The organism is Streptomyces sp. MMBL 11-1, from assembly GCF_028622875.1.
Taxonomy (GTDB): Bacteria; Actinomycetota; Actinomycetes; order Streptomycetales; family Streptomycetaceae; genus Streptomyces.
Genome location: NZ_CP117709.1, coordinates 1,030,045 through 1,085,093 on the forward strand (window position 1 = coordinate 1,030,045; position 55,049 = coordinate 1,085,093).

Here is a 55,049-nt window from a genome sequence, read left to right on the forward strand (position 1 = left end):
CGGCGGCGCGGTGCCGCGTCAGTTCATTCCCTCGGTGGAGAAGGGCGTGCGGGCCCAGGCCGCTCGGGGACTGGCCGCCGGGCACCCTCTGGTCGACGTGCGCGTCACGTTGCTGGACGGCAAGGCGCACTCGGTGGACTCCTCGGACGCAGCCTTCCAGACCGCCGGGGCGCTCGCGCTGCGCGAGGCCGCGTCCGACGCCCGTATCCAGCTCCTGGAGCCGGTGTGCGAGGTGAGCGTCCTGGTCCCCGACGACTACGTGGGCCCGGTGATGAGCGATCTCTCGGGGCGGCGGGGCCGTGTCGTGGGCACCGAGCAGAGTCCGGGCGGGCGCACCCTCGTGCGGGCCGAGGTGCCGGAGATCGAGGTCGGCCGGTACGCGGTGGATCTGCGCTCCCTGTCGCACGGCACGGGCCGCTTCGACCGCGCGTACGCCCGGCACGAGGCGATGCCGCCGCAGGTGGCAGCCCGGGTCCGGGCGGAGCGGGCGGACGGGTCCCCCGGCGCGTGACCGGCGCACTGTCGCACACGCCGTCGGACGCGTCGTGGGTGACGGGTGGTGACGTGATCCGGACGATACGCTGTGGTCGCAGCTCAGAAGGTATGCCGCGTACGGTAGTTGGGCACACCGCAGGAGCAGACGTGCGGCGAGTGGGGGCGACAGGTGGCCAACGACGGATTCGACTTCTCACCCGGGGCCCAGATCCCGGTCCAGGGCTCGGGCGGCCAGTCGGTGGCGACCCATGCCCTGGCCTCGGCGGCGTATCGGGACAGTCCGGTGGAGACGATCCTCGACGCCAACAGCGAGTGGCACAAGTCGACGGTGAAGCCGGGCTCCTCGAAACTCTTCAAGTCCGACTACTTCAAGCCGAATCTCGGCGAGGCGTTCGCCCGTGCCGTCCAGGAGCGGATGCTCGGCGGCGCCCGCAAGGCGCTCATCCAGTCCTTCGGCACGGACCCGCAGACCGTGGTGGAGCACTGCCTGTCGGCGAACAACCTGCGCAAGGCCCGTGACACCCGGCTCACCCTGGTGACCCTGGTGTGCGGTGTCCTGTTCCTGCCCGGCATGCTGGCCTGGGTGATCGCCTTCCTGGTCCGGGAGGCGCTCAACAAGTCCAAGGACACGGCGTTCCGCGCCGTCGGCACGGTCCTCCTGGCGGCCTTCGGGATCGGCGCGCTGGTCCTGATGGTCAGGCTCCCCCTGGACGGGCTGCTCGGGCTCTACGTCCGGGGCGCGCTCATCGCCCCGGTGATCGGCTGGCTGATCGCCAAGCGGATCGCGGAGACCTCCGCCAAGGACATGCGGGCGCGCTGGGAGGGCCTGCTCTCCGGCACCGGGGTGATCGCGAAGATCCCCGAGGCGGTGCCGAAGAACCCCAACGAGACCGCGCGCGAGGCCCTGCGCCAGGGCCTGGAGAAGCTGTCGGCCGAGCAGCAGTCGAACGCCGTCTTCTACGCCGGCCCGAAGGGCATCCTCGGGATGGGCACGCGCTGGGGCAGCTGGCAGCTGGCCGAGGAGCTGCTCCCCAAGGACCCGACGAAGGAGATCCACCAGTTCCGCAGCTGGGATCTGATCCGGATCATCCACGACCAGCTGAAGATGCTGGAGCGCGGCCCGCTGAACACGGGCGGCTTCCCGACGCCGGCGGTGAAGCACTGGGTCGTCTCGCCCATCGGGGAGAACGCCGACTCCGTGACGCGCCCCGAGGGGGAGGACGTCGCCACCTTCCAGGTGAAGCCCCACGAGATACAGCGGATCTGCAATCACCAGCAGTTCGGCAGCGGTGACCGGCACTATCTGGGGGTCCAGTTCACCCTGTGGGACGGCCAGCTGGTGATCACCATGATGATCACCGTCACCGTGCTCCACGAGACCCTGCGCATCGAGGTCACGGGCCACGCGCTGGGGCCGGTGCACGGCCTGTTCCTCTCCAAGCCCGCGGCGAAGACGAAGACGGTCAACAAGACCGTCCGCTTCTGGGAGACCCGGGACATCCAGCTGGCGCTGGTGGACGCCAAGGAGGTCGTCCGGCTCGCCCTGCGGGCCCCCCTCACCTGGTATCCGCCGCTGCTGGACTACCTGGGCGGGAAGATAGTGCTGCCCGAGCCGTTCGGGCTGCGGCACGCGTGGGCGGCCAAGCCGTGGAACCACCGTTTCATGGCGGACGACGCGATGCGCGCCGCCACCCCGGTGCTGCGGGCCGTCCACACGGCGGCGATGCGCGTCCTTGAGGAGAACGGCGTCGACACGGAGCGCTTCGACAACCGCTCGATGGTCCTGAGCGGCCTCGTCCAGGACCCGGCCCCGCGCAAGGCCGACGTCTACGACGCGTAGCCCCGCGTGCGGAGGGAGGCGCGGTCGGGCCTCCCTCCGCACGCACCGCGCTCAGCGGGCCGGCAGCCCGCCCGTCGGCCAGGCGTCGGCCAGCATCGCCCGGGTGTCGCCCAGCAGCTGGGGCAGCACCCTGGTGTGGCCGATGACCGGCATGAAGTTGGCGTCCCCGCCCCAGCGCGGCACCAGGTGCTGGTGCAGATGCGCGGCGATCCCGGCGCCGGCCACGGAGCCCTGGTTCATGCCGATGTTGAAGCCGTGCGCCCCGGAGGCCGCCCGCAGCGCGGTCATCGCGCGCTTGGTGAAGTCCGCCAGCTCCACCGTCTCCGGGCCGTCCAGCTCGGTGTAGTCGGCCACATGACGGTAGGGGACGACCATGAGGTGGCCACCGTTGTACGGGTACAGGTTCAGCACCGCGTAGACGTGCTCGCCGCGCGCCACGAGGAGCCCGTCCTCGTCGGATTTCGCGGGGATCGAACAGAACGGACATCCGTCCTCGGCGCCCGGGCCGCTCGGCTTGTTCTCGCCCTGGATGTACGCCATCCGGTGGGGAGTCCACAGGCGCTGGAATGCGTCGGGCGTCCCCACGCCGATCTGCTGCTCCGGCTCACTCGTCATGCCGATCAGCATATTGCGTCGCTCCGGCGGAGCGTGTCGCCGGGGCCGCGCCGCCCGGCCGCCCGCGATGCTGAGGCGATGAGCGACCGAACCGCCCCCGAACCGCCCGCCCGGCTGGCCCGGTGGGAGCAGCGCACGGAGGTTCCGCTCTTCGCCGCGGGGCTGCTCTTCCTGACGGGGTACGCGGTCCGGGTGCTGACCTCGCACGGGGCCGGGCCCTGGAACGACCTCGCCCTGATCCTCGTCTGGTCGACCTGGTCGCTGTTCCTCGCGGACTATGTGGTCCGGCTGCGGCTCAGCGGGCTGGGCGCGCGCTTCTGGCGCGTGCACTGGCTCGACACCCTGGTCGTGCTGCTGCCCCTGCTGCGCCCGTTGCGCATGGTCAAGGTGTACACGGCGGTGCAGCGACGCCGCGACCGCCCGCGGCTCGGCCTCTACGCGCGCGTGATCTCGTACGCGGGCCTGACCGCCGTCCTGCTCGGCTTCGCCGCCTCACTCGCCGTCTACCACCTGGAGCACACGGCCCCCGGCGCCTCCGTCCGCACGTTCGGCGACGCGGTGTGGTGGGCGTGCGCGACGCTCACGACGGTCGGTTACGGAGACGTCGCGCCGGTCACGTTCTGGGGCCGGACGGTCGCGGCGGGGCTGATGGCCGGCGGCCTGGCGCTGCTGGGCGCGGTCACCGGGTCGTTCTCGTCCTGGCTGATCCAGGTGTTCACCCGGGAGGACGAGAAACGGCCCCCGGAGCGCGGGTAGCGCTCCGGGGGCCGTTCCCGTGTGACGGATCAGACCTGTACGCGGTCCTCGACGGCCTTCGCGATCTTGGCGAGGGCCTCGTCGACCGGGATGCCGTTCTCCTGCGAACCGTCGCGGTAGCGGAAGGAGACGGCTCCGTTGGCCATGTCCTCATCACCAGCGATGATCATGAAGGGCACCTTGGCCTTCTGCTGGTTGCGGATCTTCTTCTGCATCCGGTCCGAGGACGCGTCCACGTCCACCCGCAGCCCCTGCTTGCGCGCCTGGGCGGCGAACTCCTGGAGGTAGGGGATGTGGGCGTCGCCGATCGGGATGCCGACGGCCTGGACCGGGGCGAGCCAGACCGGGAACGCGCCCGCGTAGTGCTCCAGGAGCACGGCGAAGAAGCGCTCGATGGAGCCGAACAGGGCGCGGTGGATCATGACCGGGCGCTGCTTGGAGCCGTCCGGACCGGTGTACTCCAGATCGAAGCGCTCCGGCAGGTTGAAGTCGAGCTGCACGGTCGACATCTGCCAGGTGCGGCCGATGGCGTCCTTGCACTGCACGGAGATCTTCGGGCCGTAGAACGCGGCGCCGCCCGGGTCCGGGACCAGGGGCAGCCCCTGCTTCTCGGCGACCTGACGCAGCGTCTCGGTGGCCTCTTCCCAGGTCTCGTCGGAGCCGACGTACTTCTCCGGGTCCTTGGTGGAGAGCTCCAGGTAGAAGTCGGTGAGCCCGTAGTCGCGGAGCAGGTTCAGCACGAAGGTGAGCGTGCGGTCGAGCTCCTCGGCCATCTGCTCCTTGGTGCAGTAGATGTGCGCGTCGTCCTGCGTGAAGCCGCGCGAGCGGGTCAGGCCGTGCACGACGCCCGACTTCTCGTACCGGTACACCGTGCCGAACTCGAAGAGGCGCAGCGGCAGTTCACGGTAGGAGCGGCCGCGCGCGTCGAAGATCAGGTTGTGCATCGGGCAGTTCATCGGCTTGAGGTAGTAGTCCACCCCGTCGTCGAGCTGCATGGGCGGGTACATGCCGTCGGCGTACCAGTCCAGGTGGCCGGACTTCTCGAAGAGCTTGCCCTTGGTGGCGTGCGGGCTGTAGACGAACTCGTAGCCCTCCTCCTCGTGGCGGCGGCGCGAGTAGTCCTCCATGGCCCGGCGGATGACGCCGCCCTTGGGGTGGAAGACCGCGAGGCCGGGGCCGATCTCGTCGGGGAAGGAGAAGAGGTCCAGCTCGTTGCCGAGCTTGCGGTGGTCGCGCTTGGCCGCTTCCTCCAGGAACTCCAGGTGCGCCTTCAGCTCGTCCTTGGTCGGCCAGGCGGTGCCGTAGATGCGCTGGAGCATCGGGTTCTTCTCGCTGCCGCGCCAGTACGCCGCGGCGTTGCGCATCAGCTTGAACGCCGGGATGAACCGGGTGGTGGGCAGGTGCGGACCGCGGCAGAGGTCCTTCCAGCACAGGTCGCCGGTCTTGGGGTCGAGGTTGTCGTAGATGGTCAGCTCGCCGCCGCCCACCTCGACGTCCGCGCCGTCGTCCGAGGAGGCGGAGCCCTTGATGCCGATGAGCTCCAGCTTGTACGGCTCGTCTCTCAGCTCCTCGCGGGCGGCCTCGTCGGAGACCACGCGGCGGGAGAACTTCTGGCCCCGCTTCTGGATCTCCTGCATCTTCTTCTCGATGGCCTTGAGGTCCTCGGGCGTGAACGGCTTCTCGACGTCGAAGTCGTAGTAGAAACCGTCCTTGACCGGCGGGCCGATGCCGAGCTTCGCCTCGGGGAAGAGCTCCTGCACGGCCTGGGCCATGACGTGCGCGGTGGAGTGGCGCAGGATGTTCAGGCCGTCCTCGGAGGAGATCTCCACGGGCTCGACGGACTCGCCGTCCTGGAGGACGTGGGAGAGGTCCTTCAGCTCGCCGCCGATGCGCGCGGCGACGACGGTGCGCTGACCGGGGAAGAGCTCGCCGGCCGTCGTGCCCGTCGTCACCACGTGCTCTTCCCGCTCGGAATCGCGTTGGATGATCACACGGACGTCTGACACCGGTCTCTCCTGACTGAGGGGGTTACCTGCCATCTATGGCAAGTGCAATAGGGATCGTACCGAGCCGTACGCCCCCGATGCGAACGCCTTCCGAGCCGGGCTACGGCTCCTCCCCCGCGCACGCCTCCTCGAAGAAGTCCACGTTCTCCTGGAGGGCCTTCATGAGCCGGTCCCGCTCCGCCTCGTCTACCTGGACGGGCGCGACCTGCGAGGCCCCGGTGAGCCGCCGGAAGCCGCCCCGGTTCTCCAGCCGCCCCTCCACCCGGAGCGGCAGCCCGACCAGGTGGGCGTGGCCCGCGATGCGGTACGCCTCCTCGTCCAGCTCCACGCGGACGTGCGCGACCTCGGCCCCGGCCAGTACCCGTAGCCGTACGACGCCGGCGCCGCGCGGCCCCGACCGGCGCAGCCGGACCACCGCGCCGGTCAGCCGCACCGGCACGGCGGGTTCGTCGCGGAGGTAGCGGGCTCCGGCGGCGCGGAGGGCCGGCAGGTCGCCCGGGGAGAACTCGACGGGCGCGGGGCGGGCCGGGCAGCCGTCCGGGGCGCCCGCGGCGGGCGCCCACCGCAGGTCGATCCCGGCCCCCTCGGAGCCGCGTACCAACGCGATCAGCGCCTCGGTCAGCTCCCGGCCGACGCCCGCCGCGACCGCGCTGTCGAAGGCCTCCATGCCGCCGGTGGCCCGCTGGTAGTCCACTGCCTCGCGGGTGGCGTGCAGGGCGTGGCAGAGCCGCACGGCGACGGCGCGGCCGGAGGCGACGGGGACGTACGCGGTGAGGCTCCGGCCGTCGGCCCCGGGCCCGATCAGGGCGTCGTCCAGGGCCGCGCGTGCCTTCCGGCGGTGCCGGGCCCCGTGGTAGCCGGCCCGGCCGTGTGTTGCGAGGGCCCCGGCCATGAGGACCTGCCGGGCGGCCGAGCGCAGCTCCTCCGCCTCGGTCCAGCCCGCGGCGCCCGCGGCTCCGGCCGCCGACTCGGGGACCGCGCGCCACCAGTGGATCTCGTCGCTGGGAAGGGTGAGGGAGACCAGGATGTCGCGGGCGGAGGGGGCGGCGCTGTGGCCGAGGGCGAGAAGCGCCTCCTCGATGAGCTCCCCGCTGTCGGGAAGGGCCGCGCTCTCGGGCACCAGGAGGCTGGTCGTCCCCGCGGCGGATCCGGGCGGGGTCCAGCGGCCGTAGCGTCCCGGTGCTCCCCCGCGCCGCTGCCAGCCGTGCCGGCGCAGGAGGGCCCCGATGACCGCGGGGTCGGGCAGTGCCTCACCGGCCCCGGCGAGCGGCGGGGGCCCGGGGCGGGCGGTGGGGTGCGAGCGGGCGGCGGGCAGTCCCGCTCCGCCCGTGGGCTCGTCCATCGACCGGTGCATCAGGGTCTCCCTCCGGCCCCGACCCGGGCCATGATGTCGCAGAGTGCGCGGTCGTCGAAGATCCGCGAGGTCGGGATGCGCACAGTGGTCCGGTGCCGGCCCGTCACCGCGTGGCCGGCCAGGTTGGTCCAGTAGCAGCAGTGGCGCAGGTCGAGGCCCCCGGGCCCGGCACGCAGCCAGTCGTCCTGGCTGCGGGGCACGATCATCACGACGAGGATCCTGTGCACCGACACCGGGCTGCGGGCGAGCTTCACGAGGTGGGCGTTGTCGAGCGTGAAGGAGAACGCCCCGCCCGCCGGGTGCGGCGGTATCTGGTAGGTGCACTTGAGCTGCACCTTGATGGTCACCTCGTCGTCGACGGTGTGGGCCGGGGCGCCGTGGCTGACGTGCCAGTCGATGCCGTTGTCGGGGAAGGGCTGGGACAGGGAGCATCCCGCCGCCGCCGCGACGGCGTGCAGATAGCCCACCTGAAGGGTCTCCATGCAGGCGGTGGTGGCGAGGGAGCCGCGCAGCGGCGTGTCGAGCTGCTGCGGCAGCCGCGGCCCGAGGGCCTCGGCGCGGGCGGTTCCCCCGGGGTCGGGCTGCGCGAGCGCCATGGCTCCGTGTGCCTTCCGGGCGTGCCGATCGATGGCAGATGGTCTGCCGACGGGTGTCGTGGGGCTGGACGGATCGACGGACGCCGGAGGCAACTTCCCAGCGTCTCACCTGTGTTGTCACCGCATCGGACCGCCCGCAAACGGCGTATCAGGCAAACAGCCCGGGTATCACCGATATCGGGCAGAGGAATCACTCCATCTGCCGTGCGGGTGCGAGGAGTTCGGGGATGATGCACTGGTTCGAGGGGCCACTGGCCGCTTTTGACACGGAGACGACGGGCGTGGACGTCGAGCGGGACCGGATCGTTTCGGCCGCTCTCGTCGCGCAGGACACCGCGGGCGGTCGCGTCCGCGTCACGCGCTGGCTGGTCAATCCGGGTATCCCGGTCCCGACGGGCGCGACGGGGATCCACGGTCTGACGGATGACCACCTTCAGCGCAACGGGCGTTGGCCCGCCCCGGTGATGGACGAGATAGCCCGGGCACTGACGGAGAGCTGCGCGACCGGCCGGCCGCTGGTGGTGATGAACGCCCCCTTCGATCTGACGCTGCTGGACCGGGAGTTGAAGCGGCACCGGGCGTCGTCGCTGGCCGGCTATCTGGACGGGGTGCCGATGCGCGTCGTGGATCCGCGCGTGCTGGACAAGCACCTGGACCGCTACCGCAAGGGCCGCCGTACGCTCACGGATCTGTGCGCGAGTTACGAGGTGGTGCTCGACGGCGCCCATGACGCGGCGGCCGACGCGACGGCTTCGCTGGAGCTGGTGCGGGCGGTGTGCCGGCGCTTCTCGGACCGGCTGGAGCGGCTGTCGCCGTCCGAGCTGCACACCCTTCAGGCGACCTGGCACGCGGCCCAGGCGCGTGGCCTGGAGGCGTGGTTCGCGAAGAGCGGGACGCCGGAGAGGGTGGATCCGGCGTGGCCGCTGCGCCCGGAGCTGCCGACGGCGGCATGAGGGGTACGCGGGGCAGAACACGCGAGAGCCGGTCCGCGTGATGCTGGCGGACCGGCTCTCCCCGGTGGGCGATACTGGGTTCGAACCAGTGACCTCTTCGGTGTGAACGAAGCGCTCTCCCACTGAGCTAATCGCCCGGGAACGGGTTGAACCATACAGGGCTCCGCGGGCTTCGTTCAAACCGCTTCCGGGTGGGGCTCTACTCAGGGCGGCACGGCCGGGAAGTGAGTATCCGAGCGCATGTACGGGCCGGGTGGCCGGGGCCACACTCCCGTACATGGAACATGTGTCCCCGCCCGCCGAGGAACTGGCCCGCCTCGACCGAGAACTGGCCGAGCTGGACGCCCGCCGGGCCCAGCTGCTGACCCGGCGCGCCTGGCTGCTCGCCGCGCTGCGGCCGCCCGCGCCGACGGCCGCCCCGGGCTGGAACCCGTCGGCCTGGGGCGCGCCCGCGCCCGGCCGGCCCGGTGCTCCGGCGCAGCCGTGGGGCTATGTGCCGAAGCAGCCGTCCGCCCCGCGCAGCGCGCAGCACGTCCTGCTGACGCTGGGCGGTCTGCTGCTGGCGGTCGCGGCCGTCGCGTTCACGCTGGTGAGCTGGGGCTCCATGGGGATCGGCGGCCGGGCGGCCGTGCTGGCCGCGGCGACCCTGGGAGCGCTGGCCGCCCCGGCGGTGCTGCTGCGGCGGGGGCTGGCGGCCACCGCCGAGGCGCTGGCGGCCCTGGCGCTGGTCCTGACGCTGCTGGACGTCTACGCGGTCCACGCGGTGGCCGCGCCCGACACGGACGGGCTCGGCTTCACGGCCGTCGCGTCGGCGGTGCTCGCGGCGCTGTGGACGGCGTACGGGCTGGCGCTCGGCAAGCTGCGCATGCCGCTGCCGGTCGCGGTGGTGCTGGCCCAGTGGCCGCTGCTGTTCTGGGCGTGGGCCGCGGGCGCACCGGCGCTGGTGGTCGGGTGGGCGCTGCTGGCGACCGCGGTGCTGGACGGAGCGATCGCCCTGTGGGGCAAGGGCGCCGGGGTGCGGGTCACGGCGTGCGTCGGCGGATCGGCGATGGGGTTCTCGGCCCTGATGGTGGGCCTGGCGCTGTCCACGACGGCCTCGGGGCCGCTCGGCGCGGCGGCTCCGGGGGCGCTGCTGCTGGCGGCGGCCTCGGCGGCCCTGGCCGGGGCGTGGCGCGCGCCGAAGGGTTTCGCGCGGACGGGCGGTGCGGTGGCGGGCCTCGCGGCGGTGGCCGCGGTGGGCGGCGTCCCGGCCGCGGCGCTGTCGGACGGCTGGCGGGTGTTCGCGTATCTGCTGTGCGGTCTCGCCCTGACCGGGGTCGTACGGGCGGGGCTCCCGAGGGACGCGGCGCGCGGGGTGCTCGTGGCGTCGGGCGTGGTGGTGGCCGGCGCCCTGGTGTGGGCGCTGCGGCCGCTCGCGGTGGTGCTGCTGGGCCCGGGGACGCTGCTGCCGGACGTGTGGGCGGGGCCGCCGGAGGACTTCCGGTCGACGCTGGGGACGACGCTGCCGTGGTCGGGGTCGGCGGCGGCCCCGCCGGTGCTCGCTCTGGTGGCCGGGCTGCTGGGGGCGGTGCACCGGTGGTGGCCCTCGGTCGTACGGATCACGGCGCCGTTGACCGCCCGGGAGGAGACGCCGGAGCCGGACGCGGCGGCGGGTACGCCGGGCTCGGCCTGGACGGTGCCGCCGGGTGCCGGGATGCCCTGGTACACGGCGGGCGGCCGCGGCCGGCCTTCCGGGGCGGCCCTGCGCGGGGCCGCCGGTGCGGGGGCGGTGGCTCTCGGCTGGGGTGCGCTGCTGCTGGCCGGAGCCGTGCTGGACGTTCCCTACGCGGTCGCGGTGGCCGGGGAGACGGCCCTGGTGGCCGGGCTGCTCGCGCTGGCGGTCCGGGGGGCCGGGAGCGGCCGGTGGGCATCGGCGTTGCCGGTGACCGCTCTGGTGGCGGCGGTGTCGGGGGCGGTGAGCGTCGGGGTGCTGTCGCTGGCGTCCGAGGGGGCCGCCTACGCGGTGTTCGGCGCGCTGGCGGTGCTGTTCGCCGGGGCCGCGGTCCGGGCCGGGGGCGAGGTGCCGCGTGCGGTGTTCGCGGTCGCCGCGGTGGTCTGCGGCACCGTGCTCACGGGGTTCGCGGGCCGGTCCCTGGGCCTCGCCCCGCACGAGGCCGCGCCCCTGGTGCTTCTGGTGCCCGCGCTGACCGTGCTGCTCGGGGCACGGCTGCGGCGTGACCCGGTGGCGTTGCCGGTGGAGCTGACGGGCGCGGTGGGCGCGCTGGTCGCTGTGGGGCTGGCCGTGCCCGACGCGCCGTTCCTGGCCCTGGTGCTGGCGTTGTGCGGGGTGCTGGCGGCGGGGGCGGCGGTGCGGCCGGAGCGGCGGCCGGTGGCGGGCTACCTGGCGGCGGCGCTGTTCGTGCTGGCCACCTGGGTGCGGCTGGTGGCCTCGGAGGTGTCGGTCCCGGAGGCGTACACGCTGCCGGTGACCGTTCCCGCGCTGGTGGTCGGAGTGCTGCGGCGGCGCGGGGCCCCGGAGGTCTCGTCGTGGACGGCGTACGGGCCGGGGCTCGCGGCGACGCTGCTGCCGAGCCTGGCGGTCGCCTGGACCGACACCGACTGGCTGCGGCCGTTGCTGCTGGGGGTGGCGGCGCTGGTGATCACGCTGCTCGGCGCGCGTCACCGCCTCCAGGCGCTGCTGCTGCTCGGTGGGGCGGTGCTGGCGCTGGACGGGCTGCACGAGCTGGCGCCGTACGTGGTGCAGGTGGCGGGTGCGCTGCCCCGCTGGCTGCCGCCGGCCCTGGCCGGGCTGCTGCTGCTGGTGGTCGGAGCGACGTACGAGCAGCGGCTGCGCGACGCCCGCCGGCTGAAGGACACGCTGGGGCGGATGCGGTGAGCCGGGCCGGTCCGGGGGCCCGCTGCCACCAGCGGGCCCCCGGACCGGATCGGCGGACAACGCAGAGGGCCCGGGAGACGGAATCCGTCTCCCGGGCCCTCTGTTCCGGGTGGGCGATACTGGTTTCGAACCAGTGACCTCTTCGGTGTGAACGAAGCGCTCTCCCACTGAGCTAATCGCCCGGGCGCACCGCAAACATTACCCCATGTCAGCGGTGCCCCTGGACCGTCCCCGGCCTACTCGCCGATCTTCCACGGCATGGCGAGCCCGAACTTCCAGACATAGATCCCGGCCAGCACCGCCATGATCACCAGCCCCAGCGTGGTGAGGATGATGTTGCGTCGCCGGACCTTGGGATCGAGGGCCCGCTGCGCCGCCTCGGTGACCTTGCGCTTGGTCCAGCGCAGCACCAGCTGGGCCCAGACGAACTCGGTCGCCCAGATCGCCATACCGCCGAAGATCACCAGCCAGCCGGGGCCCGGCAGCACCAGCATGAGCGCGCCCGCGATCACCACGCCGAGGCCGACGATGAAGACGCCGACCTGCCAGCTCAGATGGAGCGCTTTCGACGCCTTGACGAAGCCCGGCGCCCGCGAGCCCAGCTCACGCTCCGCCCGGACCGATTCCCCCGTGGCGGATGCCGGGGCCGCCTGCTCGGCGACCTCGCTCCGCTCGTCACTCTCCGCGTTCATGAAGCTCAACTTACCCGACCTGTCTTCGTCACTGGAATGGGCGCATAACTCAAAGTTACACGCCGCTGAGCGAGGGACCCGAAGCATCACAAATGGGTCAGAGGGGTTTACAACGCCACCGTAGGTGGCATGTCGATTTCGCCGACGTGCGAATCCCCGAGCGCACACTGAGCGAAAGGCCCTGGCGCTTATGAACACCACGGTCAGCTGCGAGCTGCACCTGCGCCTCGTTGTGTCGAGCGAGTCCTCACTGCCTGTACCCGCGGGCCTGCGGTATGACACGGCCGATCCCTATGCCGTGCACGCCACCTTCCACACCGGAGCGGAGGAGACGGTCGAATGGGTATTCGCCCGCGACCTCCTTGCCGAGGGGCTGCACCGGCCCACCGGCACCGGAGACGTCCGCGTCTGGCCATCTCGTAGTCACGGTCAAGGCGTCGTATGCATCGCACTGAGCTCCCCAGAGGGAGAAGCCCTGCTCGAAGCCCCGGCACGAGCCCTGGAGTCATTCCTGAAGAGGACCGACGCCGCGGTTCCGCCCGGCACCGAGCATCGTCACTTCGATCTCGACACGGAGCTCTCCCACATCCTGGCCGAGAGCTGAGCCAGGCAGAGAGCCGCTCGACGCCGTCCGACTCGGGGCGACGGCGTCGTGCCGACAACCGCATAGGGCAGACACCGGCGCCGTCGTCGCGGAATCCACCGCGACGACGGCGTCGGCGCGCCCGGCCCACGCGGCTCCTCCTCCCAGGGGCGGAGGGGCCCGTTCCACTCCCCGCGGGGCCCGCACCGGGCCTGGCGCCGGCGGGCCGAGCCAGTAGAGTCAGCCGCCATCGGCAGGCGCCCGCCCGCCGGAAGGCCAGGGAGCGAAGCGTGCTGATCCCTCACGACACCCGGATCGCCCTCGACACGGTGGTCGATCTGGTGAACACCGCACCGGAGAGCGAGCCGCCGCGGGACGGACTCGCGGGCGGATCCGAGGACGGTCTCGCCGATGTCGCCGCGCTGTACGCCTTCGCGGAGCGGCATCTCATCAGCGGAGTCGGCACGCTCGGCGAGAAGGACCTGACCGCCGTGCGCGACGTCCGGGCCCGTTTCGCCGAGATCTTCGCGACGCCCGACCCCCGTGCCGCCGCCGACCTGGTCAACCGGCTCGTCGCGGCCGCCGGGACCACCCCGCAACTGACCGACCACGACGGCTACGACTGGCATGTGCACTACTTCGCCCCGGACGCCTCGATCGCCGACCATCTGGCGGCCGACTGCGGCATGGCGCTGGCCTTCATCATCGTGGCGGGCGAGCAGGAGCGGCTGCGGCGCTGCGAGGCGCCGGACTGCGGGCACGCGTTCGTCGACCTGTCGCGCAACCGCTCCCGCCGCTACTGCTCCAGCCGTACGTGCGGAAACCGGCTCCACGTCGCGGCGTACCGGGCCCGGCGCAAGGAAGCCGCCGGCTGACGTCCGGGCCGCCGCCCCGCACCGCGGCGCGATGTGTCACAGCAGGAAGAGATCGTGCAGGGCGGCCATCAGCAGCAGGCCCCCGATCACCGTCAGGAAGATCATCAGGGGCGGCTGGGAGAGCGCGAAGAGACAGCCGCGAGGCTCTTCGGCGGGGGGTGCGGGGGCGTCGCCCCGGGAAGTGTCCACCATCTCGGGGTGATCATGACGCACCCGCGGGCCGATTGGCGATCAACCCGTGTCATTCCCCCGGGAGTTCACCGTCCCGTGGCCATCAAAAATCGCTCCGGCGTACGGGCCGGTGTCAGGCATTCGAGCCGGTGGCCCGAGCGCCTCCGCCCGTCGGCCGGGCGTCTCAGATGCCGTGCTTCTTGAGGATCGCCTCGATGTCGCTGAAGTCGTCGCCGGGCGCGGCGGCCTCCTGCTTCTTCTTCTGCTTCGGCTGCGCCTGTGGCTTCGCGGCCGAAGCCGCGGGGCCCGCCGTACCGCCCGCACCGAGCGAGGGGGCGGACGCGGCCGGGGCCACCGCGTCATTCCGCCGGGCCGCCCTCGCGGCCTTGCGCTCCGCCCGGGTGGTGGTGCCTCGACGCTCGATGGCGCGGGTGGTCATGAACAGCAGCCAGGAGAGGCCGAGCACCCCGAAGCCGAGCCAGACGCTCGGCTTGAAGGCGATCCCCGCGGCCCACTCGACGACCCCGGTCAGCACGAGCCCGACCGGGACGAGGGAGTAGGCGGCGATCCTCGTGGCCGTGAGGAACCGTTTGCGGTACGCGGTCACCGCGGCGATGCCCAGGCCGGCCGCCGACACCGCGGAACAGATGGTCTCGGCAAGCATCGGGGCCTCCAGGTGCAGGGGATACGTCCCTTCCATCCTGCACCGGCGACCGCCGTCGGGGCCATGGCGGTCGCCCACCTCAGGGACATTTCAGGGCCGGACTCCTCCCCAGGGGGTGGCCCGGTCCCGATGGGGGCCCGTCCGCCCGGCCTGAGAGACTGGGCCCATGAGCGATTCCTCCCCCGCGGCACCGGTCGTCCTCGACCTCTGGTGCGATCTCGAATGCCCCGACTGCCACCGCGCCCTCGACGATGTGCGCGCGCTGCGCGCCCGGTACGGGGACCGCGTCGAGATCCGGCTGCGGCACTTCCCGCTGGACAAGCACAAGCACGCCTACGCCGCGGCCCAGGCCGCCGAGGAGGCGACGGACCAGGGCAAGGGCTGGCCGTACATCGAGGCCCTGCTGTCCCGCACCGCCGATCTCGGCCGCACGGGCGAGCCCGTGCTCCTCGACGTGGCACGGGAACTGGACCTGGACGCCGAGGAGTTCGACACCGCGCTGATCGACGGCCGGCATCTGCTGATCGTCGACGCCGACCAGGCGGAGGGCAAGGCGATCGGCGTCACCGGCACGCCCACCTATGTGATCGGCGACGAGCGGCTGGACGGCGGGAAGAGCCAGGACGGACTGCGCGAGCGGATCGAGGAGATCGTCGACGGCGTCCTGGCCGCACGGGACCGGTAGACCTATATCCGCGGAGAGGCGGCGGCAGGTGTACCGGTGGCGGCCGGTAGGACCGGCGGCGCCCCGCCCCGTGGATCGGCCGGGCCCCGGGAAGGCCGCTACAGCGCCTTGGCCAGGTTGTACCGCGTCGTCGTGTAGCCCAGGGACTCGTACAGCCGCAGGGCCGGGGTGTTGGAGGTGAAGACGTGCAGGCCGAGCCGGTCCGCGCCCCAGGCCCGGGTGATGTCCTCGGCGAGCAGCATCAGGGCCCGGCCGTGGCCCCGGCCCCGGTGCTCCTCGCGCACCCCGACGTCGAAGACGAATCCGGCCGGGCCGCCCGGCGGCAGCTCCCGCTGGGCCACCCACACATGGCCGACGACCTCGCCCCCGTGCACCAGCACCCGGAAGCTCACGCCCCCGGTGGCCGGTCCGTCCGGCAGGAGGGCCGCGTGGTCGGCCTCGGACTTGAGCCGGGCCTGCTCGGGCGGCACTCCACGGTCGATCCAGTCCTGCGCGTACGTCCGTACCGCGTCCCGTCGCCAGACGGCGAACTCCTCCTCGCTCATCGCGCGTGAGGTGAGGCCCCCGGGGAGCGGGGAGGTTCCCGGGCCGAGGTCCTTGACCATGTTGCGGCTGCGTTCGGTGTAGCCGAGGGCGGCCGCGAGGCAGCGGGCCGGGTCGTTGTCGGCGGGGACCTCCACCCGCACCCGGGTGCAGCCCCACCCGCGCAGCACCTCCTCGGCGGCGAGCGCGGCGATGGTGCCCCGGCCGCGTCTGCGCCGGGACTCCTCGACGTCGAGCGAGCGCAGCACCCCGGCGGTCGCGCCGAAGGCGTCGTCGGTGCTGATCGCGACGGAGCCGACGCGCCGCCCGTTGTCACACACGTCGTAGGTGCGGGCCCGCGCACCGTCGGCGCCCTGCTGAAGCGGCCCGGACGGCCGGAGTGTCGTGGTCATCAAGGGTGTCTATCCCCTGCGCGACGCCCCGTCACTCTCTTTTCCGGGCCGACGGGGCCCCTCACGGGTCGAGGTCGTCCCCGGCCCGCTCGGCGAAGATCCGCATGGCCTTCGCCGTCACCGGCCCGATCTCCGGGGTCAGCTCGCGGTCGTCCAGCCGGTGCACCGCCTGGACGTCGCGGAGCGTCGAGGTCAGGAACACCTCGTCGGCCTCGGCGAGGACGTCCATCGGCAGGTCGGTCTCCTCCGCCCCGGTCCACTCCACGGCCAGGGCGCGGGTGATCCCGGCGAGGCAGCCGGAGGCCACCGGCGGGGTGTGGATGCGGCCGTCCAGGACGACGAACACGTTGGAGCCGGTGCCTTCGCAGAGGCGGTCGGCGGTATTGGGGAACAGCGCCTCGGACGCGCCCCGTTCCCGCGCCCGTGCCAGGGCGACGACGTTCTCCGCGTACGAGGTGGTCTTCAGGCCGACGAGCGCGCCGCGTTCGTTGCGCGTCCAGGGGACCGTGATCACCGCCGTGCTGTCCGGGCGGCGGCTCACCCCGTCGAGGGCGACGACGAGGCTCGGCCCGTCAGTTCCCCGGTCGGAGCCGAGCGGGGACAGCCCGCCGGTGTAGGTGATCCGCAGGCGCCCCAGGGCGACGGGGTTGGCGTCGATGACCGCGGCGGCGGCGCGCCGGACCTCGTCGTGGTCCGGGTCGGGCAGGCCCAGCCCCCGGGCGGACCGGGTGAGCCGGTCGAGGTGCCGGGTCAGCGCGAAGGGGCGCCCCTCGCTCGTACGCACCGTCTCGAAGATGCCGTCGCCCACGGTCAGCCCGTGGTCGAGCACCGACAGCCGGGCGTCGTGGGCGTCCCGCAGTCCGCCGTTGACCCAGATCCTCATAGCGCGGTCCTTCCTGTCTCCGGATACGCGCCCGACGCTACAGCGAGCAGCCGGGAGGCCTTGAGCTCGGTCTCGTCCCATTCGCGCTCCGGGTCGGACCCCCAGGTGATCCCGGCCCCGGTCCCGAACCGCAGCAGCGCCGCCGACCCGGTCCGGTCGATCCAGAACGTCCTTATGCCCACCGCGAGGGAGGCGGTCCCCCGGTCGGCGTCGACCCAGCCGACCGCACCGCAGTACGGCCCGCGCGGGGCCCGTTCCAGCTCGGCGATGATCCGCAGCGCGCTGGACTTCGGAGCGCCCGTGACCGAGCCCGGCGGGAAGGCCGCCGAGAACAGCTCGGGCCAGCCCGCTCCCCCGGCCAGCCGCCCCTGGACGGTGGAGACGAGGTGGACGAGACCCGGGTGCTTCTCCACCACGCAGAGATCGGGCACGCTCACGCTTCCGGTGGCGCAGACCCGGCCCAGGTCGTTGCGGACCAGGTCCACGATCATCACGTTCTCCGCGTGGTCCTTCGCCAGCAGGTCGTCCTCGGTCCGGCCGGTGCCCTTGATCGGCCCGGACTCCACGATCCGCCCGTCGCGCCGGAGGAAGAGCTCCGGCGACGCGGTGGCGACCTCGACGCCGTGGCCGGGCAGCCGGATCGTTCCCGCGTACGGGGCGGGGTTGCCGCGGGCGAGCAGGGAGGTGAGGGCATCGACGTCGGCCCCGGCCCCGCCGCCGGGGAGCGGTGCGGACAGCACGCGGCAGAGGTTGGCCTGGTAGACGTCGCCCGCCGCGATGTGTTCACGGATCCGCCGTACGCCCGCCGTGTAGGCGTCACGGTCCAGCGAGGAGGTCCAGTCCCCGACGGCGGGCCCTCGCCACGCTCCGGGCGCGGGAGGGGGCACCGCTTCCTTGCGCACGTCGGAGAAGCGGGCGCAGACGGTACGCCCTTCGAAATCGGCGCATACCGCCCAGAAACCGGATGAGTCAAGGGCCGCGGGATCGTGGGTCACATCCTGCAGACCGGAGGCGATGAGGCCGTCGAAACGGGCCAAGGGGGCGAGGTCGGACACGCGAATGAGTCTAGGACGGTCCGCAGTGACCTGCGCCGGGGCGAGTCACCGCAGCACGCTGCACAAACGCGTTTTTGTGCTGGCCCAGGAATCCGCTAGAGTTCAACACGTCGCCGGGACGCGCAAGCGGGCCGTTAGGACAAGCGGACGTAGCTCAGTTGGTAGAGCGCAACCTTGCCAAGGTTGAGGTCGCCAGTTCGAACCTGGTCGTCCGCTCGCAGAAGGTGGGGGATTCTTCCCGAGCCCCCATCCCTGGTGGAGTGGCCGAGAGGCGAGGCAACGGCCTGCAAAGCCGTCTACACGGGTTCAAATCCCGTCTCCACCTCCAAGGACGATTAGCTCAGCGGGAGAGCGCTTCCCTGACACGGAAGAGGTCACTGGTTCAATCCCAGTATCGTCCACTGGTCCGCAAGGATCATCGGTCCGCAAGGATCCCCGCGCGATTAGCTCAGCGGGAGAGCGCTTCCCTGACACGGAAGAGGTCACTGGTTCAATCCCAGTATCGCGCACGCAGTACACGCAGATCCGCCCCGCGCGATTAGCTCAGCGGGAGAGCGCTTCCCTGACACGGAAGAGGTCACTGGTTCAATCCCAGTATCGCGCACCACGTTGAGAACCCCCGGCCGTCTCCAGGCCGGGGGTTCTTCCGTCGTATGGGCCGCCGCCCTCCGGGACCCGGTGGCGCGGCGGCCGCCCGTTCCCCCGGGTCCCGGAGGAGCGCTCAGGACGAGAACAGCATGCGGCCGAAGCCCTTCTGACGGTGGTGGCCGTAGTGCGCACCGTGCCCGCCGTGCTGCGGCGCGCCCCAGGCGGGAGCATGGGCGGCGGGCGCTGCAGGGTAGGCCTGCGGGGCGGGGGGCGCAGCAGGGTAGGCCTGCGGGGCGGGAGGTGCGGGCGGCGCCTGCTGGGACCACTGGGACTCCAGACGGGTCAGCGACTCCAGCTCGCCGTAGTCGAGGAATATCCCCCGGCAACCGCTGCACTGCTCGATCTGAACGCCGTTGCGGTTGTACGTGTTCATCTGCGCGTGACACTTCGGGCACTGCATCATCGGCTCGGCTCCTCGCCCTCGTTGTGCCGTCGCCGGAATGTCTGCCCGGCGGCGGTCCGTTCACCCTACGACGCGTGGTCGGCGGTCAACTCGGGCGGCAACGTAGCGATTCGGGCACAGGATTCGATCATCAGCTGTTCGAGCTCGTCGGGATCCCGCTGCTCCGTGGCGCACTTGGCGAGGGCGAGGGCCGCCGTCTGCACCGTCAGCGCGCGGGCCGGGACGTCCAGTTCGGGCCAGGGGTCCCCGTCGGCGGGCACCGCGGGCCCCCCGGCGGACCGGTAGGCGTCCAGGAAGGCCAACCAGTCCTCCGGAGCCAGGAGTCCGGCCGCGTACCAGGCGGCGGGCCGGCCGAGGTCCCAGGCCGGATCGCCCGCCCCCGCGTCGTCCACGTCGATGAGCAGCCAGGGCCCGTCCGGAGCGGGATGGCGGACGAGTTGGCCGAGGTGCAGGTCCCCGTGGCACAGGAAGCCGCCCCTTCCGGCGGGTGCCGGGGCCTCGCCCCGGGCCCAGGCGGGCAGGGTCCGCCAGCCGGCCAGCACGGGCAGGACGGCCGGGTCGCCGGGAAGGGCGGCGCGCATCCGGGCGACGGCCCGCGCGGCCTTGGCCGGCCCGCCCATCGGCGGGAGCCGGAACGGGGGCTCCGTCCGGTGGAGGCGGGCGAGCAGCGCCGCGGCCTCGGCCCAGGGGGCCGCCCCGGGGTCGGTGGGGTCGACGGGCGCGCCGAGCGGCCAGAGCGTGACCGGACGCGGGGCGGGCGTGGCGCGCTCCAGGAATTCCGGGCGCCGGTCGTCGGAGGTCACCGGCCGCCGGGGGTGTCCGGAGTGCCCCGGTCGCCCCGGGACGGCGCGGGAGTGCCCGGGGGCGGTGAGCGGCGGGAGCAGGATCCCGGTGAGCTGCGGGGCGGCGGCCAGGGCGATCCGGGCGGCGAGCGCCTCGCGGTCGGTGTCGGCGGCGTGGGCCTTCGCGACGATCGCGCCACTGCGGACCACCGTGCCGTCGGGCCGGTCCGCGAGGACCTGTGGCGGCCCGCACACGCAACGCGCCCTGGCGGGGTGGGAGAGGCCATGCGCGAGGGTGCCCAGGTCATGGACGACTGAGGTCTGGGTGGTGGTCAACAGCTCCCCCGGCGGTCGGCCCGGCCGTGGCACCGGTCCCGCCGTGAGCGTAACGCGAGGAGCCGGCCCGGGAACCGACCGGTCCGGAAGCAGGTGCCGGGCCGGGCCGGGCCGGAACATCGCACCGGTGCATCGGTCCGAACGCCAAGCCGAACGCCGGTCCGAACGGCCGAGGAGAACCGCCTGGCCGGAACACCCCACCCCGGAACTCCGGGCCGGCCGGAGCATCGGCCCTGAAACCGTTGGCGCCGGTGCTTGTGTGCCGGCCCTGCGGGGCAACGGCAAGAGCGGGGGCCCGGACAGCGCGATGCCCGGTCAGCTCCCCAGCTGACCGGACAAACGCTGCCGTCCGCCGCACCCCCGTCCCCACGGGGCTGTTGGCCGGATGTGTGGGTCCGGACCGCTCTTCCGGACCCCGGGCGCCGCTCAGCGCCCCAGCATCACCGCCACGGACGACGCCTGTGTGACCACCGCTTCCCAGCCGCCGAAGCCGACCGCGAGCAGGGTCGCCAGGGGAAGGACCATCGCCGTCGCCACCAAGGGGTGACGGGTGCCGGACGAACGGGCGCCGTACGCCGCGTACGCCCTGCGCCCCTGCGTACGGACCACCGTCCGCGTTGCCGTGTCCGACATGGTTCCTCTCCTGACCTGATGGGGAGCGACGGGCGTGTGACCTCGGGGGACGAGTGCTGCGCCCGCCGCTTGACCTCAACATTAGGTAACCGGCCCACACAGGGCGTCATGCCCGCGTACCGAATCCCGGGCCTCCCGGAGGATGAGCCGTCGTCGACCGGCGTACTCCCCTGGGTGGAGACGGACCATCGGGGGTGGGGGACTTCCCGGAGGGGACGCCGGGGGCTGTCCGGCTCGCTTCCGGTACGCGCCCGCCGGCCTCCCGGACGCGTGCGGCGACCTCCTACCGGACGCGTGCGCCGACATCCCGGACGCGTGCGCCGGGTGACTTCACTCACGCCCACCGCTCCCGGCGGGCGGCCGCCCCCGTGCCGGGGCCCCTCGGGGCACCGCCACCCGGTGGGCCCGGGCGGCGGTCGCGGCCTCCGCGGCGGCCGCGGCCCGGGGTTTCCCCGGTGATCCAAACCCCCTTGCCCGGGGGCACTTTGAGTGGGCCGACCGGCCGCGGGGCCCGGATCCGCCGTGCCCCGCCGCCTCTTCACCTCTCCCGCCCGGCACGGACAATCGAATCCCCGGCGAGGGCGCGGCCTCTGAGCGCGCCGGGCGCGGGGTACGTAAGCTGTGCCTCGTCAGGCGGACCAGGCAGCGGGGATGGGCAGACGATGGCGATGATGCGGCTCCGGCGCGAGGACCCGCGTCTCGTCGGCTCGTTCCGGCTGCACCGACGGCTCGGCGCGGGCGGTATGGGCGTCGTCTACCTCGGCTCCGACCGGCGCGGCCAGCGGGTCGCGCTCAAGGTGATCCGGCCCGACCTGGCGGAGGATCAGGAGTTCCGCTCGCGGTTCGCTCGCGAGGTGTCTGCGGCCCGGCGGATCCGCGGCGGCTGCACGGCCCGGCTGGTCGCCGCCGACCTGGAGGCGGACCGCCCGTGGTTCGCGACGCAGTACGTGCCCGGCCCCTCGCTGCACGACAAGGTCGCCGAGGAGGGCCCGCTGGCCGCCGCCGAGGTCGCCTCGATCGGGGCCGCGCTCTCCGAGGGACTGGTGGCGGTGCACGAGGCGGGGGTGGTCCACCGCGACCTGAAGCCGTCGAACATCCTCCTCTCCCCCAAGGGCCCCCGCATCATCGACTTCGGCATCGCCTGGGCGACCGGGGCGAGCACCCTCACCCACGTCGGTACGGCGGTGGGGTCGCCCGGGTTCCTCGCACCCGAGCAGGTCCGGGGCGCGGCCGTGACGCCTGCGACGGACGTCTTCTCGCTCGGCGCGACCCTGGCGTACGCGGCGATGGCCGACTCCCCCTTCGGGCACGGCAGTTCCGAGGTGATGCTGTACCGCGTCGTGCACGAGGAGCCGCAGCTCGACGATGTGCACGACGCGCTGGCCCCCCTGGTGCGCGCCTGTCTGGCGAAGGACCCGGAGGAGCGGCCCAGCACGCTGCAACTGTCCATGCGGCTCAAGGAGATCGCGGCGCGCGAGGCGCAGGGGCTGCACGAGAGCCGGCCGCCCCTCCAGCGCTCCGCCCAGGACGCCGACCGGCCGACCGGCCGGATGGCCGATCCGTACGCCGATCAGCAAACGCGCCGTTCGGAGGGCCCGTCCGGCTCCCGCCCCCAGCCGGGCAGGCGGGGCGCGCCCGCGCGTTCGGGGCCCCCGCGCACCGGTGGCTCGCGGCCTCGGCAGGGATCGCGCGACACGACGCGTTCCGGGAAGCGGCAGGGCCCCCCGGCCGGGACGAACGGCCGGCCGGGTACCCGTCCCGGGGGCCGCACGACCTCGGCGGGGCGGCGTCCGGCCAATCCGCGACTGCTGCGCCAGCGGCTGGTGGTGTTCGTCGTGGTGACGCTGCTGGTGGCGCTGGGCATCGCGGCGGCGCAGGGCTGCCAGGGGCCGGCACGCGGGCTGGGCGGCACCGGGACCGGAGCGGGAGCCGGAGCCGGGATCGAGCAGCAGTACCGGGCGCCGCAGACGCAGACGCACGCCGTGCGGGAGTCGTGGCAGTCGTCCTGACGACGCCGGGACCGACCGGGGCTGCCCGCGCTCAGTTCTCCGGGCGTCCCGTGGCCACCGCGTAGAAGGCGACGGCCGCCGCCGCGCCCACGTTCAGCGAGTCGACGCCGTGCGCCATCGGGATGCGGACCCATGCGTCGGCGGCCGTCAGGGCCTGTGTCGACAGCCCGTCGCCTTCCGCGCCGAGCATCAGCGCCACCCGGTCCAGCCGGTGCGGGGCCGCCTCGTCGATACTGGTGGCCTTGGCGTCCGGGGTGAGGGCGAGGAGCCGGAAGCCGGCCTCGCGTACCCCTTCCAGCGTCTTGGGCCAGGCTTCGAGCCGGGCGTAGGGGACGGAGAACACCGCGCCCATGGAGACCTTGACGGAGCGCCGGTAGAGCGGGTCGGCGCAGTCCGGGGAGAGCAGGACCGCGTCCATGCCCAGAGCCGCCGCGCTGCGGAAGATGGCGCCGATGTTGGTGTGGTCGTTCACCGACTCCATGACCACCACGCGGCGCGCGGTGGCGAGCAGTTCGGCGGGGGCGGGCAGCGGCTTGCGCTGCATGGAGGCGAGCGCACCGCGGTGGACGTGGTAGCCGGTGACGCGTTCGGCCAGGTCGGGGGCGACGGCGTACACCGGCGCCGGGACCTCCTCGATGACGTCGCGCATGGCATGGACCCACTTGGCCGAGAGCAGCATCGACCGCATCTCGTACCCGGCCTGCCGGGCACGGCGGATCACCTTCTCGCCCTCGGCGATGAAGAGGCCTTCGGCGGGTTCGCGCCGTCGTCGCAGCTCGACGTCGGTCAGGCCGATGTAGTCGCTCAGCCGCGGGTCGTCGGGGTCGTCGACGGTGATGAGATCTGCCACAGATGCTGCCTTGTCCGGTGTGTGGTGCCAACGCCTGGGATGGAGAGGGGTGACCGCGGGCTACTTCACGCCTGGTCGTCCTGCCGGTCCTGGCCGGTCCCCGGCGCGGAGTGCGGGCCGACGGCGACGACCTCGCCGATGACGATCACGGCGGGCGGGCGCACGTCCTCGGCGACCGCCCGCTCGCCGACGTCCGCGAGGGTCGCGTCGACCCGGCGCTGGGCGGCCGTGGTGCCCTCCTGGACGAGGGCGACCGGGGTGGCAGGGTCCTTGCCGTGGGCGATCAGGGCGGCGGCGATGGCGCCGATCTTGTCGACGGCCATCAGCAGGACGAGGGTGCCGCGCAGCCGGGCGATGGCCTCCCAGTCGACCAGCGAACGCGGGTCCTCGGGGGCGACATGGCCGCTGACCACGGTGAACTCGTGGGCCACGCCCCGGTGGGTGACCGGGATACCGGCCGCTCCGGGGACGGAGATGGTGCTGGAGATCCCGGGGACGACCGTGCAGGGGATGCCCTCGGCGGCCAGCGCCTGGGCCTCTTCCATGCCGCGGCCGAAGACGAACGGGTCGCCGCCCTTGAGGCGGACCACGGACTTGCCCGCCTTGGCGTGCTCGATGATCGCCTGGTTGATCGCCTCCTGGGCCATGAACCGCCCGTACGGGATCTTCGCGGCGTCGATCACCTCGACGTGCGGCGGCAGTTCGTCGAGCAGGTCGCGCGGGCCGAGGCGGTCGGCGATGACCACGTCGGCCTCGGCGAGGAGGCGGCGGCCGCGCACCGTGATCAGGTCCGGGTCGCCGGGACCGCCGCCGACGAGCGCGACGCCGGGGGCGCGGGTGCGGTGGTGCGGGGCGGCGAGGGTGCCGTCGCGCAGGCCCTCGACAATGGCGTCGCGGATGGCGGCGGAGTGCCGGGGGTCGCGGCCCTGGGAGGTGGTGGTGAGGACGGCGACGGTCACGTTCTCGCTGCGGCCGGTGGCCGGGGTCCAGGCGGTGGCGGCCTCGGCGTCGTCGGCCCGCACGCACCAGGTGCGGGTGCGCTCGGCCTCCGCGGAGGCGGCGTCGTTGGCCGTGGTGTCGGAGGAGGCAATCAGGGCGTACCAGGTGTCGGCGAGGTCGCCGTCCTGGTAGCGGCGGCGCTCCCAGCGGATCTCCCCGGCGTCCGCCATCGCCTCGACGGAGGGCGTCGCGGACGGGGAGACGAGCGTGATGACGGCCCCGGTGGCGATGAGCTGCGGCAGCCTGCGCTGGGCGACCTGTCCGCCGCCGACGACGACGACGCGGCGGCCGTGCAGGCGCAGGCCGACGGGGTACGCGGGGTGGTCGACGCGGTCGGCGTGACCTGCGTGCTCGGCGTGGTCTGCGTGCTCGGCCATGACGGTACGGGCTCCTCGGGCGGGTGCTGCGTAGGGGCCGCTGCGGCGGTGGAGCGGCTGTGACGTGCGGAAAGCTCAGGTCTGGGTCGGGAACACGATACGGGGTGGGGGGCGCCTGCGGCGGGCCTGTCCCCTGCCCCCGCCCTTTCCTGACGGGGGCTCCGCCCCGGACCCCGCTCGTCGAACGCCGGAGGGCTGGGAAGGCACAGTGCGGCGGGGCAGGTGAGACGGGGGCGGAGGGGCGGGCGAGGCGAGGGCGTGGGGCCCTCGCCTCGCCTCCTGCTACTTCTCCGTCACGCCCGCCGAGTCGAACGTGGCCACCTCGTGCATCGCGCGTGCCGCGCTCTGCACGATCGGCAGCGCCAGCAGCGCGCCGGTTCCCTCGCCCAGCCGCAGGTCGAGGTCGACCAGCGGGCGCAGGCCCAGCTTGTTGAGCGCGGCCACGTGGCCGGGCTCCGCGCTGCGGTGGCCGGCGATGCAGGCGGCCAGCGCCTCGGGGGCGATGGCGCGGGCGACCAGGGCCGCCGCGCCCGCGCTCACGCCGTCCAGGATCACCGGCGTACGCAGGGAGGCTCCGCCCAGGAGGAAGCCGGCCATCGCCGCGTGCTCCAGGCCGCCGACGGCCGCGAGCACGCCGATCGGGTCGGCCGGGTCCGGCTGGTGCAGGTCGAGGGCGCGGCGGACGACGTCGACCTTGCGGGCGTGCATCTCGTCGTTGATGCCGGTCCCCCGGCCGGTCACCTCGGAGGCGTCGATCCCCGTGTACACGCAGATCAGGGCAGCCGACGCGGTGGTGTTGGCGATGCCCATCTCGCCGGTGAGCAGGGCCTTGTTGCCCGCCGCCACCAGGTCCCGGGCGGTTTCGATGCCCACCTCGATCGCGGCGAGGACCTCTTCCCGGGAGAGTGCGGGGCCCGTCGTGAAGTCCGCTGTTCCCGCGCGTACCTTGCGGGGCAGCAGGCCCGGGGTCGCCGGCAGGTCCGAGGCCACACCCACGTCCACGACACAGACCTCCGCGCCGACCTGGGCCGCGAAGGCGTTGCAGACGGCTCCGCCGCCCAGGAAGTTCGCCACCATCTGGGCGGTGACCTCCTGCGGCCAGGCGGTGACGCCCTGGGCGTGCACGCCGTGGTCACCGGCGAAGATCGCGACGGCCGCGGGCTCCGGGATCGGCGGCGGGCACATCCGGGAGAGCCCGGACAGCTGCGCGGAGATGATCTCCAGCATGCCGAGCGCGCCGGCGGGCTTCGTCATCCGCTTCTGGCGCTCCCACGCCTCGCCGAGCGCCTTCGCGTCCAGCGGGCGGATCGCGGAGATCGTCTCCTGGAGCAGGTCGTGCGGCTCGGCGCCGGGCAGCGCGCGTCGGCCGTACGTCTCCTCGTGGACGACCCAGGACAGCGGGCGGCGCTTGGACCAGCCCGCCTGCATCAGCTCGGGCTCCTCGGGGAACTCGTCGACGTAACCGACGCAGAGGTAGGCCACGACCTCCAGGTGCTCGGGGAGGCCGAGCGCACGGACCATCTCACGCTCGTCGAAGAAGCTGACCCAGCCGACGCCGAGGCCCTCGGCGCGGGCCGCCAGCCACAGGTTCTCCACGGCCAGCGCCGAGGAGTACGGGGCCATCTGCGGCTGGGTGTGCCGGCCCAGGGTGTGGCGGCCGCCGCGGGTGGGGTCGGCGGTCACGACGATGTTGACCGGGGTGTCGAGGATCGCCTCGATCTTCAGTTCCTTGAACTGCTTCGCCCGGCCCTTGGGCAGCGACTTGGCGTAGGCGTCGCGCTGGCTCTGGGCCAGCTCGTGCATGGAGCGACGGGTCTCCGCCGAGCGGATGACGACGAAGTCCCACGGCTGCGAGTGGCCGACGCTCGGCGCGGTGTGCGCCGCCTCCAGCACCCGGAGCAGGACCTCGTGCGGAATCGGGTCACCGCGGAAGCCGTTGCGGATGTCGCGACGCTCGCGCATGACCCGGAGCACCGCTTCCCGTTCGGCGTCGTCGTAACCGGGGGCGGGCGGGGTGAGCGGCTCGGCCTGTTCGGCGGTTTCCGCGGGTTCCGCGGGGTCGGCGGGGCTCTCAGGCCGCTGGGCCGCCTCGTCCCGCCGGGGAGCCTCGGCCGGGTGCGAGGCCTCGGTGGGCTGCGGCGCCCCGGTCGGTTCCTGCTGGTCGGCGGCCGGTGCCTGCTGGTCGGGCTCCGGGAGTTCGGGCGTCTCGATGACCTCGGGACCGGTGCCGTCCTCGGCGTCGGGCGCGGCCAGGTCGGCCGCTTCTGTCGCCGTTGCCCCGGCGGGCTCGACAGCGGGCTCGGCGGCGGGAGCCGGGGTGGCGTCCTGCCCCGTCACGGGGAGCTGCTGAGCCGTCGGCTCCTGCGCCTCCGCTCCCTCCGTCTCGGGCTCGGCGGACTCCACAGGCGCCACGGGCTCGACAGGCGCCACGGGCTCCGCCGACTCCACCGGCTCCGCGGCGACGGGCTCGGGCTGTACGGGCTCGGGTACGAGCGGCTCGGCCACCGGTTCCGCGGCGACGGCCTGGGGAGCCACGGCCTCCGGAGCGGGCACGACAGCTTCCGGCGCCGCGACGGCTGCCGGGCTCTCGGTCACCGGTGTCGCCGGGACCGGCTCGGGGGCCGGTTCGACGGGCCGCTCCTGCTCGGGCCCGACCACCGGTTCGGGCTCTACCACCGGCTCGGGCTGTACCACCGGCTCGACGACCGGCGTGTCCTGTGCCGGGGCCTGGGGTTCGGGGGTCACGGCCTCGGGTCCGGGGGTCGCGGCCTCCACCGGGACGGCCGGGGCCTCGGGCTCCTGGGCCACGGCGGCACCGTGCTGCGCCTCCACCGGCTCCGGCGTCACGGGCGCGGCCACCTCATCGGCCGGTGCCTGGGCGGGTGCTTCCGCCTGCGCTTCCGCCTGTGCCTCCGGCTGGGCCGCCTCGGGCTCCGGGATGACGACAGGGCCGGCGGGAGGCATCTCCACAGCGGCCGGCTCGGGGACGACCGTTTCTGCCGGGACGGCCTGCGGAACCGGCTCGGGCTGCGCACCGGCAGCGGGCTGCACCGGCTCCGCGGCCGGGGTGACGGAAACCGCTGTCGGAGCCGGCACGGCCACCGGCTCGGCCGGCTGGACCGGCTCTCCCGCCTCGACCACAGCCTCACCCTCGGACTGCTCAGCCACCACGGCCTCGGCCACGGCCTGTTCAACCACCGGCTGTTCGGCCTCGACCGGCTGAACCTGCTCCGGCTGCTGAGCAGTCTCGGCGGGCACAGGCTCGGCGGGCTCAGGCTCGGCGGGCGCCTGCTCCGCAACGGCCTGCTCCGGCTCCGGTTGCGGCGGCTGCGCGCCCCATGGCGCGCCGGCCTGCGGCGGGATCTCGCCCAGCTGCGGGCCGGGCAGGGCCGAGGGGTCCTCGGCCGGGACTTCGACGTTCTCGGGGCCGGCCGTCGGCGGGCCGGCGTGGCGTGCGGGGGCAGCGGTCCGGGTGGCCCCGGCGGGGCCCCGGTCGGCCAGCGAGCGCACGACGCCACCCTGCGTACCGCCGTACGTCGGGGCCTCGGCGGAGGCGGGGCCCCGGTGCAGCGGGCGGCGGGCGGGGGCCGCGTGCGCGCCTGCCGGTGCGGGCGCGGCCATGCGTACGCCGTTGAGGTCCACGGAGCCGGAATCGCGGCCACCGGACTCATGGGTGCTGTGCGTCGCGGCGGCGGGGGCCGCCTGCCCCTGCGGCGCGGGGGCCTGTTGGGGCTGCTGGGGCTGCTGGACGCCGTGCTCCGGAGCGGCGGGCTGCGCCACCGCGGTCTGCGCGGCGGGCGCGCCCTGCGCGGGGGCCGGGGTGGCCTGCGGGTCGCTCCAGGCGCCCTGAGAGGTCGGCATCAGCAGAAGGTCGTCGTCCTCGGGAGTGTGCTCGGAGGGGTCGAGGAAGGTGTACGCCTCCGGGGCGGGGACGCCCGGCTGCTCCACCATGCCTGCGTTCTCCGGCAGTCCCTCGCCCGGGATCTGGCCGGTGTCAGTCATGCGTACCCCTCGCCCATCGTCAGTGCTCCTTCGACCCTTCGCCCGGGACGCCGAACCACGGCACGCCGGTGCTCGTCATCAAGAACGAGCGGGCTCGCCGCGCGGCACGAAACGCCCGCGGGGCTTCCTATTCTCGCGGCCGTTCGCCTCCGCGACAGGCTGTTCTGCCACGGCTCACTGTGGACTGCGCCACGTTGCGCGTCCCCCGGGTGGTGCCGTACCACAGTGCGGACCAAAACAGTCCACTTTTCCGGACATTGACGAACGAAGCGACGAACGGCCGGGCGCGGTACAACAATCCGCCAGCCTACCTTCCGCACCGGGCCGGGCAGGTCAGGGGGCGAGGTCCGAACGGCGGCCGGACAGCAGGAACACGACCGATCTTTCGCGCTCGGTCCAGGCGGTGGTGTCCAGGTCCACGGACTGGAGCAGTGCGCACTCGACCGTGTAACCGTTGCCGGAGAGCGCCCCGCCGAGGGCCTCGGCCTCGTCCCGGGTCGAGGCGTGGGTCACGATGCGTTCGGGGCGGCGGTCGGCGACCGCGGTGGCCACCGGGGCTCCCCCGCCGCCGATCCGCACGACGTCCGGTTCGGGCAGCCGTTCCAGGACGTGCGGGGCCCGGCCGCGGACGACCTGGACGGGGACGCCGAAGGCGCGGGCGGCGGCCTCGGTGCGGGCGCAGGCGGCCGGATCGTCGTCCACGGCCAGGACGGCCGCGCCGAAGCGGGCCGCCTCGACGGCCAGGGCGCCGCTGCCGGAGCCGATGTCCCACAGCAGGTCGCCGGTGCGGGGGCCGAGGCGGGCGAGCTGGGCGGCGCGCAGGCCGGGGAACTCGCCCTCGCCGGACTCCTGCATCCGCTCGGCCCCGGCGGCCCGATAGGCCTCGGCGGGCAGGGCCCAGCCCCGTATCCCCTGGGGGTAGGCGGGCTGGCGGCCGGCGATCCAGGCGCCGGCTGCGGTGGTCTCGGGGCCGCCGCCGATGACGATGACGACGTTGGGGTCGCGCCAGGCGTGGTCGGCCGCCTTGTCGGAGGTGAGGACGGTGACGCGCTCGCGGGTGGTGCCGACTTCCTCGCAGATCACGAAGGTGCGGTGGACACCGTCGAGGAGCAGGGCCAGTTCGGCGGGTCCGGCTCCCGGTGAGGTGAGGACGGCGACCTTGTGATGGGCCCGGCAGACGTTGACCGCGCGGCGCAGGGTGCGGGGGTGGGCGACGACGACCTGGGCGTCGTCCCAGGGCATGCCGGCCCGGGCGAAGGCGGTGGCCACGGCGGAGACGGCGGGGACGACCTCGACCTCCAGGCCGTGTTCGCGGGCGCGCAGGGTGCGGACGACGCCGAAGAAGCCGGGGTCGCCGTCGGCGAGGACCACGGCGCTGCCGCGGTGGCCGGCGATCCTGCGGGCGGCGAGGTCGACGCTGCCGAGGCGGATGCGTTCGGCGTGCGGGGGCACTTCCGGCAGGGCGAGGTGGTGGGCGGCGCCGGCGACGAGCGTGGCGGCCGAGAGCGCGGCCGTGGCCGCTCTGGTCAGTGGCGAGCCGTCCCAGCCGATCACCGTGACCCGGTCGGCCATCGTCGTCTGTCTCCTGGGGTGTCGGGAGGAGCGGGGCATTGCCCGTGCGGTGCCGGGCAGGGGTGAGAGTACCTGGTCCGGACCTCGGTCTTCCGGGTGGCCTCGGGCTCTACTTCCAGTTGTTGTACGTGCCGTAGTCGCCGGCGTCGGCGAGCTGTTCCGCGACCCCTTCGAGATCCTCGGGGAGGAGGCCCCAGACGATCAGGTCGGTGCGGATGTCGGTCCAGCCGCCGTCGGTGCCGTTCTCGGTCCGGGTGCGGGCGATGCGGGCGTTGCGCAGGACGCCCTCGCTGATGCAGCCGAGCTTCTGGGCGACCTGCTGGGAGGCGGTGTTGTCGGCGGGGGTGCGCAGCTCGATGCGTTCGAAGCCCTGGTCGCGGAAGAGCCATTCGGCTATGGCGAGCACGGATTCGGTGGCGTACCCCTCGCCGCGGGCCCAGGGGGCGGTGATGTAGCGGACCTCGGTGGAGCGGGTACGCCAGTCGGTGTTGAGGAGGCGGACGCTGCCGACGAGCCGCTGGGTGAGGAACTCGGTGACGGCGAGGGCGATGCCGTGGCCCGCGGTGCGCTCCGCGGGAGCGATTCTGCGGACCCAGCGTTCGGCGTCGACCTGGGTGTACGGGGTGGGCCCGTCCATCCACGCGGTGACCGCCTCGTCGTTCATCATCTCGATGTGCGCGGGGATGTCGGCCATCTCGAAGGGGCGCATCACCAACCTGTCCGTGCTGATGGAGATGGACGGAAAGGTGGTAGTCATGCGCAGCTCCATGCCGAAGACCGGGTAAAAGCACAGCATGCAGCATCGGGTGCGTGGTGTGCATGGGCGGGGCCGCACGACGGAGCCCCGCGCCTTCCGGGCGGAAGGTGCGGGGCTCCGTCGGCAAGTGCCGGGCGGGTGTCAGGACTTGGCGGGGGTGCCGAAGGCCGGGACGATCGAGCCCTGGTAGGTGTCCTCGATGAACTTCTTGACCTCGTCGGAGTTGAGGAGTTCCGCGAGCTTCTCGACGCGCGGGTCCTTCTCGTTGCCGTCCTTGACCGCCAGGAAGTTGGCGTACGGGTTGCCCTCGGCCTTCTCCAGGGCGAGGGAGTCCTTGCCGGGCTTGAGATCGGCCTCGATGGCGTAGTTGCCGTTGATGACGGCGGCGTCCACGTCGTCCAGGGCGCGGGGCACGGTGGCGGCCTCCAGCTCCTTGAACTCCAGGCCCTTCTTGTCGGTGATGTCACTCAGCTTGGCGCTGGTGCCCACGCCGTCCTTGAGGGTGATCAGGCCGTTCTCGGCGAGCAGCTGGAGGGCTCGGCCGCCGTTGGTGGTGTCGTTGGGGACGGCGATGGTCTGGCCGCCCTTGATGTCCTTGAGGTCCTTGACCGTCTTGGAGTAGAGGCCCAGCGGCTCCAGGTGGACGTCGACCACGGGCACGATGGTGGTCTTCTGCTTCGCGTTGAAGTCGTCCAGGTAGGGCTTGTGCTGGAAGAAGTTGGCGTCGACCTGGCCGTTCTGGGTGGCGGTGTTCGGCAGGACGTAGTCCGTGAACTCCTTGACCTCCAGGTTGAGGCCCGCCTTCTTCGCCAGGTTCTTCTTGACGAAGTTCAGGATGTCGGCGTGCGGCGTCGGGGACGCGGCGACGACCAGGGCCTTGGAGGTGTCGGCGTTCGCGCCGGTCTCGCTCTTGGCGGCCGGGTCGGAGTCCGTACCGCAGGCGCTCAGGCCCAGGGCGAGGGCGGCGGCGGACGCGACGGCAGCGGTGATCTTGATGTTCTTGCGCACGAAGAGTGCCTCTTTCTTGTGGTGGTGCGCCCGGACAAGGAGTTCGGGCTCGGTGGGACAGAAGGTTCTGGGGGCGGCCGGGCTCAGGAGGCGGTGCGGCCGCGGCGGGCCAGCAGCCGGACGGTGAGGTCGCCGATCAGCTGGATCACGGTGACGATGACGATCAGCAGCGCGACGGTGATCAGCATGAACTGGTTGTCGAAGCGCTGGAATCCGTAGGTGACGGCCTTGGAGCCGAGCCCTTCGCCGCCGACGGCGCCGGCCATCGCGGAGTAGCCGATGAGCACGATGAGGGTGGTGGTGACACCCGAGACGAGCGAGGGAAGGGCCTGCGGGAGGAGCACCTTGCGGACGATCGTGGGGATGGATCCGCCCATCGACTGCACCGCTTCGACGAGCCCGTGGTCGACCTCCCGGATCGCCGTCTCGACGAGCCGGGCGAAGAACGGGATGGCTCCGACGGCGAGCGGCACGATCATCGCGGTGGGACCGATGAAGGTGCCGACGACCCAGGTGGTGAAGGGGATGAGGGCGATCAGCAGGATGATGAACGGCAGGGAGCGGCCGATGTTCACGATCACGCCGATGACCTTGTTCACCACGGTGTTCCGCAGCAGTCCGCCCTTGTCGGTGAGGACCAGCAGCACGCCGAGCGGCAGGCCGCCGGCGACGGTGACGAGTGCGGACCACAGCACCATGTAGAGGGTGTCGACGGTGCCCTGGGCCAGCAGGGGCTGCATTTCGGACCAGGTCACTTGACGACCTCCTTGGTGAGCGCGGCGGACGTGAGCCCCGGTACGGCGGTGTCGGCGGTCCCGTCGACCACGGCGGAGGGCTTCGAGCCGGTCGCGTCCTCGACGACTTCGGCCTTGAGGCCCTGCTCGCGCAGGAAGCCGATGGGCACGACGTTCTCCTCGAAGCGGCCGGGCAGCTCGATGCGCATCCGGCCGATCTGCTTGCCGCCGACGGTGTCCATCGCGGCGCCGAGGATCGAGATGTCGATGTTGTACGTGCGGGAGAGCTGGGAGATGACCGGCTGGGAGGCCGACTCCCCCTGGAAGGTGACGTCGACGACCGTGCGGTCCGGGCCGGACGCGGTTCCGCCGACCGGGAACAGCTCGTGGGCCAGTTCGGAGCCGGGGGTGGCGAGGAGTTCGCCGACCGTCCCGGACTCGACGATCCGGCCGCGCCGCATGAGCGCCGCGGAGTCGCAGATGGTCTTGACGACGTCCATCTCGTGGGTGATGAGCAGGACGGTCAGGCCGAGCTGCTGGTTGAGGTCGCGCAGCAGCTGGAGGATGGAACGGGTGGTCTCGGGGTCGAGCGCGGAGGTCGCCTCGTCCGAGAGCAGCACCTGGGGGTCGCCCGCCAGGGCGCGGGCTATGCCCACACGCTGTTTCTGACCGCCGGAGAGCTGGCCCGGGTAGGACTTCGCCTTCTCGGCGAGGCCCACCAGGTCGAGGAGGTCCTTGGCCTTGCGGGTGCGTTCCTGGCCCGAGACGCCGAGGATCTCCAGCGGCAGCTCCACGTTGTCCAGGACGGTGCGGGAGTCCAGCAGGTTGAAGTGCTGGAAGACCATGCCGATGCGGGTGCGCGCTCGGCGCAGCTCGGCGCTCGCCCGCCGGCCTCGGCCGGCGAGGGCGGTGAGGTCCTGGCCCGCCACCGTCACGGTGCCGGAGGTGGGGCGTTCCAGGAGGTTGACGCAGCGGATCAGGGAGGATTTTCCGGCGCCGCTCTGTCCGATGACGCCGTACACCTCGCCTTCGCGGACGTGCAGGTCGACGCCGTCGAGTGCGGTGACCTCACGGTCGCGCGACTGGTAGACCTTCGTGAGGCCCGTCGTGGTGATCACAGGGGTTTCCGTCACTGTCGAGTGCGCGGCGCGGTGTCCGCCGGGCACGGGGCATTCGTCTGAAGAGACTGTCCGGGCCGGTGGGCCGGGGTCTCGGCATGGCTGTACGCGGCGGTCGGCCGGGGGGCAGCGCATGCACGGGCGCGCTACGTTCCGCGGGGTGCGGACGGCGCAGGCTCGGTCTCGCTTCGGGGCGCGAGGCTCAGGCGGGGGCCCTCAGAAGGCGCGCATTCGACACATACAACGAGCACCGGGCGTGCTGATCGCCTCGGTCGCAAGGGTGCGGCTGCTCGTCGTGGTCATGGGCCAAGTAAAACAGACGTGAGGTCTCCGCGATCCCGACTGTCCGCATAGCGGACAGTGCTGGATGGTCGGACGCCTATCTTCCGATTGCGTCGGCCGTACCCCGGCACACGGCTGTGACCTGCGGTGACGGGCTGTTCGCGGGTGTGACCCCGGGGCCGGGCGGGCGCCCGGCAAGCGGAATCCTCTCCGCCGGTTGTGGCCAAGGCCACGATGCGCGCCCCGGGCCGGTGGCCGCCGCCCCGGTGGCCGGGGCCGCACGCGGCGGGGCGTTCCGTCCGTAATACCCTCGACTCATGCTTGACGCCCTGACGGTCGCGGTCGCCGTGGCCGCGCTCGCCCTCGCCGCCTGGTGCGGACACGCCGCCTACCGGGACCAGCCGACGAAGGACTGGCATTTCATCGGGATGGCGGTCGTCTCCGTGCTGGCGCTGGCCCAGCTGGTCGTGGGCGTCGTACAGCTGGCGCGCGGGGAGCGGCCGGAGCAGGGGATGGCGGTGTTCCTCGCCTATCTGATCGGTTCGTTCGCCGCCGTGCCCGCGGCCGGATTCCTGTCGCTGACCGAGCGGACCCGCTGGGGTTCGGTCACGGTGGCGGCGGGCGCGGTCGTGCTGGCGGTTCTGGAGGTCCGGCTCTATGACATCTGGGGAAACTGACGTGAGCGACACCGACCGCCCCGAGGTGGCCACGGCCCCGAAGCCGGCCTTCGAGCTGGGCACCGGTCCCGGCCGGGTCCTGGTCTGGTTCTACGGGGTGTTCACGGTCGCGGCGGCCTCGCGCACGATCGTCGAGATGGCCCGGGGCTTCGACCGGGCGCCGCTGGCGTACACGCTGTCGGCCGTCGCGGCCCTGGTGTACGGCTTCATCACGTACTCGCTGGTGCGCGGCGGGGAGAAGGCCCGCCGGGCGGCCCTGGTGTGCTGCGCGGCGGAGCTGCTCGGCGTGCTGGTCGTGGGTGCGTGGACGCTGGTCGAGCCGGCCGCCTTCCCGGACTCGACGGTCTGGTCGGACTTCGGGATGGGCTACCTCTTCATCCCGGTGATCCTGCCGGTCACGGGGATGATCTGGCTGCGCCGCGCGAGGACGGTGGCGGTCTGAGGGCCTGACCTCATACCGCCGACGCCGTTCTTGGGGTTACGGCCCCGCCGCGCGCGGCGCACGGTCAGGCGCTGGCCACGTAGTCGCGGTCGGCCGCGTCCTTCTCCAGCAGGACCATCCGGACGCCGTCGGCTCCGGTGACGGCCCCGACCCGGGCGTATCCGGCCCGTCGGTAGAGGCGCAGATTGCCCTCGCTGCGGTGTCCGCTGTGCAGCCGGAACCGGGTGGCCGCCCGCTCGGCGGAGAGTGCCGACTCGGCGGCGAGCAGCAGCCGGGCTCCGAGGCCGTGGCCCTGGAGCCGGGGGTGGACGCAGAGCTTGCCGATGATGCCGGTGCCGTCCGGGTCGGTGACCCCTCTGACCGAGCCGACGACCTCGTCCCCGAGCCGGGCCACGAACACCAGGTCGTCGGCGACCTCGGCACGCAGCGATTCGAGGGTCTGGACGAGCGGGTCGATCCGGTAGTTGTCGTACAGCTCCGCCTCGCGCTGGAAGCAGAGGTACTGAAGTCTGAAGATCTGCTCGACGTCCTGTGCCGTCGCCGCCGAGATGGTCACGCTCATGCCCATGTGTGCACGCCTCCCGCTCACCTGTTCGCCGGTTGCCTACCGCTCCTTTCCCGCACGGAAGGAGCGACAACCTCCGCAGCCAGCATTCTGCGCAGACATCCAAGGCAACGGGAACGGATCGGGCCCAAGCTCCCCTGTGACATACCCAACTCCCCTGCGATTTCCCGGTAGGTCGGGTCGCTGGGGGCGAACATCGCCTCCAGCAGCCGGGGGCAGCGGCCGGGCAGCCGGGCCATCGCGGAGCGCAACGCCCGGCGTTCGGCGGCCCCGAGCGCGGCGCGTTCCGGGCAGTCGGCCGGTCCGGCGGCGGGTTCCGTTCCCGCGTACGGGCGTTCCCGCCGGGCCGCGCGGCGTCCGCGGCGGGCCTCGCCCCGTACGGTGTCGCGCACCCAGCGGGCCGCGTCCGCGGGTGGTCCGGCGGCGGCCGGGCGCTCCAGCAGCCGCACCCAGACGCTCTGTTCGAGGTCGGCTGGGTCGAGCCCGGCGGCCGGGGCCTCGGCCCTCGCCTCCGCACGCACCAGGGGTTGTAAGGCACGGACGACGAGGGCGGTGGAAGCGGCCGGGCCGAGGTCGTGGTCGAGAGGCGTCATGTACCGGCGGACGTGCTGGTGACGGCCGCAGGTTGCCCCGGCGGCGCGGCACCACCCGACCGGGGCATACGGGGGCGGGCGGCTGACGGCGCTCCCCCGGTACGAGAGGCACGCCCCCGGTACGAGAGGCACGCCCCCGGTACGAGAAGTGCGCCGCGGGCGCGAGAGATGCGCCGTAGGTGCGAGAGGTGCGCCGCGCCCGCCCCGTACCGGGTCAGCGCTCCGCGAAGTCCGCCGCGGCGAGCAGGGCCGTGTCCGGATGGTCGGCGAAGATGCCGTCGATGCCGGTGGCGAGGTAGGCGGCGCAGGCGCCGAACACGTCGCCGTACGCGTTGGGGTCGGTGCCGCGCCGGAAGTCGGCGGGCAGGAACCTGTTCTCGTTGCGCAGCGTGTACGGGTGCAGCCGCAGGCCCTTGGCGTGCGCGTCCCGTACGAGCGTGGTCGGGGTGGTGAGCCGCCCCGAGGCGTCCTTGGGGATGACGAGATCGAGGGTGGGGCCGATGCCCTGGGCGAAGGAGGCCATCCACTTCAGCCCGGCGGGGGTCACCAGGTCGGCGACCGTGCGCGGGTCGCCCGACTCGACGAAGTCCCAGGGGCGCTCCTTCGGCCCGGAGAGCAGGACGATGCGCGGGGTGTCGACGAGGCGCGCGAGGCGCTGGACCGAGCCGGGCTCGAAGGACTGGAGGATGAGCGCGGAGTTCCGGCGGTCGCGGCCGTAGCGGCGCAGCAGCCGGGCGAGCGGCTCCTCCAGTCCGAGGCCCAGCTCGCGGAAGTAGGTGGGGTGCTTGGTCTCCACGTACAGCCAGACCGGCTTCGAGCGCTTGCGGCCCTCCTTCTCCGCCCAGCGCAGCACCTCCTCGAAGGTGGGGATCGTCCAGCGGCCGTCGTAGAGGGTGTTGTCCGGCCGGGTGCCCGGGATGCGCTCCTGGGCCCGCAGGGTCTTCAGCTCGGCGAGGGTGAAGTCCTCGGTGAACCAGCCGGTCAGGGAGACCCCGTCCACGCTCTTGGTGGTTCTGCGGCCGGCGAACTCGGGGTGGTCGGCGACGTCGGTGGTGGCGGTGATGTCGTTCTCGTGACGGCAGACGAGGTGGCCGTCCTTGGTCGGCACGAGGTCCTGCTCGACGATGTGCGCACCCATGTCGAGGGCCAGCTGGTAGGAGCCGAGGGTGTGCTCGGGGCGGTAGCCGCTGGCTCCTCGGTGGCCGATCACCGTCGGCACGGGCAGATCGCGCAGCGATCCGTGGCCGCCGCCGTGGCCGCGGCCCCGCTCGGCCGCCTCGGCGGTGGCGGGCAGGCCCAGGGCCGCGGTACCGAGGACCGCGGCGCCCAGGAGGCTCCGTCGGCCAGGGCTCTTCCGCGCACGCTCCGTCATGAATGCTCCTCGCTTGGTGTTGTCCGGGACCGGTCGAGCGAGGCCCGATCGTAGGCTGGGAGGTGTACGGGAAGGCGGACCGTCGGCCAACATGGCGCAAACACACGTCAACACCGCCGATCCGCTTCGTGAACCCGATGTGCGATCAGGGCATACCCGCGAGTATCGTCCTCACCTGCACCGACCATCACCCGTCGGCACCGGCCACCGCCCGTACGACCCATTCCATCGCGGCCGGCCAGGCCACGACACCGGAGGAACCGTTGTCCCGTCTCACGGTCATCAAGGCAGTGCTCGGACCGATTCTGCGTCTGATGTTCCGTCCACAGGTGGAAGGCGTCGAGAACATTCCCGGGACCGGGCCGGTGATCCTGGCGGGCAACCACCTCACGTTCATCGACTCGATGATCATGCCGATCTGCTGCGACCGGCCGGTGTTCTACATCGGCAAGGACGAGTACGTCACGGGCAAGGGCCTCAAGGGCCGGCTGATGGCCTGGTTCTTCACCGGCTGCGGCATGATCCCGGTGGACCGGGACGGCGGCCGGGGCGGGGTCGCGGCGCTGATGACGGGGCGCCGGGTGCTGGAGCAGGGACAGGCCTTCGCGATCTACCCCGAGGGCACCCGCTCCCCCGACGGCCGGCTCTACCGGGGCCGGACGGGTATCGCGCGGCTGACGCTCATGACGGGCGCTCCGGTGATCCCGTTCGCGATGATCGGGACCGACAAGCTGCAGCCGGGCGGCGCGGGCCTGCCCCGGCCGGGCAAGGTCACGGTGCGGTTCGGTGAGCCGATGGAGTTCTCGCGCTACGAGGGCATGGACCGCGACCGCTATGTGCTGCGGGCGGTGACCGACTCGGTGATGGCCGAGGTGATGCGGCTGTCCGGCCAGGAGTACGTGGACATGTACGCGACGAAGGCGAAGGCCGCCTGACCGGTACGGCGGTTACGGCGAAGGGCCCGCGCTCCCTCCGGGGCGCGGGCCCTTCCTCGTACGGTCTACGGGTGCTCGACGCCGTCCTCCAGCTTCTGGCCCCGCAGCAGGAACCAGGCCGCGACCGCCGCCGCCAGCAGCACCGCCGCACCGACGCCCGCGGCCGACCGCAGTCCGTCGACGAACGCCTCCTGGGCGGCCGAGACCAGCGGCCCCGCCTGGGCGGCGGGCAGTGCCCCGGCGGCTTCGACCGCCCCGCCGAGCGACTCGTGGGCGGCCGATTCGACGTCGGCGGGGATGCCCGACGGGGTCGGGAAGCCCCGGTAGACGCCGGTGACGATGGAGCCGAGCAGGGCGATGCCGAGGGCCGCGCCCAGTTCGTAGGCCGTCTCGGAGACGGCGGACGCGGAGCCCGCCTGCTCCTTCGGGACGCTGGAGAGGATCACGTCGGCGGTGACGGTGAAGGCGAGGCCCGCGCCGACACCGACGACCAGCAGCATGGAGCCGAGCAGTGGGTACCCGGTGTGCTGGTCGAGCAGCGTCACACTGCCCAGGGCGAGACCGACCGCCGCCAGACCGCCCGAGACGACGGAGCGGACCGAGTAGCGGCGGGCGGCGAACCCGGCCAGCAGACCGGCGGTCACCGCGCCGATCGCGGCGGGCAGTTCGGCGAGCCCGGCCTCCAGCGGCCCACGGCCCTGCACCAGTTGCAGGAACTGGGAGAGGAAGAAGACCAGACCCGACAGACCGAGGATGGTCAGCAGATCGGCGAGGACGGCGCCGGAGAAGCCCCGGTGCTGGAAGAGCCGCATGTCCAGCAGGGGCGCGGGCAGCCGCAGCTGCCTGCGGACGAACCAGGTGAGTGCGGTGACGCCGCCGACGGCCGCCGCCCCGGCCCCCCAGCTCACCCCGTGCGCGGCCGCCTCCTTGATGGCGTACACGACACCGATCATGCCGACCAGGGAGAGCCCGACGCTGAGCATGTCCCACGGGCCGGGGGCCGGGTTCCTGGACTCCGGGATCAGCTTGACGCCGACGACGACGAGGACGGCCATCACGGGCAGGTTGATGAGGAAGACCGAACCCCACCAGAAGTGTTCGAGCAGGAACCCGCCGACGACCGGGCCGACGGCCGCGCCCGCCGAGGCCATCGCGCCCCAGATCCCGATGGCGAGGCTGCGCTCGCGCGGGTCGTGGAAGAGGTTGCGGATCAGGGCCAGCGTGGACGGCATCAGGGTGGCGCCCGCGACGCCGAGCAGCGCCCGGGCCACGATCATCATCTCGGGCGTGGTCGCGTACGCGTTGAGCACGGAGACCGCGCCGAACGCGACGGCGCCGACCAGCAGCAGCTTCTTGCGGCCGATGCGGTCGCCGAGGCTGCCCATCGAGACGAGCAGACCGGCGATGACGAAGGAGTAGACGTCACCGATCCAGAGCAGCTGGGTGCCGGTCGGTTCGAGGTCCTCGCTGAGGAACGGGGTGGCGAGACCGAGGACGGTCGCGTCGACGGCCACGAGCAGCACGGCGAGGACGAGGACGGCGAGCGCGATCCACCGCCCCGGGCGGCGTACGGCGTCCGGGGTGTCCGGGTTCCGGTCGGTGCTGGTCATCGCTCCACGCTCCGGCGTGCTCCGCCGAGCAGCAGCTCGACGATCATGTGCTGGAAATCCTGTGCGGCGACCCGCCCCGCCTGGACGGCCCAGGCGCCGGTGCCGATGAGCCCGTAGAGGGCCTCCGTCAGCCAGGCGGGGGTGAGGTCGATACGGAACTCGCCGCGCTCCTGGCCCCGGCGGAAGAAGGCGGAGACGCGGGCGTCGGCCCGGTTCCAGCCCTCGTTGACCGCGTCGCCCTCGAAGAGCTGGTTCTCGTTGACGAGGAAGGACAGCAGCCCGGCGCTGGGCTCGACGGCCGCGATGAGGCGGCGCAGCCCCTCCTCGGAGGTGTCCTCGTCGAGCCGGGCGGCGTCGAGGGCCGCCTCGAACTCCTGGATGCCGAGATTCTCCAGCGCCCTCACCAGGGCGTCGCGCCCGGCGAAGTGGCGGTGGAGGGTGGCCCGGCCGATGCCCGCCGCCCTGGCGACCTCGTCCATGGTGGCGGTCGATTTGCGGGTCAGCAGGGCGGCGGCGCTGCGCAGCACCTGCTCACGGTCGAGAGTCATGAGACAACCATAACCCATCTGAGACGGACTCGTCTCACCGTAGGGTGTGCGCGGCCTCCCCGGGGAAGCGCGGAGGAAGGGAAGGGGACGGCCGGGGAGAGAGGGCGGCCGGGGCAGGCAGGAGGGGGAACAAAAAAAGTGGCCGGAGGTGAAAGCACTCCTTGCCACTCTCAAGTTATAGCGCATGGGGGGCCTTGCGGCAAGGCCCCCCATATGCCGCAGAATCGTCCGCCGTAGCCCGGCCGGGGCGCCGCCGCCCGTACGTACCGCAGATCGGACCGATGCCGTGAAACCCCTGACCACCAGCGCCTTCGACCTCCCCGACCGCCTCTCACCCAAGGCCGACCCGACGCTGATCGCCGATGACGAGGAGCACTTCGCGGCCATCGCGCACTGCCTGGAACAGTCGATCGCCGAGCTGACCGACCGGCTGGCGGCCGAACGCAGGGCGCCCGGCGGGGCGAGCCGGCAGGCGATGGACCGGGATGTGGAGATCCACCGGCTGACCGCCCGGCTGCGCGCGCTGCGCCGGTTCGGCCTGGACCTGTGCCTCGGGCACATGGTCGCCGCGGACGGCTCGGGGCCGCTGTACGTGGGACGGCTCGGGCTGACCGACAGCACGGGCCGCCGACTGCTGCTCGACTGGCGCTCCCCCGCCGCCGAGCCGTTCTTCGGGGCCACCCACGCCGATCCGATGGGCCTGGCGAGCCGCCGCCGCTACCGCTGGACCGGCGGCCGGATCAGCGACTACTGGGACGAGGTGTTCACCCGGGAGGGCTTCGCCGGGCATGCCGCGCTGGATGACCAGTCCGCGTTCATCGCCAGTCTGGGCGGCCACCGGTCGGCCCGGATGCGCGATGTGCTGGGCACCATCCAGGCCGACCAGGACGCCATCATCCGGGCCGGCTCCCGGGGCGCGCTCGTCGTCGACGGCGGGCCCGGCACCGGGAAGACCGTCGTCGCCCTGCACCGCTCGGCCTATCTCCTCCACTCCGACCCGCGCCTCGGCCACCGCCGCGGTGGCGTGCTGTTCGTCGGCCCGCACGAGCCCTACCTCGGATACGTCTCCGATGTGCTGCCCAGCCTCGGGGAGGAGGGCGTACAGACGTGCACCCTGCGGGACCTGGTCGCCGAGGGAGCGACGGCGGTCGCCGAGACCGATCCGGAGGTGGCGCGTCTGAAGGCGTCGGCTGACCTGGTGAAGGCGGTGGAGCCGGCCGTCCGGTTCTACGAGGAGCCGCCGACCGAGGGCGTACGGGTTCAGACGCACTGGTCCGACATCTGGCTGAGCGCCGCCGACTGGGCCTCGGCGTTCGGGGCGGCGGACCCGGGTACTCCGCACAACGAGGCGCGCGAGCAGATCTGGGAGGAGCTGCTCACGATCCTCGTGGACAAGCACGACGGCGACGCCCCGGAGGAACAGCTGCGCGCCTCGCTGCGGCGCAACCGGGAGCTGTTCGCCCTCTTCGACCGCGCCTGGCCGCTGGTCGAGGCGGCCGATCTGGTCGGCGACCTCTGGTCCGTACCCGCCTATCTGCGTAAGTGCGCCCCCTGGCTGACCTCCCATGAGGTCGGGCGGTTGCAGCGCCCGGACGCCCAGACCTGGACGGTGTCCGACCTGCCTCTCCTGGACGCGGCACGGCAGCGGCTCGGCGACCCGGAGGCGTCCCGGCGCAGACGTCGTCACGAGGCGGCGGCAGCAGCGGAACGCGAGCAGATGGACCGGGTCGTCGAGAGCCTGCTCGCCGACGAGACCCTGGCCGACGCGGACGCGGACGGCGAGGGCGCCCTGGTGATGCTGCGCGGGGCGGATCTCCGGGAGTCCCTGGCCACCGCCGACCGGCCGGGCGGCACCGAGCCCGACGTGCTGGCCGGGCCGTTCGCGCACATCGTCGTGGACGAGGCGCAGGAACTGACCGACGCCCAGTGGCAGATGCTGATCCAGCGCTGCCCGTCCCGGAGTTTCACCGTCGTCGGGGACCGCGCGCAGGCCCGGCACGGGTTCACCGAGTCCTGGCGGGAGCGGCTGGAGCGGGTCGGGCTCGACCGGATCACCCTGGCCTCCCTGACCATCAACTACCGGACGCCCCAGGAGATCATGGCGGCGGCGGAGCCGGTGGTCCGGGCCGTGCTCCCCGACGCCAACGTGCCGGTCTCCGTCCGCGCCAGCGGCATCCCCGTCACGTACGGCCCCGTCGGGGACCTGGACACGGTGCTGGCCGACTGGCTCGCCGCGCACGAGGACGGGGTCGCCTGTGTCATCGGCGCTCCCTCGTTCCGGGCGACGCCGCGCGTGCGGTCGCTGACCCCGGAGCTGTCGAAGGGCCTGGAGTTCGACCTGGTCGTGCTGGTCGACCCGGAGAGGTTCGGCTCGGGTGTCGAGGGGGCGGTGGACCGCTATGTCGCGATGACCCGGGCGACCCGGGAGCTCGTCGTCCTGACGAGCTCCTGAGTCCGTCGGGGCCACGACCTCGGGCGGGCTTCAGTGCCAGGGCAGTGCGGCCCGGTGCCGCCAGTAGGCCTCCGGCTCCTCGACCAGCGCGTCGAGGCGGGCCCGCTGCTCGTCGTCCAGGTCGACGACGGCGGCGTGCAGATTGCCGGAGAGCTGGCCCGCCGTGGCGGCGCCGGAGAGCACGACGCCCGCCCAGGGCTGGTGCAGGACCAGCGCGAGGGCGACCGCGTCACCGCCGACGCCCGCGTCGGCGGCGATCTCCTGGAACACGGCGGGGGCCTCCTCCCCGGCGAGGCGGCCGTTGGCCATGCCCTCCTTGACGATCACGGTGAGCCCGGCGTCGTGGGCCTCGGCCAGCGCGGACGCGGCCGAGGTCTCCAGGGCGTTGTAGGTGGCCTGGACCGTACGGAAGAGGGGTTCGCCGTCGACCGTGACGGCGAGGGCGGCCCGGATGGCGTCGGCCTGGGCGGGCCCGCTGGTGGTGAGGCCGACGGTGACGCCGTCGGCGGCCAGGGCCCCGAGGCGGCCGAGCAGTTCCTTGTCGGTGAGCACCGGGCTGTCCGGGGTGACCGAATGGACCTGGTAGAGGCTGAGCCGGTCGCCGAGAAGGGCCCGGGTCTCGGCGTACTGGCGCTCGAAGGTGGCGAGGCTGTGGTCCTTGACCTCGTGCTGCTCGGCCTCGACGGCCCAGTCGGCGGTGTAGGTGTACCCCCATTTGCTGCCGACGACGAGGTCGGTGAACGAGGGCCGGGCATCCAGCCACTCCGCGAGGAACTCCTCGGCCCGGCCGTAGGAGCGGGCGGTGTCGACGTACCGGACGCCCTGGGCGTACGCGGCGTCCAGCAGTTCGTGCGTACGGGCGCGCAGGGCGTCGGGATCGCGGTCGGCGGGCAGGTCCCGGTCTCGGTGGAGATTGATGTAGCCGGGCCTCCCGACGGCGGCAAGGCCCAGCCCGATGTGGGCGGTCGGGGTCGTCGCGGCGGCCAGGGCGGCGAAGGGCATCGCGGGCTCCTCGGGGTCGGGTTTCGGTTACTCCTACCCCGGTGAGCGCGGCCCGCGACACCCTTCGTCCATCTGGTGCGACGCGGCTCCCGCGCGCACCTGACCGGCGTTACCTGCGACCGGCGGTCGCCCAGGCGTGCTGGGCGGCGAGGTCTTCCTTCACCTCGGCGAGCTGTACGGCGACGGCGGAGGGGGCCGTTCCGCCCCGGCCGTCGCGGGAGGCGAGGGCGCCCCGCACGTGGAGCACCGTGCGGACCTCGGGGGTGAGGTGCTCGGAGATCTTGGCGAACTGCTCGTCGGTGAGCTGGTCGAGCTCGATGCCCTGCCGCTCGCACTCCTTGACGCAGGCGCCGGCCACCTCGTGCGCCACCCGGAACGGAACGCCCTGCTTGACCAGCCATTCCGCGATGTCGGTGGCGAGCGAGAAGCCCGCCGGGGCCAGCTCCTCCATGCGCTCGCGGTGGACGGTGAGGGTGGCCATCATCCCGGTGAAGGCGGGGAGCAGGACCTCCAGCTGGTCGCAGGAGTCGAAGACGGGCTCCTTGTCCTCCTGGAGGTCCCGGTTGTACGCGAGGGGGAGCGCCTTGAGCGTGGCGAGCAGGCCGGTCAGGTTGCCGATGAGGCGGCCCGACTTGCCCCGGGCCAGCTCCGCGATGTCCGGGTTCTTCTTCTGCGGCATGATCGAGGAGCCGGTGGAGAAGGCGTCGTGCAGGGTGACGAAGGAGAACTCCTTCGTGTTCCAGATGATGACCTCCTCCGCGATCCGGGAGAGGTTGACGCCGATCATCGCGGTGACGAAGGCGAACTCCGCGACGAAGTCCCGCGAGGCGGTGCCGTCGATGGAGTTGGCGACCGAGCCGTGCTCGAACCCGAGGTCGGCGGCGACCGCCTCCGGGTCGAGGCCGAGCGAGGATCCGGCGAGCGCCCCGGAGCCGTACGGGGAGACGGCGGTGCGCTCGTCCCACTGGCGCAGCCGCTCGGCGTCCCGGGACAGGGACTGGACGTGGGCGAGCACGTGGTGGGCGAAGAGGACGGGCTGGGCGTGCTGGAGGTGGGTCCGGCCCGGCATCGCCACGTCGGCGTGGGCCTCGGCGAGACCGACCAGCGCGCTCTGGAGGCCGGCGATCAGGCCGCCGATGATCCGGGCGTGGTCGCGCAGGTACATCCGGAAGAGCGTGGCGATCTGGTCGTTCCGCGACCGCCCGGCCCGCAGCTTGCCGCCGAGGTCGGCGCCGAGGAGCTCCAGGAGTCCGCGCTCCAGCGCGGTGTGGACGTCCTCGTCGGCGATGGTCCCGGTGAAGGAGCCGTCCGCGACGTCGGCTTCGAGCTGGTCGAGCCCGGCGAGCATCCGGGTCAGCTCGTCCTCGCTGAGCAGGCCCGCCCTGTTGAGGACGCGTGCGTGGGCTCGGGAGCCGGCGATGTCGTACGGCGCGAGCCGCCAGTCGAAGTGGACGGACGCGGACAGCTTGGCCAGCGCCTCGGCCGGTCCGTCGGCGAAACGCGCGCCCCAGAGCCGGACGTCACCGTTGTTGCTGCTCACTGCGTGCTCCTCAGAAAAGGCGAAGGCAAAGGCCCGGGCGTAGGCCACGGTGCGGATATGCGGCCGCCTCCCTGCCGCGTGACGACGGGGAGGCGGCTGTACAACGAGGGAGGGTCAGGCGAGGTCGCGCTTGGCCGCGATCTTGGAGGAGAGGCCGAAGATCTCGATGAAGCCCTGCGCCTTGGACTGGTCGAAGGTGTCGCCCGAGTCGTAGGTGGCGAGGTTGAAGTCGTACAGCGACTCCTCGGACTTCCGGCCGGTGACGACGGCGCGGCCGCCGTGCAGGGTCATCCGGATGTCGCCGGTGACGTGCTGGTTGGCCTCGTTGATGAAGCCGTCCAGGGCCCGCTTCAGCGGGGAGAACCACAGGCCGTCGTAGACCATCTCGCCCCAGCGCTGCTCGACCTGCCGCTTGTAGCGGGCCAGCTCGCGCTCGACGGTGACGTTCTCCAGCTCCTGGTGGGCGGTGATCAGCGCGATGGCGCCGGGCGCCTCGTACACCTCGCGGGACTTGATGCCCACGAGCCGGTCCTCGACCATGTCGATCCGGCCGATGCCCTGCGCGCCGGCCCGCTCGTTGAGCTGCTGGATCGCCTGGAGGACGGTGACGGGACGGCCGTCGATGGCTACGGGCACGCCCTCCTTGAAGGAGATGACGACCTCGTCGGCCTCGCGCTGGACGGCGGGGTTCTCGGTGTACTCGTAGATGTCCTCGATCGGCGCGTTCCAGATGTCCTCCAGGAAGCCCGTCTCGACGGCGCGCCCGAAGACGTTCTGGTCGATGGAGTACGGGGACTTCTTGGTGGTCGCGATCGGGAGGCTCTTCTCCTCGCAGAAGGCGATCGCCTTGTCCCGGGTCATCGCGTAGTCGCGGACCGGGGCGATGCACTTCAGGTCGGGGCCGAGCGCGGAGATGCCGGCCTCGAAGCGGACCTGGTCGTTGCCCTTGCCGGTGCAGCCGTGGGCGACGATCCCGGCGTTGTGCTTGTGGGCGGCGGCGACGAGGTGCTTGACGATGGTCGGCCGGGAGAGGGCCGAGACCAGCGGGTAGCGGTCCATGTAGAGGGCGTTGGCCTTGATCGCCGGGAGGCAGTACTCCTCGGCGAACTCGTCCTTGGCGTCCGCGACCTCGGCTTCGACGGCACCGCAGGCGAGCGCGCGCTTGCGGATGACGTCCAGGTCCTCGCCGCCCTGGCCGACGTCCACGGCAACGGCGATGACCTCGGCGCCCGTCTCCTCGGCGATCCAGCCGATGGCGACGGAGGTGTCCAGGCCGCCCGAGTAGGCGAGTACGACGCGCTCGGTCACGGGTTTCTCCTTACGGTGCAATCACTGATGGGTATAACTATGCAGTCCACCGTATTGTTTGTCAAAGTGGCAGGTCAGAAGGGTGCACCCGGCCGTTTCACCCGATGTGGTGCGCCATCCGGGGCCGGCGCACCACGTGCGGGCGCACGGCCTCGGCGAGCCGGTGGACAACTGGGCCGTACGGAGCAGGTCCGGTGGGGCGTGCCCGCCGGCCGCCGTACGGTCCGGAGCATGCGCAGATCACTGGTGACCGCCGCCGTACTCCTCGCCCTGGCCGGCTCCCTCGGGGCCGGGCCCGCCGACGCCCCTCGCCTGCCGGACCGGATGGCGGACACGGGCGGCGGCTCCCAGCTGATCACCGCCGAGGCCCCCGACGCCGGCTCCACGACGGGGACCGTGACCTGGTGGGAGCGGCGCGGGGGCAGGTGGGCGGAGGCCGGGTCGGCGCCCGCGCGGTTCGGGGCGAACGGGCTGGTCGAGGGCGACCGCCGGGAGCAGGGCACCAGCACCACCCCCACCGGGCTGTACGACCTGCCGTACGCCTTCGGCACCGAGGACGCCCCGGCGGGGACGACGTATCCGTACCGCGAGGTCTCCGACGACTCCTGGTGGTGCCAGGACAACGAGTCGCGCGCCTACAACCGCTGGGTGGAGCCGCGCCCCGGCCACTGCCGGGCGGCGGAGGCCGAGCACCTGGTCTCCTACGGCACGCAGTACGCCCGTGCACTGGTGATCGGCTTCAACTACGACCGTCCGGTACGGGGCAGGGGCGCGGGAATCTTCCTCCACGTGAACGGGCGCGGGGCGACGGCCGGGTGCGTCTCGGTCCCGGCGGACGCCGTGGCGGAGATCCTCGCCTGGGCGGACCCGGAGCGCGCACCGCGCATCGCGGTCGGCACCGCTTCGGGCCCGACCGCGATCACGCGCTACTGAGCGGGGCTGTTCAGCGGTCGTTCTGAGCGAGCCTCAGCAGGTGGTCGGCGAGCGCCTGGCCGCCGTTCGGGTCGCGGCTGATGAGCATCAGCGTGTCGTCGCCCGCGATGGTGCCGAGGATGTCGTGCAGTTCGGCCTGGTCGATGGCCGAGGCGAGGAACTGGGCGGCGCCCGGCGGGGTGCGCAGCACCACGAGGTTGGCCGAGGCCTCCGCCGAGATGAGCAGTTCGGCCGAGAGCCGCCGCATCCGCTCCTCCTTGGCCGAGCCGCCCAGCGGGGCCTGCGGGGTGCGGAAGCCGCCCTCGCTGGGCACCGCGTAGATCAGCTCGCCGCCGGTGTTGCGGATCTTCACCGCGCCCAGCTCGTCCAGGTCCCGGGAGAGCGTCGCCTGGGTGACGCTCAGCCCGTCGTCGGCGAGGAGCTTGGCCAGCTGGCTCTGCGAGCGGACCGGCTGCCGGTTCAGGATGTCCACGATCCGGCGGTGGCGGGCGGTGCGGGTCTGCGGCACGGACGGCCCGCCGTGCTCGGATTCCTGCGCCTCGGTCATCGTCGTCGCCTCATTCTCCGGAGGGTCATGCTCCGGATCGTCCGTCCCCGTATGCCGCGTCGAGAGCGCTCGGCAGGATCTCCAGGAACGCGTCCACCTCCGCGTCACCGATGATCAGCGGCGGCATGAGCCGTACGACATCGGGGGCGGGCGCGTTCACCAGGAGGCCGGCTCCCTGGGCCGCCTGCTGCACCTGCGGTGCGAGGGGTCCGGTGAGCACGATACCCAGCAGCAGGCCCGCGCCGCGGACGTGGGAGACCAGCGGGTGTCCCAGAGCCTCGACGCCGTCGCGGATCCTCTCCCCGAGCCGCTTGACGTCGGCGAGCACGCCGTCGGCCGCGAGGGTGTCGATGACGGCGAGTCCGGCGGCGCAGGCGACCGGGTTGCCGCCGAACGTGGTGCCGTGGTGCCCGGGCTTCAGCAGGTCGGCCGCCGGGCCGAAGGCGACCGTCGCGCCGATCGGCAGGCCGCCGCCGAGGCCCTTGGCGAGGGTGACGATGTCCGGCTCGACGCCCTGGTGGGCCTGGTGCTCGAACCACTGGCCGCAGCGGCCGACGCCGGTCTGGACCTCGTCCAGGACGAGCAGGGTGCCGGTCGCCCGGGTGATCTCCCGGGCGGCCTCCAGGTAGCCCGCGGGCGGGACGACGACGCCGTTCTCGCCCTGCACCGGCTCGATGACGACCAGCGCGGTGTCGGTGGTCACCGCGGCCTTCAGCGCGTCGGTGTCCCCGTACGGCACGTGGGTGACGTCGCCGGGCAGCGGGCGGAAGGGCTCCTGCTTCCCGGGCTGGCCGGTGAGGGCGAGCGCGCCCATGGTCCGGCCGTGGAAGCCGCCGTCGGTGGCGACCATGTGGGTGCGCCCGGTGAGCCGGCCCATCTTGAAGGCGGCCTCGTTGGCCTCCGCGCCGGAGTTGGCGAAGAAGACCCGCCCCTGACGGCCGAACAGCTGGAGCAGCCGCTCGGCGAGCGCGACGGGCGGCTCGGCGATGAACAGGTTCGAAACGTGGCCGAGGGAGGCGATCTGGGTGGAGACGGCCTCGACGACGGCGGGGTGGGCGTGGCCGAGGGCGTTGACCGCGATGCCCCCGACGAAGTCGAGGTAACGGGTGCCTTCCTCGTCCCAGACGTGGGCGCCCTCGCCGCGGACGAGCGGCAGTCGGGGCGTGCCGTAGTTGTCCATCAGCGCGCCCTGCCACCGCTGAGTGAGTCCTGGCCCCTCGGTGCCGGTCATGATTCCCCCTGTTCAGGCCCTGTGTGTACGTCGATGGGGGCGTCGGGCACGACCATCGTGCCGATGCCCTCGTCGGTGAAGATCTCCAGCAGGATCGAGTGCTGGACGCGGCCGTCGATGACGCGGGCGGTCTCGACGCCGTTGCGCACCGCGTGCAGGCAGCCCCGCATCTTGGGGACCATGCCGCTGGACAGCTCGGGCAGCAGTTTCTCCAGCTGGCTCGCGGTGAGCCGGCTGATGACGTCGTCGCTGTTGGGCCAGTCCTCGTAGAGCCCCTCGACGTCGGTGAGGACCATCAGGGTCTCGGCGTTCAGGGCGGCGGCGAGCGCGGCGGCCGCGGTGTCGGCGTTGACGTTGTAGACGTGGTGGTCGTCGGCGGAGCGGGCGATGGAGGAGATGACCGGGATGCGGCCGTCGTCCAGCAGCGCCTGGATGGCCCCGGTGTCGATGGCGGTGATCTCGCCGACCCGGCCGATGTCGACGAGCTCGCCGTCGATGGTGGGCCGGTGCTGGGTGGCGGTGATGGTGTGGGCGTCCTCGCCGGTCATGCCGACGGCGAGGGGGCCGTGCTGGTTGAGGAGCCCGACGAGCTCGCGCTGGACCTGTCCGGCGAGCACCATCCGGACGACGTCCATCGCCTCGGGGGTGGTGACCCGCAGCCCGGCCTTGAACTCGCTGACCAGGCCCTGTTTGTCGAGCTGGGCGCTGATCTGGGGGCCGCCGCCGTGCACGACGACGGGCTTGAGGCCGGCGTGCCGAAGGAAGACGACGTCCTGGGCGAAGGCGGCCTTCAGCTCCTCGTCGATCATGGCGTTGCCGCCGAACTTGATGACGACGGTCCTGCCGTGGTGCCGGGTCAGCCAGGGCAGCGCCTCGATGAGGATCTGCGCCTTCGGGAGTGCGGTGTGCTTCCGCGCGGTGCTCATGAGCTGTACGCGCTGTTCTCGTGGACGTATTCCGCGGTGAGGTCGTTGGCCCAGATGACGGCCGACTCCGTGCCGGCGGCGAGGTCGGCGGTGATCCTGACCTCCCGGTAGCGCATGTCGACGAGGTCGCGGTCCTCACCCACGCCTCCGTTCTTGCAGACCCAGACGTCATTGATGGCGACGTTGAGCTGGTCCGGCTCGAAGGCGGCCTTCGTGGTGCCGATCGCGGAGAGGACGCGGCCCCAGTTGGGGTCCTCGCCGTGGATCGCGCACTTGAGGAGGTTGTTGCGGGCGATGGACCGGCCGACCTCGACGGCGTCGTCCTCGGTGGCCGCGTTGACCACCTCGATCCGGATGTCCTTGGACGCGCCCTCGGCGTCGCCGATGAGCTGCCGGGCGAGGTCCGCGCAGACGGCGCGTACGGCTTCGGCGAACTCGGCCTGTTCCGGGGCGATTCGGCTGGCGCCGGAGGCGAGCAGCAGCACGGTGTCGTTGGTGGACATGCAGCCGTCGGAGTCGACCCGGTCGAAGGTGGTGCGGGTGGCCTCGCGCAGGGCGGCGTCCAGCGCGGGTGCGGGGACGTCGGCGTCGGTGGTGAGGACGACGAGCATGGTGGCCAGGCCCGGGGCGAGCATGCCCGCCCCCTTGGCCATGCCGCCGACGGTCCAGCCCTCGCCGCCCGCGACGGCCGTCTTGTGCACGGTGTCGGTGGTCTTGATGGCGATGGCGGCCTTCTCACCGCCGTGCTCGCTGAGGGCCGCGGCGGCCTGCTCGATGCCGGGGAGCAGCTTGTCCATGGGGAGCAGGAGACCGATGAGCCCGGTGGAGGCGACGGCGATCTCGCCGGCGCTGTGACCCTCCAGCACCTCTGCGGCCTTCTCGGCGGTGGCGTGGGTGTCCTGGAAGCCCTGGGGCCCCGTACAGGCGTTGGCGCCACCGGAGTTGAGGACGACGGCGGTGACCTCGCCGCCCTTGAGGACCTGCTCCGACCAGAGCACCGGGGCGGCCTTGACGCGGTTGGAGGTGAAGACGCCCGCGGCGGCGCGGCGCGGCCCGTTGTTGACCACGAGGGCCAGGTCCGGGTTGCCGCTCTCCTTGATTCCCGCGGCGATGCCCGCCGCGACGAACCCCTGTGCTGCCGTGACGCTCACGGTGCCACTCCGATCGTCGAAAGACCTGTGTCCTCGGGGAGTCCGAGGGCGATGTTCATGCTCTGGAGGGCACCGCCCGCGGTGCCCTTGGCGAGGTTGTCGATGGCGCTGATCACGATGATCCGCCCGGCCGCCGCGTCGTACGCGACCTGGACCTGTACGGCGTTGGAGCCGTACACCGCGGCGGTGGCGGGCCACTGCCCCTCGGGCAGCAGGTCCACGAACGGCTCGTCCGCGAAAGCCTTCTCGTACACGGCCCGCAGGCCCTGGGCGCTCACCCCGGGCCTGGCCTTCGCGCTGCACGTGGCGAGGATGCCGCGCGGCATGGGCGCGAGGGTGGGCGTGAAGGAGACGGTGACCGGCTCACCGGCGGCGGCGCTGAGGTTCTGGATCATCTCCGGCGTGTGGCGGTGCCCGCCGCCGACGCCGTACGGGGTCATGTTGCCCATCACCTCGGAGCCGAGCAGATGCGGCTTGGCCGCCTTGCCCGCACCCGAGGTGCCCGACGCGGCGACGACCACGGCCTCCGGCTCGGCGAGGCCGGCCCCGTACGCGGGGAAGAGCGCGAGGGACACGGCGGTCGGGTAGCACCCGGGCACGGCGATGCGCCGGGAACCGGCGAGCGCCACCCGCCCGCCCGGCAGCTCGGGCAGCCCGTAGGGCCAGGTCCCGGCGTGCGGGGACCCGTAGAACGCCTCCCAGTCACCGGCGTCCTTCAGCCGGAAGTCGGCCCCCATGTCGATGACGAGGACCTCCTCCCCCAACTGCTCCGCGACGGCGGCGGACTGGCCGTGCGGAAGCGCCAGGAAGACGACGTCGTGACCGGCGAGCACCTCGGCGGTGGTGGGCTCCAGCACCCGGTCGGCCAGCGGCCACAGGTGCGGCTGGAGCGACCCGAGCGCCTGCCCGGCGTTGGAGTGCCCGGTGAGAGCACCGATCTCGACGCCCGGGTGCGCCAGCAGGAGGCGGAGAAGCTCCCCGCCGGCGTAGCCGCTCGCCCCTGCCACTGCTGCTCGTACCACCATCGGTAACCCTCCTGATCGATGGCATGACTATACGCATCGGCGCACTTTTATGCAAAGAGTCGCGGGGGCGAGGGCGCACGTGACCGGGAAGCGGCGGCGAACACCCCCGCCACGGCCGGAATGTTCGCCACGTGGGCCGACCCGAGGACGACCGTGGAGTCCCGCCCGGCCGACGGAGGCGCCCGACGCGGGGGCGTGCCCGGCATGCGCGGTGGTCTTCGCGTCGGCTCCTGGGCGAAACGCCGCCGCCGGTGGCCCCCCGTGCGGGGGCCACCGGCGGCGGTGCAAGCGGCAGTGCGTGTGGCGGCGCGTGTGCGCGTGCAGCGGTGTGTCAGTGGAAGATGACCGAACGCACCTTCAGCCGCTCCGAGGCCCCACCGGTGTGCGGGCGAAGCGGGAAGGAAGCGCCCTGGCAGTCGACATCCGTGAAGACCTCCGCCCAGGCGTCCGTGCGGTTCTTCGGGGAGTGTCCGGGCTCGGGGTTCTCCAGGCCGACGCCCGGGAGGTTGACACACTCGCCGCTGGGCGGGCTGTTCAGGAAGCCGGTCGCCTCGTACCCCTCGACGGTCACGTAGTCGTAGCGGAACTGTCCCTCGGCGGCCGAAGCGGAAGTGGGAACGGCGGCGAGCAGCAGAGCGGCGCCGAGAACGGCGGGAAGGGCGGAGCGAAAGCGCATGGGTGTAATCCTTCTGGACGGTGGGGTGTTGCCGTGACTGCCGCACCCCTCCCCCGACAACAGGCCGGTCCGGTTCCGGGTGGGGCCACGCGCGGGAATGTGTATCCGCGAGCGCACTGACGGACGGGGCCCCGAAGCGGCAGTGGCGTGACGCTACGCATACATGGTGACACATAAAGTGACGGACCATGATCCGGGGCCGCCCCGGGACGGGGCGACGGGCGACACCGGATGGGGAATCCGACGGCGGGACCGACGCCGCGAGGCACCGCCGCCGACCGCCGGGCACGTCCGGGCCGGGCCGTCACCCGGTGCGGCGCACCGGCGCTACGGCACATCCCATCGGACGAGCGCCCTGGCGACCGGCGTCCCAGTGCGTCGCGCGTACGCCAGCCGCTCACGCACCTCACGCGGCGTCCGTGGACGGAATCCCGGCCCGCCGCAGCAGCTCTTGTGGAACCCCACTCCCGCGTTCAGCAGCACCGCGAGGGCCCGCCATGCCGCGACATCCCGCCTTCGCGGCGCGGCGAAGGCCGATCCCGCGTGGATCATCGGCCCCGCGCAGCGCGGACAGTTCCGCTGCCTCGCCCGGTCGTGGGGCTGCTTGAAGGAGGCCCGGCAGGGGAGGCAGACGTACGAGGTTTTCCCATGGCTCACGGGGTGAGCTTAGGGATCGCGCCGGGAGACGGCCATCGACTTCCGCGGGGCTCGACCAGGGCCGGACGGCACGGGCGGAGGCGATACTGGTCGTAGCGGTCGCCCCGCCGCCGAACCGGCTCCTGGCCGGGGCGGCCGGTGGGGCACGCCTTGCCGATGCCTCTGAGGGGAGCCGTTCATGACCACGGCGAAAGACCTGTTCATCATCGCCATGGATCCGGTACCGGAGCACACCGTGGGGCAGGGTGACCTGTCGCTCGCGCTCGCGGGAGCCGAACTGCTCGATCTCATCGGTGCGGGGGCCGTCGCCGTGGAC

At 72.8% G+C, this 55,049-nt stretch carries 51 protein-coding genes and 7 tRNA genes (2 of these 58 only partly in view); 20 read left to right on the forward strand and 38 right to left on the reverse strand.

Features of this window, described 5'->3' with window-relative positions; genetic code table 11:
* Window positions 1-511, forward strand: partial view of an elongation factor G-like protein EF-G2 gene (locus tag PSQ21_RS04230; RefSeq protein WP_274029053.1) — the end only. 1,715 nt of this gene lie to the left of the window's left edge; only the last 511 of its 2,226 coding nucleotides appear in the window; its start codon lies beyond the left edge, outside the window; the stop codon is at window positions 509-511.
* A gap of 153 nt (window positions 512-664) precedes the next feature.
* Window positions 665-2,335, forward strand: a complete 1,671-nt coding sequence (locus tag PSQ21_RS04235; protein WP_274029054.1) for a hypothetical protein — start codon at window positions 665-667, stop codon at window positions 2,333-2,335.
* A gap of 51 nt (window positions 2,336-2,386) precedes the next feature.
* Here PSQ21_RS04235 and PSQ21_RS04240 read toward each other — a convergent pair whose 3' ends face one another.
* On the reverse strand, window positions 2,387-2,962 hold the full coding sequence (locus tag PSQ21_RS04240; protein ID WP_274029055.1) for an HIT family protein: 576 nt from the start codon (window positions 2,960-2,962) through the stop codon (window positions 2,387-2,389).
* A gap of 66 nt (window positions 2,963-3,028) precedes the next feature.
* Here PSQ21_RS04240 and PSQ21_RS04245 point away from each other — a divergent pair, with 66 nt between their 5' ends.
* Window positions 3,029-3,706, forward strand: coding sequence for a potassium channel family protein (locus PSQ21_RS04245; protein ID WP_274029056.1), 678 nt, complete (start codon window positions 3,029-3,031; stop codon window positions 3,704-3,706).
* A 29-nt stretch (window positions 3,707-3,735) separates the two neighbouring features.
* Here PSQ21_RS04245 and thrS read toward each other — a convergent pair whose 3' ends face one another.
* The 3 genes from thrS to PSQ21_RS04260 all read right to left on the reverse strand — a co-directional run bounded on the left by thrS (window position 3,736) and on the right by PSQ21_RS04260 (window position 7,662).
* Entirely contained in the window at window positions 3,736-5,712 is a 1,977-nt protein-coding gene (gene thrS / locus PSQ21_RS04250) for a threonine--tRNA ligase (protein ID WP_274029057.1), read from the reverse strand.
* A gap of 100 nt (window positions 5,713-5,812) precedes the next feature.
* Window positions 5,813-7,066, reverse strand: coding sequence for a hypothetical protein (locus tag PSQ21_RS04255; RefSeq protein ID WP_274029058.1), 1,254 nt, complete (start codon window positions 7,064-7,066; stop codon window positions 5,813-5,815).
* Window positions 7,066-7,662, reverse strand: coding sequence for a DUF4365 domain-containing protein (locus PSQ21_RS04260; RefSeq protein ID WP_274029059.1), 597 nt, complete (start codon window positions 7,660-7,662; stop codon window positions 7,066-7,068). Before PSQ21_RS04260 ends, PSQ21_RS04255 begins: the two co-directional genes overlap by 1 nt.
* 227 nt (window positions 7,663-7,889) lie before the next feature.
* On the opposite strand from PSQ21_RS04260, the gene PSQ21_RS04265 reads away from it, so the two are divergent.
* Window positions 7,890-8,615, forward strand: a complete 726-nt coding sequence (locus tag PSQ21_RS04265) for a 3'-5' exonuclease (RefSeq protein WP_274029060.1) — start codon at window positions 7,890-7,892, stop codon at window positions 8,613-8,615.
* A 65-nt stretch (window positions 8,616-8,680) separates the two neighbouring features.
* On the opposite strand, the gene PSQ21_RS04270 is transcribed toward PSQ21_RS04265, so the two are convergent.
* Window positions 8,681-8,752: transfer RNA gene (locus tag PSQ21_RS04270), tRNA-Val, on the reverse strand.
* A 140-nt stretch (window positions 8,753-8,892) separates the two neighbouring features.
* On the opposite strand from PSQ21_RS04270, the gene PSQ21_RS04275 reads away from it, so the two are divergent.
* On the forward strand, window positions 8,893-11,490 hold the full coding sequence (locus PSQ21_RS04275) for an SCO7613 C-terminal domain-containing membrane protein (RefSeq protein ID WP_274029061.1): 2,598 nt from the start codon (window positions 8,893-8,895) through the stop codon (window positions 11,488-11,490).
* A gap of 110 nt (window positions 11,491-11,600) precedes the next feature.
* On the opposite strand, the gene PSQ21_RS04280 is transcribed toward PSQ21_RS04275, so the two are convergent.
* Window positions 11,601-11,672: transfer RNA gene (locus PSQ21_RS04280), tRNA-Val, on the reverse strand.
* Between the two features lie 54 nt (window positions 11,673-11,726).
* A complete protein-coding gene (locus PSQ21_RS04285; RefSeq protein ID WP_274029062.1) occupies window positions 11,727-12,182 on the reverse strand; it encodes a TIGR02611 family protein in 456 nt (151 codons plus the stop codon).
* Between the two features lie 190 nt (window positions 12,183-12,372).
* Between PSQ21_RS04285 and PSQ21_RS04290 the strand changes: the two genes are divergently transcribed.
* Both PSQ21_RS04290 and PSQ21_RS04295 read left to right on the forward strand, forming a co-directional pair.
* Entirely contained in the window at window positions 12,373-12,786 is a 414-nt protein-coding gene (locus PSQ21_RS04290; protein WP_003959770.1) for an SsgA family sporulation/cell division regulator, read from the forward strand.
* 269 nt (window positions 12,787-13,055) lie between these two features.
* Window positions 13,056-13,640 (forward strand): CGNR zinc finger domain-containing protein, encoded by a 585-nt coding sequence (locus PSQ21_RS04295; RefSeq protein ID WP_274029064.1) that lies wholly within the window; start codon window positions 13,056-13,058, stop codon window positions 13,638-13,640.
* Window positions 13,641-13,676: 36 nt separating this feature from the next.
* Here the strand turns inward: PSQ21_RS04295 and PSQ21_RS04300 are convergent, their stop codons facing one another.
* Window positions 13,677-13,832 (reverse strand): hypothetical protein, encoded by a 156-nt coding sequence (locus PSQ21_RS04300; protein ID WP_018960484.1) that lies wholly within the window; start codon window positions 13,830-13,832, stop codon window positions 13,677-13,679.
* 163 nt (window positions 13,833-13,995) lie between these two features.
* Window positions 13,996-14,475, reverse strand: a complete 480-nt coding sequence (locus PSQ21_RS04305) for a hypothetical protein (RefSeq protein ID WP_274029065.1) — start codon at window positions 14,473-14,475, stop codon at window positions 13,996-13,998.
* A 166-nt stretch (window positions 14,476-14,641) separates the two neighbouring features.
* Between PSQ21_RS04305 and PSQ21_RS04310 the strand changes: the two genes are divergently transcribed.
* Window positions 14,642-15,160, forward strand: coding sequence for a DsbA family protein (locus tag PSQ21_RS04310; RefSeq protein ID WP_274029066.1), 519 nt, complete (start codon window positions 14,642-14,644; stop codon window positions 15,158-15,160).
* A 98-nt stretch (window positions 15,161-15,258) separates the two neighbouring features.
* On the opposite strand, the gene PSQ21_RS04315 is transcribed toward PSQ21_RS04310, so the two are convergent.
* The 3 genes from PSQ21_RS04315 to PSQ21_RS04325 form a co-directional block, all read right to left on the reverse strand.
* Window positions 15,259-16,095, reverse strand: a complete 837-nt coding sequence (locus PSQ21_RS04315) for a GNAT family N-acetyltransferase (protein ID WP_274029068.1) — start codon at window positions 16,093-16,095, stop codon at window positions 15,259-15,261.
* 61 nt (window positions 16,096-16,156) lie between these two features.
* Window positions 16,157-16,978, reverse strand: coding sequence for an aminotransferase class IV (locus tag PSQ21_RS04320; protein ID WP_274029069.1), 822 nt, complete (start codon window positions 16,976-16,978; stop codon window positions 16,157-16,159).
* Window positions 16,975-18,033, reverse strand: coding sequence for a chorismate-binding protein (locus PSQ21_RS04325; protein WP_274029071.1), 1,059 nt, complete (start codon window positions 18,031-18,033; stop codon window positions 16,975-16,977). The genes PSQ21_RS04320 and PSQ21_RS04325 overlap by 4 nt, the downstream gene beginning before the upstream one ends.
* A gap of 143 nt (window positions 18,034-18,176) precedes the next feature.
* Here PSQ21_RS04325 and PSQ21_RS04330 point away from each other — a divergent pair.
* The 5 genes from PSQ21_RS04330 (at window position 18,177) to PSQ21_RS04350 (ending at window position 18,640) form a co-directional block, all read left to right on the forward strand.
* Window positions 18,177-18,249 (forward strand) — tRNA-Gly (locus PSQ21_RS04330).
* Between the two features lie 38 nt (window positions 18,250-18,287).
* Window positions 18,288-18,361, forward strand: a tRNA-Cys gene (locus tag PSQ21_RS04335).
* Window position 18,362: 1 nt separating this feature from the next.
* A tRNA-Val gene (locus PSQ21_RS04340) sits at window positions 18,363-18,434 on the forward strand.
* Between the two features lie 36 nt (window positions 18,435-18,470).
* Window positions 18,471-18,542 (forward strand) — tRNA-Val (locus PSQ21_RS04345).
* A 23-nt stretch (window positions 18,543-18,565) separates the two neighbouring features.
* Window positions 18,566-18,640, forward strand: a tRNA-Val gene (locus tag PSQ21_RS04350).
* A gap of 114 nt (window positions 18,641-18,754) precedes the next feature.
* Here PSQ21_RS04350 and PSQ21_RS04355 read toward each other — a convergent pair.
* From PSQ21_RS04355 to PSQ21_RS04365, 3 genes are all read right to left on the reverse strand, one after another.
* Window positions 18,755-19,084, reverse strand: a complete 330-nt coding sequence (locus tag PSQ21_RS04355) for a TFIIB-type zinc ribbon-containing protein (protein ID WP_274029073.1) — start codon at window positions 19,082-19,084, stop codon at window positions 18,755-18,757.
* 65 nt (window positions 19,085-19,149) lie between these two features.
* The gene (locus PSQ21_RS04360) at window positions 19,150-20,202 is read right to left on the reverse strand and encodes a phosphotransferase (RefSeq protein ID WP_274029074.1); all 1,053 of its coding nucleotides are present in this window, start codon (window positions 20,200-20,202) and stop codon (window positions 19,150-19,152) included.
* 426 nt (window positions 20,203-20,628) lie between these two features.
* On the reverse strand, window positions 20,629-20,835 hold the full coding sequence (locus PSQ21_RS04365) for a hypothetical protein (protein ID WP_274029075.1): 207 nt from the start codon (window positions 20,833-20,835) through the stop codon (window positions 20,629-20,631).
* Window positions 20,836-21,497: 662 nt separating this feature from the next.
* On the opposite strand from PSQ21_RS04365, the gene PSQ21_RS04370 reads away from it, so the two are divergent.
* Window positions 21,498-22,844: a serine/threonine-protein kinase gene (locus PSQ21_RS04370; protein WP_274029076.1), complete on the forward strand. Its 1,347-nt coding sequence runs from the start codon at window positions 21,498-21,500 to the stop codon at window positions 22,842-22,844.
* A gap of 31 nt (window positions 22,845-22,875) precedes the next feature.
* On the opposite strand, the gene PSQ21_RS04375 is transcribed toward PSQ21_RS04370, so the two are convergent.
* The 8 genes from PSQ21_RS04375 to PSQ21_RS04410 all read right to left on the reverse strand — a co-directional run bounded on the left by PSQ21_RS04375 (window position 22,876) and on the right by PSQ21_RS04410 (window position 34,261).
* The gene (locus PSQ21_RS04375) at window positions 22,876-23,694 is read right to left on the reverse strand and encodes a TrmH family RNA methyltransferase (protein WP_274029077.1); all 819 of its coding nucleotides are present in this window, start codon (window positions 23,692-23,694) and stop codon (window positions 22,876-22,878) included.
* Window positions 23,695-23,759: 65 nt separating this feature from the next.
* A complete protein-coding gene (gene cobA / locus PSQ21_RS04380) occupies window positions 23,760-25,070 on the reverse strand; it encodes a uroporphyrinogen-III C-methyltransferase (RefSeq protein ID WP_274029079.1) in 1,311 nt (436 codons plus the stop codon).
* A 282-nt stretch (window positions 25,071-25,352) separates the two neighbouring features.
* Window positions 25,353-29,072, reverse strand: a complete 3,720-nt coding sequence (gene cobT, locus PSQ21_RS04385) for a nicotinate-nucleotide--dimethylbenzimidazole phosphoribosyltransferase (RefSeq protein WP_274029080.1) — start codon at window positions 29,070-29,072, stop codon at window positions 25,353-25,355.
* A 333-nt stretch (window positions 29,073-29,405) separates the two neighbouring features.
* Complete coding sequence (gene cbiE / locus PSQ21_RS04390) at window positions 29,406-30,644, reverse strand: precorrin-6y C5,15-methyltransferase (decarboxylating) subunit CbiE (protein WP_274029081.1); 1,239 nt, start codon at window positions 30,642-30,644, stop codon at window positions 29,406-29,408.
* Between the two features lie 109 nt (window positions 30,645-30,753).
* Window positions 30,754-31,440: a GNAT family N-acetyltransferase gene (locus tag PSQ21_RS04395; protein WP_217230012.1), complete on the reverse strand. Its 687-nt coding sequence runs from the start codon at window positions 31,438-31,440 to the stop codon at window positions 30,754-30,756.
* A gap of 102 nt (window positions 31,441-31,542) precedes the next feature.
* On the reverse strand, window positions 31,543-32,409 hold the full coding sequence (locus PSQ21_RS04400; protein ID WP_274029082.1) for a MetQ/NlpA family ABC transporter substrate-binding protein: 867 nt from the start codon (window positions 32,407-32,409) through the stop codon (window positions 31,543-31,545).
* Window positions 32,410-32,492: 83 nt separating this feature from the next.
* A complete protein-coding gene (locus tag PSQ21_RS04405) occupies window positions 32,493-33,164 on the reverse strand; it encodes a methionine ABC transporter permease (protein ID WP_274029083.1) in 672 nt (223 codons plus the stop codon).
* On the reverse strand, window positions 33,161-34,261 hold the full coding sequence (locus PSQ21_RS04410; protein WP_274029084.1) for a methionine ABC transporter ATP-binding protein: 1,101 nt from the start codon (window positions 34,259-34,261) through the stop codon (window positions 33,161-33,163). The genes PSQ21_RS04405 and PSQ21_RS04410 overlap by 4 nt, the downstream gene beginning before the upstream one ends.
* Window positions 34,262-34,860: 599 nt before the next feature.
* Here PSQ21_RS04410 and PSQ21_RS04415 point away from each other — a divergent pair.
* Window positions 34,861-35,220: a hypothetical protein gene (locus PSQ21_RS04415; protein WP_097871197.1), complete on the forward strand. Its 360-nt coding sequence runs from the start codon at window positions 34,861-34,863 to the stop codon at window positions 35,218-35,220.
* A 1-nt stretch (window position 35,221) separates the two neighbouring features.
* Complete coding sequence (locus tag PSQ21_RS04420; protein ID WP_274029085.1) at window positions 35,222-35,662, forward strand: hypothetical protein; 441 nt, start codon at window positions 35,222-35,224, stop codon at window positions 35,660-35,662.
* Window positions 35,663-35,726: 64 nt separating this feature from the next.
* Here the strand turns inward: PSQ21_RS04420 and PSQ21_RS04425 are convergent, their stop codons facing one another.
* From PSQ21_RS04425 to PSQ21_RS04435, 3 genes are all read right to left on the reverse strand, one after another.
* The gene (locus PSQ21_RS04425; RefSeq protein ID WP_274029086.1) at window positions 35,727-36,230 is read right to left on the reverse strand and encodes a GNAT family N-acetyltransferase; all 504 of its coding nucleotides are present in this window, start codon (window positions 36,228-36,230) and stop codon (window positions 35,727-35,729) included.
* 17 nt (window positions 36,231-36,247) lie between these two features.
* Complete coding sequence (locus PSQ21_RS04430) at window positions 36,248-36,820, reverse strand: sigma-70 family RNA polymerase sigma factor (protein ID WP_274029087.1); 573 nt, start codon at window positions 36,818-36,820, stop codon at window positions 36,248-36,250.
* Between the two features lie 214 nt (window positions 36,821-37,034).
* Window positions 37,035-38,192: a glycerophosphodiester phosphodiesterase gene (locus PSQ21_RS04435; protein WP_274029088.1), complete on the reverse strand. Its 1,158-nt coding sequence runs from the start codon at window positions 38,190-38,192 to the stop codon at window positions 37,035-37,037.
* Window positions 38,193-38,455: 263 nt separating this feature from the next.
* On the opposite strand from PSQ21_RS04435, the gene PSQ21_RS04440 reads away from it, so the two are divergent.
* Window positions 38,456-39,127, forward strand: a complete 672-nt coding sequence (locus tag PSQ21_RS04440; protein WP_097867516.1) for a lysophospholipid acyltransferase family protein — start codon at window positions 38,456-38,458, stop codon at window positions 39,125-39,127.
* A gap of 65 nt (window positions 39,128-39,192) precedes the next feature.
* Here the strand turns inward: PSQ21_RS04440 and PSQ21_RS04445 are convergent, their stop codons facing one another.
* Window positions 39,193-40,737 carry an MFS transporter gene (locus tag PSQ21_RS04445; RefSeq protein WP_274029089.1) on the reverse strand — a complete coding sequence of 515 codons (1,545 nt, stop codon included), beginning with the start codon at window positions 40,735-40,737 and terminating at the stop codon, window positions 39,193-39,195.
* Window positions 40,734-41,285, reverse strand: a complete 552-nt coding sequence (locus tag PSQ21_RS04450) for a TetR/AcrR family transcriptional regulator (RefSeq protein ID WP_274029090.1) — start codon at window positions 41,283-41,285, stop codon at window positions 40,734-40,736. Before PSQ21_RS04450 ends, PSQ21_RS04445 begins: the two co-directional genes overlap by 4 nt.
* Window positions 41,286-41,571: 286 nt before the next feature.
* Between PSQ21_RS04450 and helR the strand changes: the two genes are divergently transcribed.
* Window positions 41,572-43,737 carry an RNA polymerase recycling motor ATPase HelR gene (gene helR, locus PSQ21_RS04455; RefSeq protein ID WP_274029091.1) on the forward strand — a complete coding sequence of 722 codons (2,166 nt, stop codon included), beginning with the start codon at window positions 41,572-41,574 and terminating at the stop codon, window positions 43,735-43,737.
* Window positions 43,738-43,767: 30 nt separating this feature from the next.
* On the opposite strand, the gene PSQ21_RS04460 is transcribed toward helR, so the two are convergent.
* The 3 genes from PSQ21_RS04460 to PSQ21_RS04470 form a co-directional block, all read right to left on the reverse strand.
* Window positions 43,768-44,739, reverse strand: coding sequence for an aldo/keto reductase (locus PSQ21_RS04460; protein ID WP_274029092.1), 972 nt, complete (start codon window positions 44,737-44,739; stop codon window positions 43,768-43,770).
* 109 nt (window positions 44,740-44,848) lie between these two features.
* Window positions 44,849-46,279 carry an argininosuccinate lyase gene (argH, locus tag PSQ21_RS04465; RefSeq protein WP_274029093.1) on the reverse strand — a complete coding sequence of 477 codons (1,431 nt, stop codon included), beginning with the start codon at window positions 46,277-46,279 and terminating at the stop codon, window positions 44,849-44,851.
* A 114-nt stretch (window positions 46,280-46,393) separates the two neighbouring features.
* The gene (locus PSQ21_RS04470; protein WP_274029094.1) at window positions 46,394-47,587 is read right to left on the reverse strand and encodes an argininosuccinate synthase; all 1,194 of its coding nucleotides are present in this window, start codon (window positions 47,585-47,587) and stop codon (window positions 46,394-46,396) included.
* A gap of 231 nt (window positions 47,588-47,818) precedes the next feature.
* Here PSQ21_RS04470 and PSQ21_RS04475 point away from each other — a divergent pair, with 231 nt between their 5' ends.
* Window positions 47,819-48,520, forward strand: a complete 702-nt coding sequence (locus PSQ21_RS04475) for a L,D-transpeptidase family protein (protein WP_274029095.1) — start codon at window positions 47,819-47,821, stop codon at window positions 48,518-48,520.
* Window positions 48,521-48,530: 10 nt separating this feature from the next.
* On the opposite strand, the gene PSQ21_RS04480 is transcribed toward PSQ21_RS04475, so the two are convergent.
* From PSQ21_RS04480 to PSQ21_RS04510, 7 genes are all read right to left on the reverse strand, one after another.
* Window positions 48,531-49,067 (reverse strand): arginine repressor, encoded by a 537-nt coding sequence (locus tag PSQ21_RS04480; RefSeq protein ID WP_006123291.1) that lies wholly within the window; start codon window positions 49,065-49,067, stop codon window positions 48,531-48,533.
* 25 nt (window positions 49,068-49,092) lie between these two features.
* Window positions 49,093-50,298 carry an acetylornithine transaminase gene (locus tag PSQ21_RS04485; RefSeq protein ID WP_274029099.1) on the reverse strand — a complete coding sequence of 402 codons (1,206 nt, stop codon included), beginning with the start codon at window positions 50,296-50,298 and terminating at the stop codon, window positions 49,093-49,095.
* A complete protein-coding gene (gene argB / locus PSQ21_RS04490; protein WP_274029101.1) occupies window positions 50,295-51,224 on the reverse strand; it encodes an acetylglutamate kinase in 930 nt (309 codons plus the stop codon). The genes PSQ21_RS04485 and argB overlap by 4 nt, the downstream gene beginning before the upstream one ends.
* Complete coding sequence (gene argJ / locus PSQ21_RS04495) at window positions 51,221-52,375, reverse strand: bifunctional glutamate N-acetyltransferase/amino-acid acetyltransferase ArgJ (RefSeq protein ID WP_274029102.1); 1,155 nt, start codon at window positions 52,373-52,375, stop codon at window positions 51,221-51,223. The genes argB and argJ overlap by 4 nt, the downstream gene beginning before the upstream one ends.
* Entirely contained in the window at window positions 52,372-53,400 is a 1,029-nt protein-coding gene (gene argC, locus PSQ21_RS04500) for an N-acetyl-gamma-glutamyl-phosphate reductase (RefSeq protein ID WP_274029103.1), read from the reverse strand. Before argC ends, argJ begins: the two co-directional genes overlap by 4 nt.
* Before the next feature lie 331 nt (window positions 53,401-53,731).
* Complete coding sequence (locus PSQ21_RS04505) at window positions 53,732-54,076, reverse strand: hypothetical protein (RefSeq protein WP_274029105.1); 345 nt, start codon at window positions 54,074-54,076, stop codon at window positions 53,732-53,734.
* A gap of 327 nt (window positions 54,077-54,403) precedes the next feature.
* Window positions 54,404-54,733 carry a deoxyxylulose-5-phosphate synthase gene (locus tag PSQ21_RS04510; protein ID WP_274029107.1) on the reverse strand — a complete coding sequence of 110 codons (330 nt, stop codon included), beginning with the start codon at window positions 54,731-54,733 and terminating at the stop codon, window positions 54,404-54,406.
* 178 nt (window positions 54,734-54,911) lie between these two features.
* Between PSQ21_RS04510 and PSQ21_RS04515 the strand changes: the two genes are divergently transcribed.
* Window positions 54,912-55,049, forward strand: partial view of a GOLPH3/VPS74 family protein gene (locus PSQ21_RS04515; protein WP_274029109.1) — the beginning only. Its footprint extends 471 nt past the window's final position; only the first 138 of its 609 coding nucleotides appear in the window; it begins with the start codon at window positions 54,912-54,914; its stop codon lies off the right edge, out of view.

What these genes read in the sequence shown, in the direction of transcription:
- PSQ21_RS04370 (WP_274029076.1), top strand. Translation starts at nt 21,498, where the DNA reads ATGGCGATGATGCGGCTCCGGCGCGAGGACCCGCGTCTCGTCGGCTCG.
- PSQ21_RS04415 (WP_097871197.1), top strand. Translation starts at nt 34,861, where the DNA reads ATGCTTGACGCCCTGACGGTCGCGGTCGCCGTGGCCGCGCTCGCCCTC.
- PSQ21_RS04450 (WP_274029090.1), bottom strand. Translation starts at nt 41,285, where the DNA reads ATGACTCTCGACCGTGAGCAGGTGCTGCGCAGCGCCGCCGCCCTGCTG.
- PSQ21_RS04460 (WP_274029092.1), bottom strand. Translation starts at nt 44,739, where the DNA reads ATGCCCTTCGCCGCCCTGGCCGCCGCGACGACCCCGACCGCCCACATC.
- PSQ21_RS04395 (WP_217230012.1), bottom strand. Translation starts at nt 31,440, where the DNA reads ATGCTGTGCTTTTACCCGGTCTTCGGCATGGAGCTGCGCATGACTACC.
- PSQ21_RS04310 (WP_274029066.1), top strand. Translation starts at nt 14,642, where the DNA reads ATGAGCGATTCCTCCCCCGCGGCACCGGTCGTCCTCGACCTCTGGTGC.
- PSQ21_RS04485 (WP_274029099.1), bottom strand. Translation starts at nt 50,298, where the DNA reads ATGACCGGCACCGAGGGGCCAGGACTCACTCAGCGGTGGCAGGGCGCG.
- PSQ21_RS04480 (WP_006123291.1), bottom strand. Translation starts at nt 49,067, where the DNA reads ATGACCGAGGCGCAGGAATCCGAGCACGGCGGGCCGTCCGTGCCGCAG.
- PSQ21_RS04260 (WP_274029059.1), bottom strand. Translation starts at nt 7,662, where the DNA reads ATGGCGCTCGCGCAGCCCGACCCCGGGGGAACCGCCCGCGCCGAGGCC.
- PSQ21_RS04435 (WP_274029088.1), bottom strand. Translation starts at nt 38,192, where the DNA reads ATGACGGAGCGTGCGCGGAAGAGCCCTGGCCGACGGAGCCTCCTGGGC.
- cobT (WP_274029080.1), bottom strand. Translation starts at nt 29,072, where the DNA reads ATGACTGACACCGGCCAGATCCCGGGCGAGGGACTGCCGGAGAACGCA.
- PSQ21_RS04320 (WP_274029069.1), bottom strand. Translation starts at nt 16,978, where the DNA reads ATGAGGATCTGGGTCAACGGCGGACTGCGGGACGCCCACGACGCCCGG.
- cobA (WP_274029079.1), bottom strand. Translation starts at nt 25,070, where the DNA reads ATGGCCGAGCACGCAGACCACGCCGAGCACGCAGGTCACGCCGACCGC.
- PSQ21_RS04365 (WP_274029075.1), bottom strand. Translation starts at nt 20,835, where the DNA reads ATGTCGGACACGGCAACGCGGACGGTGGTCCGTACGCAGGGGCGCAGG.
- PSQ21_RS04275 (WP_274029061.1), top strand. Translation starts at nt 8,893, where the DNA reads ATGGAACATGTGTCCCCGCCCGCCGAGGAACTGGCCCGCCTCGACCGA.
- PSQ21_RS04240 (WP_274029055.1), bottom strand. Translation starts at nt 2,962, where the DNA reads ATGCTGATCGGCATGACGAGTGAGCCGGAGCAGCAGATCGGCGTGGGG.
- PSQ21_RS04505 (WP_274029105.1), bottom strand. Translation starts at nt 54,076, where the DNA reads ATGCGCTTTCGCTCCGCCCTTCCCGCCGTTCTCGGCGCCGCTCTGCTG.
- argC (WP_274029103.1), bottom strand. Translation starts at nt 53,400, where the DNA reads ATGGTGGTACGAGCAGCAGTGGCAGGGGCGAGCGGCTACGCCGGCGGG.
- PSQ21_RS04300 (WP_018960484.1), bottom strand. Translation starts at nt 13,832, where the DNA reads ATGGTGGACACTTCCCGGGGCGACGCCCCCGCACCCCCCGCCGAAGAG.
- PSQ21_RS04355 (WP_274029073.1), bottom strand. Translation starts at nt 19,084, where the DNA reads ATGATGCAGTGCCCGAAGTGTCACGCGCAGATGAACACGTACAACCGC.
- PSQ21_RS04285 (WP_274029062.1), bottom strand. Translation starts at nt 12,182, where the DNA reads ATGAACGCGGAGAGTGACGAGCGGAGCGAGGTCGCCGAGCAGGCGGCC.
- PSQ21_RS04265 (WP_274029060.1), top strand. Translation starts at nt 7,890, where the DNA reads ATGATGCACTGGTTCGAGGGGCCACTGGCCGCTTTTGACACGGAGACG.
- PSQ21_RS04425 (WP_274029086.1), bottom strand. Translation starts at nt 36,230, where the DNA reads ATGGGCATGAGCGTGACCATCTCGGCGGCGACGGCACAGGACGTCGAG.
- PSQ21_RS04245 (WP_274029056.1), top strand. Translation starts at nt 3,029, where the DNA reads ATGAGCGACCGAACCGCCCCCGAACCGCCCGCCCGGCTGGCCCGGTGG.
- cbiE (WP_274029081.1), bottom strand. Translation starts at nt 30,644, where the DNA reads ATGGCCGACCGGGTCACGGTGATCGGCTGGGACGGCTCGCCACTGACC.
- argB (WP_274029101.1), bottom strand. Translation starts at nt 51,224, where the DNA reads ATGAGCACCGCGCGGAAGCACACCGCACTCCCGAAGGCGCAGATCCTC.
- PSQ21_RS04290 (WP_003959770.1), top strand. Translation starts at nt 12,373, where the DNA reads ATGAACACCACGGTCAGCTGCGAGCTGCACCTGCGCCTCGTTGTGTCG.
- PSQ21_RS04445 (WP_274029089.1), bottom strand. Translation starts at nt 40,737, where the DNA reads ATGACCAGCACCGACCGGAACCCGGACACCCCGGACGCCGTACGCCGC.
- PSQ21_RS04315 (WP_274029068.1), bottom strand. Translation starts at nt 16,095, where the DNA reads ATGACCACGACACTCCGGCCGTCCGGGCCGCTTCAGCAGGGCGCCGAC.
- PSQ21_RS04430 (WP_274029087.1), bottom strand. Translation starts at nt 36,820, where the DNA reads ATGACGCCTCTCGACCACGACCTCGGCCCGGCCGCTTCCACCGCCCTC.
- PSQ21_RS04475 (WP_274029095.1), top strand. Translation starts at nt 47,819, where the DNA reads ATGCGCAGATCACTGGTGACCGCCGCCGTACTCCTCGCCCTGGCCGGC.
- PSQ21_RS04305 (WP_274029065.1), bottom strand. Translation starts at nt 14,475, where the DNA reads ATGCTTGCCGAGACCATCTGTTCCGCGGTGTCGGCGGCCGGCCTGGGC.
- PSQ21_RS04255 (WP_274029058.1), bottom strand. Translation starts at nt 7,066, where the DNA reads ATGCACCGGTCGATGGACGAGCCCACGGGCGGAGCGGGACTGCCCGCC.